Here is a 48,557-nt window from a genome sequence, read left to right as displayed (position 1 = left end):
ACCTGGGCCTTCCAGTCCTTGGTGAACCAGGTGCCGCCGAAGGTGTTGACCACACTCGTCAGCGGCGCCCCGAGCTCACCCCAGCCGGCCAGACCTCGCAGACAGATGCCCTTCATCCCGGGCTCGGCACCGTCGACCTTGGCCGCGATGTCGGCGATCTGCTGCCACGTCGGATGCTCGGGCACCGTGACACCCTTCGCCGTCATGACGTCCTTGTTGTACATCAGCATCGAGGACTCGCCGTAGAACGGCATCGCATACAGCTTGCCGTCGGAACCCGACAGCGACTGCACCATCGGCTTGAGCAGGTCGGCCTTGTCGAAGCCCGTGTCCTTGTCGGCGTAGGAGCCGAGCTCGTGCAGCCAGCCGTTCTTCGTCCAGATGGGCACCTCGTAGGCGCCGATCGTGGCCACGTCGTACTGACCGGCCTGGGTGGCGATGTCCTGGGTGACCTTGTCGCGCAGCTCGTTCTCGGGAAGCACCGTGAAGTTCACCTTGATCCCGGTGTCCTTCGTGAACGTGCTCTTCGTCAGCTTCGCGATGTCCTCCATCTGCGGATTGCCGACCATCAGCACATTGATGCTCTTGCCACCACCCGAGGACCCGCCGGCTCCGGCTCCGGAACAGGCGACCAGCAACGAACCGGCGGTCGCGGCCGTGATGAGGGCATGGGTCGTTCTCCGTGCGTGCATGACTGACTCCAGGAGGTGTTTCGAGGGCGTGGGGAACCAGGCCCCCGGGCTCGCGGGGGTGGCGTGAGGGCGGGATACGGGGGTGGGACGCGGCTCAGGCCCGGATGACCTCGGGGCCCAGCAGTGAGTAGCGGTGGGCCTCGGAGGCGGCCAGACCTGTGTCGGTGACGATCGCCTCGAACTCGGTGACCTCCGCGAAGCGGCAGAAGCTGACGGCACCGAACTTCGTGTGGACTCCGGAGAACACCCGGCGCCTGGCGACCCTCATGACCTGGGCCTTGACCTCGCTCACGCCGGGGTCGGGGGTGGTGAGTCCGTATTCGCGGGAGATGCCGTTGGCACCGACGTACGCCAGGTCGATGACGAAGCCGGACAGCATACGGGTCGCCCAGTGGTCGACCGTGGCCAGCGTGCCGCCACGCACCCGACCGCCGAGCAGCAGCACGGTGATGTTCTCGGCCGAGGCCAGGTCACCCGCGGTGGCCAGGGAGGAGGTGACCACGGTCAGTGGCCGGTCACGAGGGAGAGCGGCGGCGATGAGTTGTGGGGTGTAGCCCTCGTCGATGAAGACGGTCTCGGCGTCGCCGAGCAGTTCGGTCGCGGCGGCCGCGATCCGGGACTTCTCGGGGACGTGCATGGTGGTGCGGAAGGCGAGCGTGGTCTCGAAGCCCGCGCTCTCCACGGGATGGGCACCGCCATGGGTGCGGCGCACCAGCCCGTGCCCCTCCAGGACGTTCAGATCCCGCCTCACGGTCTCCTTGGAGACCCCGAGGTCGGCGGCGAGCTTTCCGACGTCCACGGATCCGGTACGGCGTGCCGCCTCCAGGATTCCGCGTCTTCGCTCATCGGTGTCCACGGCGACACCTCCGTTCCACGGCTCCACGCGGGTGTGCCCGCGCCGGTGTTTTCCGGTGGCCCTGCCCGTTCGGGCGTCCGGTGGCTAATTTCTACAAGCAGGCCGCCCCGCTGACCAGGTTCGCCGTAAAGCACTTCATGACCGATTTTGCCCGTTTTCCGGAGCCGCGAGTCCCTGGACCATGCGGGGGAACGACTCCGCGTGGGGAAGGTCGCCGCCCGCTTGCCCAGCGGGTGTGCCCGTTCGCCGCCCGTTTCCACGCCGTGGGATGCCCGTCGGTCCGGCCGGCGCGCCGGTGTGGGCGATGAGCCCGCCGCGGGGCCGCCTCTTCATGCCAGGCCGTTGACCAGCCCGGTGAACAGGGACGGCAGGCGTACGGCGGTGGGGACGATCAGGCGGGCGAGCCGGGGGCGGGCGCGGAGTCGTACCAGGGTGTCGGTGAGCAGGCGGTGACGGCGTGAGGCCCGGCGCCAGGCGTGTTCGTAGTCGTGGGGCCGGTCGCCTCGGACGCAGCGGACGAGCTGGGCGGCACCGGCCAGGGCGAGGGAGATGCCCTCTCCGGTGAGCGCGTCGACGTATCCGGCGGCGTCGCCCACCAGCAGGACCCGGCCGGCCACCCGGTCGCTGACCCGTTGCCGCAGCGGTCCCGCGCCGCGGACGGCCGAGGAGGCGTGTGCGGGCAGGCGGGCGGCCAGCGACGGGAAGCCGGCGAGCTGCACGTCGAACGGTGCCCGCTCGCCGGTCAGGATGGCCACGCCGAGCAGCTCGGGCCCCAGCGGGGTGACGTAGGCCTCGGCCCGCGCGGACCAGTGGACCTCGACGTGGTCGGTCCAGGGCGCGACGGTGAAGTGTCTGCGCAGCCCGTAGCGGGGCGGGCGCGAGTCGGGCAGGTCCAGGCCGAGACGTCGGCGCACGGGCGAGTGCAGGCCGTCGGCGGCGGCGAGGTAACGGGCGGTCAGCCCGGACACGGTGACGCCGTCGGCGTCCTGCCGGAGCGTCACCGCATCGGCTTTGACCGGGTGCACCGGTACGCCCAGCTGGGCGGCCCGCCGGGCCAGAGCCGCGTGCAGGTCCGTACGCCGCACGCCCAGGCCGGGTCCGTGGCGGAAGCCCGCCTCGGCGTGCCGGGCGTCGTCCTCGGCGTCGAGGTAGCGGATGCCGCGCAGAGGGTGCCCGGGCGGGGCGACGCCCAGTTCGGCGAGGGCCTGCACCGCGCCCGGCATCAGCCCTTCGCCGCAGGCCTTGTCGACCGGCGTCGGCCGGGGTTCGGCCACGGCCACGTCGAGTCCGGCGCGTGCGGCGTGGATCGCGGTGGCGAGTCCGGCCGGCCCGCCGCCGACGATCAGCAGGTCGAGCACGGCGGGGTCGCGGGCGCAGGAGGCGGGGCGGACCGGGCCAGTGCCGCGTTCTCGCAGCGGAGCCGGACGGTCAGGAGCGGCAGGTTGAGCAGGGTGAAACCGGCCGCGGTCAGCCATGCCCCGTGGACCAGCGGCAGGGCGAGTCCCTCCACGACCACGGCCAGGTAGTTGGGGTGGCGCAGCAGCCGGTAGGGGCCGGCGCCGACCAGCGGCAGGCCGGGCACCACGATGACGCGGGTGTTCCAGCGCGGTCCGAGGGTGCTGATGCACCACCAGCGCAGCGCCTGCGCCCCGAGCGCGAGGGCCAGCATCGGCCAGCCGAGCAGCGGCAGGAAGGGCCGCGGGGCGAGCTGGGTCTCGGCGAGGCAGCCGGCCAGCAGTCCGGTGTGCAGGGCGACCATCGCCGGGTAGTGGCCGTCCCCGTACGCCACGCCGCCGTGCGCGCGGCTCCAGGAGGCGTTGCGGCGCGCGACGACGAGCTCGGCGACCCGCTCGGCCGCCACCAGCAGGATCAGCGTGGTGTATCCGGTCATCCGTCACCTACCAGCGCAGAAGCACGAGTTCGGAACTGAAGCCCGGTCCGAGCGCCAGCAGCAGGCCGGGGGTGCCGGCCGGGGGCGGGCGCAGGACCAGGGTGTCGCGCAGGATGTGCAGCACGGAGGCGGAGGAGAGGTTGCCGACGCGGGCGAGCGAGCGCCAGGTCAGCTCCAGCGAGTCGGGCCCGAGGCCGAGTGTCTCGCGGAGCGCCTCCAGCACCTTGGGGCCGCCGGGATGGCAGACCCAGCCGGTGATGTCGTCCGGCTTGAGGTCGTGTGCGGCCAGGAAGGAGCGCACCTCCTCGCCCAGGTGGAGCCGGACCAGTTCCGGCAGTTCGGCGCCGAGCACGATCGTGAAACCGCTGTCGCCGATGTCCCAGCCCAGGACGTCCTCGGTGCCCGGGTACAGACGGCCGCGGGTGGCCACCACCCGGGGTCCGGCGTACTCCCGGACGCGGGGGTGGTTCCGGCCGACGGCGACCAGCGCGGCGGCTCCGTCGCCGAAGAGCGAGCCTGCCACGACGCTCTGCACGGAGGTGTCGCCGCGCCGCAGGGTGAGGGAGCACAGCTCGACCGAGAGCAGCACCGCGACCTGGTCCGGGTGGCCCTGCAGATAGTCGTGGACCCTGGCCAGCCCGGCGGCGCCGGCGGCACAGCCCAGCCCGAAGACCGGCACGCGCTTCACGTCCGGCCGCAGCCCCAGGCGCCCGGCGAGCCGGGCCTCCAGTGACGGGGCCGCGATACCGGTGACCGAGGTGGCGAAGACGAGGTCCACGTCGGGCGGGACGAGCCCGGCCTGGTCCAGGGCGGCTCGCAGTGCCTCCTCGCCGAGCCGCAGGCCCTCCTCGATGAACAGGTCGTTGGCCTGGCCGAAGCCGTCCAGCAGGGCGTACCGCTCCAGCGGGAGGGCCAGGTGGCGGGTGCGGACACAGGCCGTGGCGTGCAGCCGGTCCAGCACGCCGCGGTCCCGCTCCGGGGCACCGGCTCCGGGAAGGGACATCGCCGCGAGCGCATCGGTGATCTCGCGCTGGTGGTAGCGGTGGGCCGGCAGCACTCCCTGGACAGCCGCGATACACGTCATTCGGTAAGAATAGGGACGATCATTAAGAATCCTCCCAATACCTGCATCACTGGCATTTCGCGCGTGTGGCGACAGAGGGTGCGGGCCGGCCGCGCCCAAGGGCTGTCCCGTGATCCCCGGCGGGCGCGCGACGACAGCTACGACACCTCGCCGCATTGTCGGAACATCCGCATACATCCAGTATGCGGACGTCCCTCCGCCTTGCGATGCACCGCATCTGACGCCGCGCGCTGATCCACCGGGGATCACGGGACAGCCCTTAGCATTCGGGCGTGCACAGCGTGGAAACCTCGGCAGCCCCGGCCACGGCAGGGCCTCGCCGCCGCGGGCCCGGGCGCTCCGTCGGCCTGCTGCTGGCCTGCCACCCCGCGCCCACGGCGGCCGTGACGGCGGTGGTCACCGCGCTGGCCGCCGCGTCCGGGCGGGGCGGCGCCGGTGTCATGCTGATCGCGGCGGCGGTGCTCACCGGGCAGCTGTCGGTGGGCTGGAGCAACGACCTGATCGACGCCGGCCGGGACGTGGCCGCCGCCCGCCAGGACAAGCCCCTGGCGACCGGCGCGGTCTCCGCGCGGGCGGTGACGGCCGCGGCGGGCTGTGCCCTCGCCGCCTGTGTGCCGCTCTCCCTCGCGAACGGGTGGCAGGCGGGAAGCGCGCATCTGGCCGGTGTGGCCGCGGCCTGGGGGTACAACCTCGGCGTCAAGCGCACCGTCTGGTCGTGGCTGCCGTACGCGGTCGCCTTCGGGCTGCTCCCCGCGTTCGTCACCCTCTCCCTGCCGGGTACCCCGTGGCCGCACTGGTGGGCGTCGGCCGGCGCCGCGTTGCTGGGGGTGGGCGCCCACGCCGCGAACGTCCTGCCGGACATCGACGACGACCTGGCGGCGGACATCCGCGGCCTGCCCCAACGCGGTGGCCGCCGCGGCGCGCGGACGCTGGCGGCGGTGGCGCCGGCCGCGGGCTCGGCCGTGCTGGTCCTGGGCCCGGCGGGACCCGTCGGCGTCCCCGCGCGGGCCGGGCTCGCGGCGGCCTGCGCACTCTCGCTCACCGTCGCCCTGTGGCCGGCCGGGCGGAGCCGGGCCCCCTTTCTCGCCTGCCTGGTGCTGGCCGCCTCCGATGTCGCCCTGCTGCTCCTGCGCGGCGCGCGTCTCGCGTGACGCGTGACGCGGCATCGCCCCGGTGGTGTGCGGAGGGCGCCACGGGCCGCCTCCGCGCACCGGCGACACGGACAGGCCCACAAGTGAACTAAACGGGACGAAACTGCGTATAGAAGTACAGACCCGCCCAGTGGCGGGCCGGTGGGCCAGCCCTTCCGCACCCGTCGCGGCAGGGAATTCCAGCGGAAAGAAGAACAGCCATGAACCGCGCCGCCGCCATCGCCGCGGCCGCGACCGCCGTCGCGGCCTTCGCCGCCGGATGCGGAAGCTCCGGCACCAACAGCTCCACCAACAGCTCATCGTCTCCGCCCAGCAGCTCGGCGCCCGTCACCGGCGGATCAGGCACGCTGCGGGCACACGACTCCCCCCTCGGCCGGATCCTCGTCGACGGATCCGGCCGGACGCTGTACCTGTTCCAGGCCGACAGCGGCACCACCTCGAACTGTTACGGCTCCTGCGCCCAGGCCTGGCCGCCCGACACCACCACCGGCCGCCCCAGCACCCAAGGCCTGAACGCGACCATGGTCGGCACCACCCCCCGGAAGGACCACACCACCCAGGTCACCTACAACGGCCACCCCCTCTACCGCTTCTCCCAGGACGCGCGGCCCGGCGACATCACGGGCCAGGGCAGCACGGCCTTCGGAGGCGCCTGGTACGTGGTCAGCCCCGGCGGCACCCCGGTCACCGGCAGCGCCCCCAGCCCCTCCTCGAGCGACTCGGGAGGCGGCTACGGCTACTGACCCGCCGGTCGCGACCCTCCTGCCCAAGGACTGAACGGAGACCGTTCACCTGAGGGCCGACCAGACGTACGCGGATGCCTGGGCGGTCGCACACGCCGCCTCAAGAGCGGCCGCCCCGAGCCGGCCACCCCGGCACGGTAATTAGAACGGACTCGACAGGTCCGAGCTTTGCTCAATTCTGGCTCATTGCTGGCCGATTCGTGCATCCGGATTTACTGACGCCTTACCCTGACAATGCTCGACCGATGCCGCCGTTCGCGGTCACGGATATCCGACGGTCCGAGTGATCCGCGATCCGAACATCGACAGGTGCGGATCATTTCAGCAGTTCAACGACGTTGATGCGGCCGGCTCTTCTCCCGTTCCATCAATGTTCAATTCGCCGTTCCCGTCTGCGCTTTATGCAGTCCCTAGGGTCCCTGAAGGCTTCACGAAAGCAGGGGACCCATGGACACACTCCTTTCAGTCCGGGCGCGCGGGATCACCAAATGTTTCGGCGACGTCGTCGCACTCGACGAAATCGACCTCGATGTGATGCCGGGTCGGATACACGGTCTGGTCGGACCGAACGGCGCCGGCAAGACGACGTTGCTCGGGCTCCTGCTGGGCCTGGTCGTCGCCGACAGCGGCCGGCTGGAAATCCTGGGAACGCCGGTCGGCCGGACGCTCACCGCTCCAGACGGTGTCGCCGGCTTCGTGGACGGGCCCGGGCTCTACCCCTCGCTCACCGCCCGGCAGAACCTCGCCGCCCTGGCCGCTCTGCGCGGCGGCGACGCGCGGACAGCGGGAATCGACGAGGTGCTCGACCAGGTCGGGCTCACCGATGTCGCCGACGACCGGGCCCGCGGTTTCTCCCTGGGCATGCGCCAGCGGCTCGGGCTCGCCGCGGCCCTGCTCACCAAGCCCCGGCTGCTCGTCCTCGACGAGCCTTCCAACGGCCTCGACCCGGCCGGCAAAAGGCACGTGCACGGTGTCCTCGGGCGGCTCGCGGCCGACGGAACAGGCGTCGTGCTCTCGAGCCACCGTATGGACGACCTGGAGGCGCTGTGCTCCGAGGTCACGATCCTCGCGACCGGACGGGTGGTGTTCTCCGGGCCGCTCCGCAAGCTGGCCGCCGAGAACCGTGAGCTGGACTACCGGTTGCTCACCTCCGACGGACAGGCAGCCCTCCGGGTGGCCGCCGCCACGGAGGGCATCCATCTCGTCGACGACGCCGGCGTACGGCACGGCCTCGTCGAGGGGATCGTCGTACGCGCGCAGGTGCCCGCTCTCGACGAACTGGTGGCGCGACTCGTCCACGCGGGCATCGCGGTGCGCGAGCTCACCCCCGTGGTGTCGCCGCTGGAGGCCGCCTTCCTCGCGCTCACCGAGCGGCAGGAGGCGGGCAGATGACCGCGACCGTCGTCGACGACCGCGCCGCCGCCCGCCGGGTCCCGGTGTCGCGCTGCTACCGCTTCGAGCTGGTCAAGCTGGTCTCGCAGTGGCGGATCCGCTTCCTCGTCCTCGCCTGCTGGATCGCACCGGGGCTCTTCGTCGCCGCGGTGAGCGAGCAGAGCACGCTCCCCTCCGACACCCTCTTCGGACGCTGGATGCACGCCACGGGGTGGGCCGGACCGCTGGTGATGCTCGGTTTCGCGGGCACCTGGGCGCTCCCGCTGCTGATCTCGGTGGTCGCCGGTGACGTGTTCGCCTCCGAGGACCGGCTCGGCACCTGGCGCCATCTGCTCGTCGCGGTCCGGTCGCCGCGACGGATCTTCGCGGCCAAGGCACTGGCCGGCCTCAGCGTCATTCTGCTGCTCGTGGCCGGGCTGGCCTGTTCCAGCACGGCCGGCGGGGTCCTGGCGGTCGGCAACCGGCCGCTGGTCGGCCTCGACGGCCATCTGCTGGCGCCGGCGGACGCCGCCGGGAAGGTCCTCCTCGCCTGGGTCTGCGTGCTCGCCCCGACCCTGGCCCTGGCCGCGATCGGAGTCCTCGGATCGGTCGCGCTCGGACGGTCCCCGATGGGACTGCTGCTGCCGGCGCTCGTCGCGTTCGCGATGCAGGTCGCCCAGATGCTGCCGCTGCCCGTCGCCGTCCGCCTCGCCCTGCCCGGCTACGCCTTCATCGCCTGGAACGGCCTGTTCACCAGCCCGGCACAGACCCGCCCGCTCCTGATCGGCATCGTTGTCGGCCTGGCATGGGCGGTGCTCGCGACCACCCTGGCCTGTCTGCTCTTCCTGCGCCGCGACTTCACCGACGTGGCCTACGACGGCTCGGGGCACCGCGCGATCACCCTCGGACTCCTGCCGCTCGCCGGACTGGTCGCCCTCACGGTCACGGTCGTCGCCGTGGCGATTCCGTCCAGGGGTTCCGGAATCCGGCAGGACAAGGTGCAGCGGTCGCTCGCCACGGCATTCGCCCACCTCTACCGCCTGCAGACCGAGCAGCTCCACCGTCCCGCCGTGACCGAGGCGCGTCTGCGGGCCACGGCGGCGTGCACCAAGAGCGCCGACCACGGCGCCCAGGAGGGGCCGGGCAACGACTGGCGTTGCGTCGTGTCCTGGCGTCTTCCCGGCGTCTCGGTCGCGGGGACCGCCGTCTACCAGCTCGACATCGGCTCGGACGGGCGGTTCGTGGCCGACGGCGACGGTCCGAAGGAAGTCAACGGCTACTTCCTGGTGCGGACTTCGACCGGGGACACCCCGAACCCGCTCTGGCAGTTCGACGGCGACGTCGAACTGCTCGACACCACCTCGGAGGGATAATTCCATGCAGGTAACACGGCAGCGCCGGGTCGACGGGAAAGAGCGGCCGGCCCTCTTCGGGAGACGCGTCGGCCGCCGGACCACGCTGGTGACGGCGGGCATCGCCGTCGCCCTCGGCGTCACCGGCACCGCGGTCGCCTCGACGTACCGGTTCGGCACCGAGCAGGTCGGCCAGACCACGGCGGACGGCCAGGTCATCTCCAGCGACCAGTACATCAAGCCGTACGGCGACCGCACCGTCATCGACGACGGCAAGATCATGTCGTCCTCGGTCAGCCCGGACGGCACCCACCTCGCGGCCGCGGTCGCCGACGGTGACGCGTCGCTGGTCATCATGGACCTGGCGACCGGGCAGGTGAAGCAGAAGGTCGGCACCTCCACGGCGGACGACCTGCGCATCAGCAGCGGCTCCGTCGGCCAGGAGAGCCCGGCGTACTCGCCCGACGGCAAGCAGCTGTGGCTGGGCCAGAGCGACGGCTACACCAGGTTCACCGTGAACCCGGACGGCACCCTCTCCAACCCGACGACCGTCTCGATACCGGCCGACGGCTCCCGGCACGCACTCGTGGGTGCGGCGGTGTTCTCGGCCGACGGCGCCACCGTGTACGCCGCGGTCAACGGCCAGAACCGGGTGGTCGCCATCGACGCGGCGACCGGGACCATCGAGCAGAGCTGGACCGTGGGCAACGCCCCACGTGGCGTCGCCCTGGTCGGCGACAAGCTCTACGTCAGCAACGAGGGCGGCCGTCCGGCCGAGGCCGGCGACACCACGATGAACTCCTACGGCACCCAGGTGCCGGCCGACCCGAAGACCGGTGCCACCACCAGCGGCACGGTCAGCGTCATCGACCTGGCGAACCCGTCCACCGCCGTCAGGAGCATCGACGTCGGTCTGCACCCGACCGCGGTGTACGCCGCGAAAGGCGCGGTGTTCGTCACCAACACCGCCGACAACAACGTGTCGGTCATCGACACCCGCAAGGACAAGGTCGTACAGACCATCGCCACCCAGCCGTGGCCGGAGGCGTCGGTCGGCTACGAGCCCGACGCGGTGACGCTCACCGACGACGGTCATCTGCTGGTGACGCTCGGCCGCGCCGACGCGGTCGCCGTCTACCGGTACAAGTCTGCGCAGGAGCCCGCCAGTTACGTCGGCCTGCTCCCGACGGACTACTTCCCCGCCGAGATCGCCAGCGCGGGCGGGAAGGTGGTCGTCTCCAACACCCGTGGTATCGACGCCCGCCGCCCCGACAGCGCCGGCCACGGCACCCACGACACGACGTCGAGCCTGACACGGTTCACCCTGCCGGACGACAGCGTCATCAGGGCCCAGACGGCCAAGGTCTTCCAGCAGAACGGCTGGACGGGCGGTTCGGTCACGACGGCCGGAGGCAACAGCCATGCCGGGCCGGTGCCGGTCCCGGCGCGGCTCGGCGCTCCCTCGACGATCAAGCACGTCTTCCTGCTCGTCAAGGAGAACCGGACCTACGACCAGGTCTTCGGCGACCTGCCGCAGGGCGACGGCGACTCGTCGCTCACGCAGTTCGGCGAGAACGTGACGCCCAACCAGCACGCCCTGGCCCGGCAGTTCGGGCTGTACGACAACTTCTACGACGTCGGCACGAACTCGGCCGAGGGCCACAACTGGCTGATGCAGGCCGACGATCCGGAGTACACCGAGTCCTCGGCCGGTGAGTACACGCGCAGTTACGACACCGAGGACGACGCTCTCGGCCACCAGAAGTCCGGCTTCATCTGGACCGGTGCGCAGGCGGCCGGCAAGTCCGTCAAGGACTTCGGCGAGTTCCAGTCGATCGAGAGCAAGCCGTCCGGTGCGACCTGGCAGAACCTGTACTGCGACGCCAAGAACATGGACGCGACGGGGCAGGGGACCGCCTACCCCATTCGGACCGGATCGGCGATCCCCTCGCTCAACAAGGTGGCGGTGCCCGGTTTCCCGCTGTTCGACCTCAGCGTTCCGGACGTCTACAAGTACCAGATCTGGAAGCAGGACTTCGAGAAGAACGGTCCGGCGAACCTGAACATGTTCTGGTTCTCCAACGACCACACCGGTGGTCCGGCGAGCCCGGCCGCCGAGGTCGCGGACAACGACCTCGCGGTCGGCAGGATGGTCGACGAGATCTCGCACAGCAAGTACTGGAAGGACTCGGCGATCTTCGTCGTCGAGGACGACTCCCAGGCCGGCCTCGACCACGTCGACGGCCACCGTGCCCCGGTCCAGATCATCAGCCCCTGGGCTCGGCACGGCAAGGTCGACAACCACTACTACTCGCAGATCACCATGATCCGCACCATCGAGCAGATCCTCGGGATCCACCCGATGAACCAGAAGGACAGCGCGGCCACCCCGATGTTCGGGGCGTTCACCGGGAAGCCGGACAACGCGCCGTTCACGGCAGTGGCCAACCGGACCTCGCTGACCGACGGCCTGAGCACCCAGCCCCCGTGCGGCGCGGACACCCCGGCGCCCCAGGACCCCGACGCGGCGCCCGCGCCGACGACGAAGAAGGTGCCGGCGGACAAGCAGCAGATCGCGGCGCAGTGGAAGACCTGGGAGTCGCACCAGCGGCTGACCGGCCCGGGTGCCGTGCCCGACTACGCGAACCCCGTCCAGATGAACCGCCTCACCTGGTACGAGACGCACAACTGGACCAAGCCGTACCCCGGCGACAGCAAGATCTACGCGCCGGACGACGTCCCGGGGGCCTACCTCCCGTCGCCGGAGTCCGACGGCTGACACACACCGGTCGCGGCGGACACCCCTGGCCGGCGGCCTCGCCGGCCGGGGCTCCCCCGTCGAGATCAGGACCTGTCGCGGATCGGGCGGTGGTCCACCGGTCGGGCCGTCGGCAGGAACTGCTTCCAGGCGAGCTCGCCACCGGCGGCCTCCATCACCAGCCAGGGATTCCAGAAGTCACGGTAGAGCGCGATCCGGCCCTGCTCGAAGCGCACCACCGACAGGTAGGTCTGCTGGTACCGGTTCCCGGTGGCGAGCAGAGTGCACTCGCCGGTGAAGGCCGCGATGACCAGACCGTCCTCACCCGCGCTGTAGAACTCGGGCTCGGAGAACTCGACCTTGAGCTGCTCACGGAACATCGTCATCTGGGCGAGCAGCGCCTCCCGGCCCTGCATCCGGGAAGGAACGCCCCAGGCCGGGTACGGGAATTCGAGGATGCCGTCCTCGGCGAAGAGGTCGGTCCACTCCTCGATCCTCGCCTCCGCGAGCAGGTCCAGGCTGTGCCTGAACAAGCCCTTCAGCTCCTGCGACCTGGTCATACCGGTGTTCCTCTCCCTGGGTCGTGGTGCCGCGTCGCGCGGACGGCGGTCAGCGGGCGGGGGCGAGGATGCCGGCGAAGATCCGGTCGATCGCCCGGTCGGGCAGCAGCCTGGCCGCCACACGGCTCGCGACCGCGTCCCGGCCGACGCCGTAGCGGGTCCTGGGCCGCTCGGCGACCAGCGCCCGGAAGACCACCCGGGCGACGTCGTCGGGGATCGTACGGCTGGTCCGGGCCCGGGTCCCGTTGGTCACCATGAACCGCGGGAACGTGCCGCGGTAGAACTCCTGGACCGGCTCCGGGGCGCTCTCCAGCGCCCGGCCGCCCGCGTCGGACATCTTGTCCCAGAGCGGGGTCAGGACGGCGCCCGGCTGGACCACCACGACGGGGATCCGCTGCGGGGCGAGCTCGCGGCGCAGCGAGTCACTGAGCGCCTCCTTGGCGAACTGGCTTGCGGCGTAGGCGCCGAGGTAGGGCAGTGCGATGTTCCCGAGGCCCGAGCTCACGTTGACGATCCGTCCGGTGCCGGCCCGCAGCAGCGGCAGGAACCCCTGGATCATCAGCAGTTGACCCGTCACGTTGACGTCCAGCTGCCGGCGCATGAGCTCGCCCGGCACACACTCCAGCGGAGCCGTGACGGCGATGCCCGCGTTGTTGACCAGCCCCCACAGCCCGGCCTCACCGGCCGACCCGGTGACCTCGTGCACGGCGGCCTGGACCGACTTCTCGTCCGTCACGTCGACGACCACGGGGGTCAGCCTTCCGGCGGCGGCCAGGCGCAGCCGCTCCCCGTCCTCGCGGCCGCGCACTCCGGCGAAGACATGGAAGCCCACCCGCGACAGATGGAGCGCGCAGGCCTCCCCGAGCCCCGAGGAGGCTCCGGTGATGACAACGGCCCGGCCCGCGGGTGAGATCGGCCCCGACGATTTCGACACGTGCTTCCTCCAGGATCAGGACATGGAGGCGAGTGCTCCGGGTTTGTCCGCTGATGACCGGTGTCGGCCGCGCCCCACAGTAGAGGGCGTCGACGGAAAGGCCGGGGATGAACTCGCACGGCGGCCAGGGCCGGCTTCACCCGGTCCGACCACGCCGGTTTCCGCCGTGTGCGCCACGCGGGTGAGGGCAGCGCGGCCGTAGAGGTGAAAGAAACAGGACCGGCCGCCACCGTCGGGTTGCGCTCCTCCACGACCGGCCAAGGATGGTTTGTCCGAAACCTTCCCCCTCCTCCTCCGAAGGACGCAGCATGGCCACTGCGGCACATGACGTCATCAGCACCAAGAACGAGCGTGCGTTCGAAACCATGGACGCCAACCACGACGGTTACGTGGACTGGTCGGACTACCAGAAGCTCGCCGACCGCTACCTCCAGGCATACAAGCTCGGCAAGGACGACCGCCGCGCCAGGGCACTCCAGGCCTTCTGCCAGATGTACTGGCTGGAGCTGCTGCGCCACGCGGGCGTCCCGGGAGACCGCCTCACGAAGGACCAGTTCGTCACGGCCAGCCGCCTCGCGAGCATCGACACCAGTCGGCTCAACGTGGCCGAGGGCACCGCGGACGTGATCTTCGACGTCATCGACGTCGACGGCGACAACCAGATCAGCAAGGCGGAGTTCTCCCGCTTCCTGAAGGACGTGTGGCGGGTCGACGCGCCCGACGCGATGGACATGTTCACCAGGCTCGACACGGACGGGGACGGCTCGATCTCGCGCCACGAGCTGACCCGTGCGCTGCGTGAGTACTTCCTCTCCAACGACGCGGAAGCACCGGGCAGCCTGTTCTTCGGGCACATCTGAGCGGCTCACACGAGCCGGCACCACGACCGCACCCCGTGCCCATCCGGTGGGCACGGGGTGCGGTCGTCCTCGCCCGTTCTGCCAGCCGGGTGACGCGAGGGCGCCCGAAGAGTGAAGTCGCGGTTCATCCGCACCGTCCGGGCCGCCCTGTTCGCGAGCTTGGATATGTTTGCCGCGCCCCCACCCCGCCGCCGGCCCAGAGGTGTGAGGGCGTCCCAGGCATATCGCAGAAGGCAGCTCGACGAGCCGTGAAAGGGCACCTCATGCTCACGCAGCACCCTCGCGCGTCCGGCGAAGTGAGGACCCTCCGCCACCCGCTCGACGTGGGCGGCGGCCGCGGAAGCACCGCGGCGCACCATGCCGTGCGGATCACCGGCGCCGGCGTCGGCGCATGCCGATGACCTGCGGCGGACACTTCCAGAACCAGGTGGCGCTGATCACCGGTGCCTCCCGCGGCATCGGCCGTGCGCTCGCCCGCACCCTCGGGCGCGGCGGGGCCACCGTGGTGGTGAACTACAAGAGGAACGCCGATCTGGCGGAGAAGACCGTGGCCGGCATCGAGGAGGCGGGCGGGCGCGGTCTCGCGGTCCGGGCGGACGTCGAGACGGTCGAGGGGGTGCGGAGTCTCTTCGCCACGGTGAAGACCGAGTTCGGCCGGCTGGACCACTTCGTCTCCAACGCCGCCGCGGGTGCCTTCAAGAACATTCTCGACCTGAAGCCCCATCACCTGGACCGCTCGTACGCCATGAACCTGCGGCCGTTCGTGCTCGGCGCGCAGCAGGCGGTGCCGCTGATGGATGCCGGAGGGCGGATCGTGGCCCTGTCGAGCTACGGCAGCATCCGGGCCTTTCCGACGTACGCGGCTCTCGGCTCCATGAAGGCCGCACTCGAATCCTGGGTGCGCTACATGGCGCTGGAGTTCGCCCCGTACTCGATCAACGTGAACGGGGTCAGCGGCGGCCTGATCGATTCCGACTCGTTGGAGTACTTCTACGGCGTGCCCGGGATGGCGGACATGGCCTCGGTGCTCGACCGCATCCCGAAGCGACGCCCGGGCACGGTCCAGGAGGTGGCCGACACGATCGCCTTCCTGCTCTCGCCCGGCGCCGAGTACATCACCGGCCAGACGGTAGTGGTGGACGGCGGACTGAGTGTGCTCGCCCCTCCGTTCTTCGCCGACACCTCGGCGCCGCTCAGCCTGCCCGAACGGCCGACGGGGGCGGACTAGGCCGTGGGCCGGGCAGACCTCGTCCCGATGGCACGGCCGTTCCCCGCGCACCCGGGAACCGGCCGGAAGGCGACGACCCCGCTGCCCTCCGTCTTCACCCTGCACCGGGAGATCCCCGTAAGGTTCGAAGGGAACCTCGACAAGTGGACATGAACGATCAAGCGTCGCACCAGCTGACGGCGTATCAGCGTGACCTGTGGTCCGTCGGCTCCCGGGCCCCGGAATCACCGCAGTTCAACGCCGTTCTCCACGAGCGTCTGCGGGGCGCCGTCGACCGCGACAGGCTCGTTTCCCGCGCGGAGGGCGTGCTGCACCGCCATGAGACGTTCCGGCTGCGCTTCGACGACAGCGCCGGCACTCCTTCGCAGTGGGTGACGCACGAGCCTGTCCGGGTCGCCGTGGTCGATCTTTCGCGCGAACCCGCGCCGGACGCGGCCTGCGCCGAGTGGATGCGTCGTTCGATGGCGAGCGCCCTGCCGCTCTCGCGCGGTTCCCTGGTCGAGGCCACGCTCCTTGTGGAGGGTCCGGACGTCACGCATCTGCACATCAAGGCCCACCACATCATCGCCGACGGCTGGACCCTCGACCGGCTCAGCCGCGAGATCGTCGAGGACTACGTCCACGCGCCGCAGGGCGTTCCGCAGGGGGCGGACCCTCGGCACTCCTCCTACCTGCCGTTCGTCGTGGAGGACGCCTCCTACCGCGCGGGCCCGGACGGCGACCGCGACCGCGCCTTCTACCGGGATTACCTCCTCGACGCGGCACCCTCGCTCTTCACCCGTGCGACGAGCGGGGGCGCGGGCGACCGCGGCCACTGTTCCCTCGTGATCGACAGCGCTCTCGTCGGCCGGATCCGCACCGCCGGCTTCTCGCCGTTCACGTACCTCGCCGCCGTGCTCGGTACGTACCTGACACGCCTGCACCGCAGCGAGGAGGTGGTCCTCGGGATCCCGTTCCTCAACCGGCCGGCCGAGCGCCACAAGGGCGTCCTCGGTGAGTTCGCCAACATCCTGCCGCTGCGGGTCGCGGCACCCGGCCGGCGGACCCTGCGGGAACTGCTCGCCCGGACCCAGGAGGCGACCCGGGCCCTCAGGCGGCATGAGCGGCTCTCGCTGGGCGACATCCTGCCCGCACTGCCCACGGCGGCCCAGGGCCCGCGGCAGCTCTTCGACGTGACGCTCTCCTACATGCACTGGCCCCCGCCGGACCGGATCCCCGGAGTCGAACGGCGGCGGTCCCTGATGGCCCTCTCCCACGACCGGGACGCGCTGAACGTTCTGGTGTCCGCCTTCGACGACACGGCCGACATCCACGTCGACCTGAACTACGCCCGCGACGTCTTCGACGAGGACCTGCCCATCGCATCGGTGGCCGGCCACCTCACGACCCTGCTGCGGCTGGGCCTGGACATGGCGGACCGGCCCCTGTCCGAGGTCCCGATGCTCACGCCGGCCGAACACGAGGACCTGACCGCCGGACGGGCCGTCGGCCCGGAGGTGCCCGTCGCGGACGAGGCCACCCTGCACGGCCTGTTCGAGGCCCAGGCCGCCCGCCGGCCGGACCGGACCGCCGTCAGCGGGGCGGCCGGGGAGACGCTGACCTACGCCGAACTCGACGAGCGGTCCAACCGTGTCGCGCGGGCCCTGCGGGCGGAGGGCGTCGGCCCGGACGACCGGGTCGCGGTGATGATGGAGCGGGGGCCGCAGCTGCCGGTCGCGCTCCTCGGCACTCTGAAGTCCGGCGGCGCCTACGTACCGGTGGACCCCGGCTACCCCGCCGAGCGGGTCCGCCACCTGCTGCGCGACAGCCGTGCCAAGGTGGTGATCGTCGATGACGGCGCGCCCGCCGGCCCGCCCGGGGACGCGCGCGTGCGGCGCGTCGGTGAACTGCTCAGCGGCAGCGGCGCCCCGGTCGAGCCGCTCGCCACCTCCCGTGACCTCGCCTATGTCATCTACACCTCCGGCTCCACCGGGCAGCCCAAGGGCGTCATGGTCGAGCACCGCAGCGTGGTCAACCGCCTCGCGTGGATGCAGCGTCGCTACCCGCTCGGCGAACGGGACGTCCTCCTGCAGAAGACGCCCGTCTCCTTCGACGTCTCGGTGTGGGAGCTGTTCTGGTGGGCCGTCGAGGGCGCGGCCGTGGCCCTGCTGCCGCCCGGGAGCCACCGGGACCCGCGCGAGGTCCTGCGGGCGATCCGCGAACACCGGGTCACCGCCGTGCACTTCGTCCCCTCGATGCTCGGCCCGTTCCTCGACCTGCTGGAGGAATCGGCCGCCTCACGCGAGGCCGTCCGGACCCTGCGGCACGTCTTCTGCAGTGGCGAGGCCCTGCCCGCCGACCGGGCCGAGCAGTTCAACCGCCTGGCCGAGCGGTGCCGTCGCGAGGGCGGCGCCGAGCACCCGGTACGGCTGGTGAATCTGTACGGCCCCACCGAGGCGACGGTCGACGTCTCGTTCCACGACTGCCCGGGCGACCCCGCCCACGGCATCGCGCGGGTGCCCATCGGCCGGCCGATCGACAACACCAGGCTGTACGTGCTGGGCGCCGACGACCTGCCGCAACCCGTGGGGGCCGTCGGCGAACTGTGCATCGGCGGAGCCGGTGTCGCCCGAGGCTATCTCGACCGCCCGGAGCTGACCGCCGAGAAGTTCGGCGCCGACCCGTTCGTGCCGGGCGGCCGCCTCTACCGCAGCGGGGACCTGGCCCGGTGGCTCGCGGACGGCACCCTGGAGTACGTCGGGCGGATCGACGGCCAGGTCAAGATCCGCGGCAACCGCGTCGAACCCGACGAGGTGGCAGCCGCCCTGCGCGCGGTGCCCGGCGTACGGGATGCCGTCGTGGTCGGCGACACCACCTCCGACCGGGGAACGGTCCTGGCCGGCTACTACGTCGCCGAGACCCCGATCGACACGGTACTGCTGCGCGAACGGCTCGGGCGCACGCTGCCGGCGTTCATGGTCCCGGCGTCCTTCACCCGCATCGACGGCATTCCGCTGACCCCCGCAGGCAAGGCCGACCGGCACGCGCTGCCGGCACCGCGCCACGCCCCGGAAACCACCGGGGGCGGGCGGCCGCGCAACCGTACCGAGGCCGTCCTGGCCGAGGTCTGGGCCGGTGTCCTGGGCCATGCGGCCGTGGGGGTCCACGACGACTACTTCGCCCTCGGGGGCGACTCGATCCTGATGCTCAGGGTGCGCGCCGAGGCGGAGGCCCGGGGTCTGCGCTTCTCGCTCACCGACCTCCTGAGGAACCCGACGGTGGCCGGCCTGGCCGCGCACGCCGAGGACTGCGACGCACGCGGGACAGCGGCCGTCCCGGCCCCGTTCGCCCTTGTGGCCGATGTCGACCGGGCCCGCCTGCGGGACGCCGAAGACGCCTTCCCGCTGACCCGGCTCCAGCTCGGCCTGATCTACCACAGCCGCCGGCACGAAACCTCGGCGAGGTACCGGGACGTCTTCCGCTACACCCTTCACATGCCCTGGAACGAGGAGGAGTTCCGCCGCTCCTTCGACCGGCTGACGGAACGGCACCCGGCGCTGCGCTCGGCCTTCGACCTGGCCGGCGCCGAACCTCTGCAGGTCGTCCGTCCCCGGGTGCACGGCGGCCTGGAGATCGCCGACCTGCGTGGCCTCGACAGCGCGGCGGCCGAGGCCGCGGTGCGCGCACACATCGAGGAACGCCGCCGCCACCCCTACGTGTTCGACCGGGCGCCGCTGTACCTGTTCCGCGCGCATGTGCGGCCCTCCACCGTCGACCTCGTCCTCGGCTTCCACCACGCGCTCCTCGACGGCGGCAGCGTCGCCACCCTGCTCCGGGAACTGCTCCAGGACTACGCCCACGGCCTCGGCCTGGAGACCGGCCCCGTCGACGGCACCGCGCCTCCCTCACCGGCGGCCCACGTACGGCTGGAGCAGACCGCCCTGCGTTCGCGGGAGGCCCGGCAGTACTGGCGGGAGAAGCTGACCGGCTGCGAGCCCCTGCCGGTCGAGGCGTTCTCCCCCCACCTGCCCGGTGCCGGCCACCAGCCGGCCTCCCGGCGCGTCGACCTGCCCGGCGCCCTCGTCGCGCAGGTGCGGCACTTCGCGGCCGAACACGCCCTTCCGGTGAAATCCGTACTCCTCGCGGCGCACGGCCTGACACTGGCCGTGCTCGCCGGCACCCGTGACGTGACCACGGGCCTGATCACCCACGGCCGGCCCGAACTGGCCGGGGCGGAGCGCAGCGCCGGACTCTTTCTGAACACCGTTCCCGTGCGCCTGGACACCGCACGGGACAGCTGGCTGGACGTGGCGCGCGAGAGCTTCCGGCAGGAACGGGAAGGCCACCCCCACCGCCGCTACCCGCTGAGCGCCATCCAGGAGGACCACGGCGGGCCCGTCCTGGACACCGCCTTCAACTACGTGCACTTCCACCAGCTTTCCCACGTGCTCGGCCTGCCCGGTCTGCGGCTCACGGAGTTCCGCACCTGGGAGGAGAACGACTTCCGGCTGCTGGTGAACGCGGTCACCGAACCGGACGGCACCGGCATGTGGCTGCGCGTCGACTGCGACGGCGCGACGTTCTCCGCCGAGCAGGGCGATCTCTTCGCCGCCCGCTACCTGGGCATCCTGCGCCGCATGGTGGAACAGCCGTACAGCCCACCGGACTTCGCCTTCCTCGCCCCCCGGCCGGTCCTCGCCTCCCCCGCGGAGCACCCCACGGTCGTGGCGCGCTTCGCCGAACAGGCCGCGCGCACCCCGGACGCGACCGCCCTGGTCATGGGCGAGGAGCGGTGGAGCTACGCCCGGCTGGCCGAGGCCGTGGACAACGTGGCCTGGCGGCTGGGCGCGCTCGGCGCCCCGGCCGGCGCCCGGATCGGGATCGCGATGGACCGGTCCCCGCTGACCATCGCCGTGCTCCTGGGCGTCATGCGGGCCGGGTGCGCGGTCGTCCCGATGGACGTCGGCTACCCGGCCCCCCGGCTGGCCGCGATGCTGGAGCAGGCCCGGCCCTTTCGCGTCGTGGCTCAGGCCCCGTACGCCCACCTCGCCGGTGACCCGGCGCTGCTGCTGCCCGCCGAGTCGGTGACCGGGCCGGCGCCGGCCTGCCGGGCGCGGGGCGGGACGGACGCCGCGAGCACCGCGTACGTCCTGTTCACCTCGGGCTCCACCGGGACCCCCAAGGGCGTCGCCATGCCGCACCGCACCCTGGCCGGCCTGGTGGCCTGGCAGGCCGGGGCGGCCAGTACGGCCGCGGGCGGTGTGACCCTGCAGTACGCACCGCTCAGCTTCGACATCTCCTTCCAGGAGATCTTCTGCACGCTGTGCTCCGGCGGCACGCTGTGTCTGGCGGGCGACGCCGAGCGGCGCGACATGCCCGCACTGCTGGGTCTGCTGGACCGCGAGCGTGTCGAGCAGGTCTTCCTCCCCCCGGTGGCGCTCCAGCAACTGGCCGAAGCCGCCGGCACGCTGGGCGTCACCCCACGGGCCCTGCGGATTCTGATCATCTGCGGCGAGCAGCTGCGCGTCACCCCCGAGATCCGCGCGCTGTGCGCAGCACTCCCGGGAGTCGTGCTGGAGAACCAGTACGGCCCGACCGAGACACACGTGGTCACCGCGTTCACCATGACCGGGGACCCGGCGGCCTTCCCCGCGCTGCCGCCGATCGGCGCCGCCATCGACGGGGCCGAGGTGCACGTCCTGGACGAGCGGCTGCGACCGGTTCCGGCCGGGGCGCGCGGCGACATCTACCTGGGCGGGGCCTGCCTGGCGGACGGCTACGAGGGCCGGCCGGACCTGACCAAGGAGCGTTTCCTCCCGCATCCCTTCGCGGACGGAGACCGCAGGCTCTACTACACGGGCGACCTCGGCATGGTGCTTCCCGGCGGAGATGTCGTCTTCCTCGGACGCGACGACGCCCAGGTCAAGGTGCGGGGCTTCCGCGTGGAGCCGGCCGAGGTGGAACTGGCCGTCACCGGCCTGGCGGAGCGGTGCCCGGGCCTGCGGGACGCCGCGGTCGTGGCGCGCCGGCGTGAGGACGGCGAGGTCTTCCTCGCCGCGTTCCTCCTCGGCGAGGGCACGGCCGAGGACCTGGCCGGCATCCGTGAGCGGTTGCGCGCCACCCTGCCCGACCACCTGGTGCCCTCGCATCTGCAATGGGTCTCCCGGTGGCCGCTGACCCCCAGCGGCAAGCGCGACGACGCCGCACTGCGCCGCGCCCCGCTGACCGCCCCCGGCCGCGCCCCCGATTCCGGGCCGCGCGACGCGTACGAGCGGGCGCTGACCGAGATGCTGGCCGACGTGCTGGCCCTGGACGCGGTGGGGGTGCACGACAGTCTCTTCGATCTCGGCGGCACCTCCCTGACCGCGATGCGGCTGGTCCTGCGGATCGAACAGCGCTACCGGGTGCACATCCCCCTGGCGGAGTTCATCGCGACACCCACCTGCGCCGGACTCGCGGCGCGGCTGCGCGACGGCGGGGCGAGAGCCGCGTTCGACGCCGTGGTGCCGATCCGCCCGCGGGGCACCCGCCCGCCGCTGTTCATGGTCCACCCGATGGGCGGCAACGTGCTGTGCTACGTCGGTTTCGCCCGGCACCTCCCGGACGACCAGCCGCTGTACGCGCTCCAGGCCGCCGGAGCCGAACCGGGCTCCACACCGCTGCGCAGTGTGGAGGACCTCGCGGACAGCTATCTCACCGCGCTGCGGACGGTGCAGCCGCACGGCCCGTACACCATCGGCGGATGGTCCTTCGGCGGCCTCGTCGCCTTCGAGATCGCGCGTCGCCTGCGGGCTGCGGGCGAGCGGGTGGCCCGCCTGCTGGTGCTGGACACCATCGCCCTGGGCCAGGGGCCGTGCGCCCCGTACGACGACGAGGCCCTGCTGGGGTGGTTCTTCCAGGAACTGCTCTGGCTGAGGGACGGCGGCGAGTCGCCCGCACCGATCATCCCCGCCGGACTGGGCTCGCCGGAGGAGAAGTTCGCGTTCATGGCCCGCGTCGCGAGCGAGCGGGGCGTCCTGCCGGCCGGCGGCTCCCGGTCCCTCATCCGCCGTCTGTTCGGCGTCTACCGGGCGAACTGGCTGGCGACGCTGGCCTATCGGCCGCCACGCGAGGACCAGGACCTCACGCTGATCCGCGCCGCGGAGCCGCTGCCCGCCGTCCTGTCCGCCATGCACCGCACCGCCGGAAGCCGCCATCAGGACCCCTGCAACGGCTGGAGCGCCATGACCAGCGGCCGGATTCAGCTCGTCCGCGTCCCCGGCGACCACCTGACGATCATGGAGGAACCGTACGTGGCGCATGTGGGCGCAACCGTCGCGGATCTGATCAGGACCGACTTCGCCCGAACCGGCCGGGAGAACTGACACCATGCCATCGGGACGGCCCGCGAAGGCCCTTGTCATCGGCGCCGGTATCGGCGGTCTGACCTGTGCGGTCGCGCTGAGACGCGTCGGCATCGACGTCGAGGTGTACGAGCGTGCCACCGAGCTGCGCGCCGCGGGCTCCGCTCTGTCGGTCATGAGCAACGCCGTCACGGCCCTGGCCACCTTGGGCATCGACCTCGGCCTGGACAAGCGCGGCCGGGCCGTGGAGTCGTTCACGGTGATGGACCGGCGCGGGCGGCGGATCAGGGACCTGCCGTTCAAGGACGCCTGCGACCGGGCGGGCGCGCCCACCTTCTGCCTGAGCCGCGCGGACCTCCAGGACGCCCTGCTGGCGGAGGCCGCGGACTGCCCGGTCAGCCTGGGGTCGACCGCCGTCGGCTTCGAGACCACAGGCGCGGGCGTCACCGTCCGCTTCGCGGACGGCCGTTCGGCGAGCGCGGACATCGTGATCGGCGCCGACGGCTTCAACTCCGCCGTACGGCGCCACCTCGTCGGCCCCGAGGCGGCACGGGACAGCGGCTATCTCTTCCGGCTCGGTATCGTCCCCTTCCGGCATCCGCGGGCCACGACGGGCGGCGTGCTCCACTACTGGGGCAGCGGACAGCGTTTCGGCCTCGTGGACATCGGCCACGGCCGCTGGTACTGGTGGGCGGCCATGAGCACGCCCGTCGACACGCCCGCCCCGGACCGCGTCAAGGACACCCTCAGGCGGGCCTACGCGGGCTGGGCCGAGGAGGTGCGGGCGGTGATCGAGGCCACGCCGCAGACGGACATCCTCACCGTGCCCTCCCGTGACCGGGCGTTCCTGGAGCGATGGGGCGACGGCCCCGTCACCCTGCTCGGCGATGCCGCCCACCCCATGCTGACCACGCTCGCCCAGGGGGCGGCCATGGCCATCGAGGACGCCGTCGTCCTGGCGCACACGCTCGCCGGGCCCGCAAGGGGCGACGACCTGGTGCGGGCGTTGCGCGCCTACGAAGAGCGGCGCCGCGACCGCACCAGGGCGATGGTGGCGGAGTCCCGCGCGATGAGCGACCTGGAGCAGGCGGCCGACCTCCGCCGGCGACTGGTCCGGGACGGCTACTTCCGGCTGGTGCCCCGCCACGTCCTCGCCCGGCGGACGACGCGGGCCCTCACTTTCCCGGACGGCCCGGCCGCCGCGTCCGGCGAGGTCCGGCGCGAGCTCAGCCCGGTGGAGCGCCTGTACTGGATCGTCGACCAGACCTCCCCCCTCAACGTCATCGCCCGGGCCCGCGTCCACGGACACCTGCCCCTGTCGCTGCACCGCCGTGCCCTGGACGCCCTCCAGGTCCGGCACCCCCTGCTGCGCGTCGCGATCGCCGACGACGGCACCGGGGCGCACCCCGCCTTCACACCGCTCGACGGGCGGCAGATCCCGCTTCGGCACGTCGACGTGCCGCCGGACGATCCCGCGGCCGACACCCGATGGGAGCGCGAGGTCGACGACCGCGAGCTCGCGGAGGGCGTCGACTGGCGCACCGGGCCGTTGCTGCGCGCGGTGGTGATCACCTCGGGAGGGACGGGCGGGGAGGCCGAAGGGAACGTCCACGACCTGCTGCTGACGGCACCGCACACCATCACCGACGGCAGGACGTGCCTGTCCCTGCTCCGGGAGTGGATCGAACTCGCCGCCCAACTGGACGGTGGCGCACCGCACTTGGCCACGTCGCGACGGGCACTGCCCTCGACGGAGGACCTGCTCCCGCGTCGCCACCGCGGCGCGGCAGGTGTCGCGGGGCTCAGGGCCATGATGCTGCGGGACCGGCGGGCGGCCGGGAGGCACCCCGCGCAGCGGCTCGTCCCCAGCCGCCAGGTCCCGTTCGGGCAGCGGCGCACCCGGATGGTGCACAGGTTCCTCACCGCCGACCAGTTGGATCTGCTGGTGCGGGCGGCCAAGCGGCACGGCACCACGGTCCACGGAGCCCTGGCCGCCGCGATGGTGACGGCGGTCGCCCGGGACGCGGGAACCCAGGCCGCCGCACACTTCTCGATCGGCTCGCCGGTCGACTTCCGCGGTGACCTCGAGCCGGCCGTCTCCCCCGACGAGGTCGGCACCTTTGTGGCCACTGTCGCCTCCCGCGTCCGTTACGAGCCGGGGAAGCCGCTGTGGCCCATGGCCCGGGCGATCAGCCAGGACCTGGTGCGACGCCGGACGCGCCAGGAACACCTGGCCACGATCAGCCTGCCGCGCTGGGCCGGACTCAGGTCGCCGGCCGACGGCGAGTCATTCATGCGGTTCATGGACGAGAAGGGGCCGGTCAACCTGTGCCTGTCCAACGTCGGCCGCTACGAGTTCCCCGACCGGGCGGGCTCGTGGCAGGTCCGCGACGCCCAGTTCGTCGCGGGCATCTCGGTGATGGGCGCCATCGTGGCGACAGCCACCACCACTCATGGCGGACTCGCCTGGAACTTCAGCCACGTCGAGGACCTGATCCCGGCGCCGCGCGCACGGCGCATCGCCGACGACTCCGTTCGCACCGTGCTGTCCGCCCTCTCCGAGTGAGTCCCCGCGCTGCCCTCGGACCCGAACCCGCTGGACACCCCCTCTTCGAAAGGTCCACGCCGTCATGACCGCTGCTCCGATCCAGACACTGACGCGGCGCCGTGTCCTGCCCGTCGGCGAGAACGGCTCTCTCTGGAAGGCCCGTCCCTCGTGCGGGGTCTTCGAGTTCCGCGGCAGGCGTCTGCGGCTCACGGTGGAGGACCCCGCCGAGGTCCTGTTCCCGACCGACTGCGGGCTGAGCCTGATCGCCGCGCTGTCCGGTGACCGCGCTCCTGACCTGAAGGGCGTCAACGCCCTGGACATCGGGGCCGGTTCGGGTCTCTACAGCGTCGCCCTGCTCGCGGCCGGCGCCGAGCGGGTGACCGCTCTGGACATCAACCCCGCCTTCGCCGCCCAGACCGCGGCGAACGTGGTGGCCAACGGTCTCGATGCCTCGCGGCTGACCTGTGTCACCTCGCCGCTGGAGGAGTACACACCGGACGAGATGTTCGACCTGGTGATCACCAATCCGCCGCACCTGCCCCACGACCCGAGTTACGCGAGGGAAGACGGCCTGGAAACCGCTCTCGTCGCCCGAAGGGGCGGCCGCGCGGTGTACGACTCCGTCGTCGAGCAGATGGACACGCTCCTCGCGCCGGGCGGCACCCTGCTCATGGCGCACTCCTCGCTCGCCGACATTCCCCGGACCGTCGCGGAACTCACCGCGCGTGGTTATGAGGGCGACACCCTCGAGATCTTCGAGATGGACATTCCGCTTCTGGCGTACGCCGAGCACAAGGACACCATGCTGGGCCTCCTGAAAGAACAGCGGGCAACCGGCCGGGCGGAATTCGACGGGGCGCGCTTCACGGTGCACGCCCTGATGTTCCGGCGCCCCGCTGAACGCCGCTGACGGAGACGACCGGTGTGTCCGGGGCGCCGGCCTCCAGGCCGACGGTATTCAGCCGGAACTCGTCACCGGCCCGCTCACCGGCGTCCGCCCGGCGCCCCGGAGGGCCACTGGAGCAGCATCCGGCCCCAGGACATCCCCGCGCCGAAGGTGATCATCAGGATGGTGTCCCCGGGCCGGATCCTGCCGTCCCGCACCGCCACATCGAGCCCGATCGGAATGGACGCGGCGGCCGTGTTGCCCAAATGGTCCCCGGTGATGACGAGTTGCTCAGGCTCGAAGCCCGCCGCACGGGCGACCTCCTCGACGAGTCGCGGATTGGCCTGATGGCTGATCACATGGTCGATCTCACCCAGGGTGATGCCGCGTTCCTTCACGGCGTCGGCGACCAGATCCGGGAACTTCTCCCTGACCAGGGCGGCGATGTCCCGGCCGGCCATCCTGAGATAGTGGTCGTCGGGCGCGGGCATCACCGGCGGCACGGGGATCCTGGGGCCGCCGCTGACGTAGTGCGCGAGCCGGCCGTCCGTGCCGAGTTCCGCGCTGAAGATCCCCTCGCCCTCCGGTACCCGGCCGAGCACCACGGCCCCGGCCCCGTCGCCGAACAGCGGATACGTCCGGCGGTCGGCCGGATTCATGTAGCGCGAATACGTGTCGCTCGCGGCGACCAGCACATATTTCCGGTGCGGATTCGCGGCCAGCAGGCCGCGGCCGATCTCGCAGGCGACGAGGAAACCCGCGCACGACGCGTTCACATCGAATGCCGCCGCACCGTGGGCCCCGATCGCGCCCTGCAACCGGACGCCGACGCCCGGCACCGGCCGGTCCGCGGTGGATGTCGCGAGCACCACCGCGCCGAGCTCCGAGGGCGACACCCCGGCTGCTTCGAGTGCCGCCGTGGCCGCGTCGATCGCGAAGTCCAGGCTCGTCTCGTCCTGGGTGGCGAAGCGCCGTTCCAACACACCGATCCGCTCGGTGATCCAGCTGTGCTCCACACCGATCAGACCGGCGACCTCGCTGCTGGGCACACGCCTTTCCGGCAGGGACGAGCCGGTTCCGAGAATGCCCACTTCGGCGCGCCCAGCAGGTCCAGGTGAGCTGTACCCAGCCATGCAAACTCCATGTGAGGGAAAGCGGGGGGGGAGGCTTCCTGCTCCTACGGATATTCGCTCGCGAGCCTTTTTCGGATGCCCCTGATGTCGTTATGCCGGGGACTTTACGGTCTCGTGGGTGACTTCACGCTTCAGGTCGACTGGCGTGGCGTGGAAAAGCAGCGGATCACCACGCCAGTCAGGACGCGGCGGCAGATGCGGGCCTCGGGCGGAAACTCGCCACGAGAATGTGCAGGCTGACGGCGAGGGCCCACGCGGGGAACACGAGCTCGGACCAGGCGACGCTGCGCGAGACGAAGAGCAGCGTCAGAGCGACGAGATAGCCGAGGAGGGCGAGCCAGCGCGGCAGGACTCCGAGCCGCTGCCCGATGGTGGAGGTCGTGAGCGTGAACACCGCGGCCATGCGCATCGCGTAGGTCGTCAGGAGGCTGTAGGTGACGTGACGGCCGAATGACCACACTTGCAGCCTGGATCCGGCCCCGGACGCGTCGGCCGTGACCAGTAGGCCGCCGGCCGCCGCCGAGGCCCCGAAAAGGGTCGCCACGAACAGCAGCCCGCTGCCCAGGAAGACCATGGCGAAGAACTGGTCCTCGGCCGCTCCGATGCGTGCGCGCACAGCGCCCATGAACCAGAGGAAGAAGATGCCCGCGAAGGGGATGAGGTCGAGCGCCGTCTGTACGGTACGCCGACGCGAGGCGTCGGTGACCCAGCTGTTGCCCATGTAGTCGGGCTCGTCCGGTAGCGCCACGCGGACCATGACGATGGCCGTGGCGAGCAGCAGGGCGAAGGCGATTCCCACCAGTCCCGCGGCTCGTGGAGTGCGCAGCGCCTGAAGCCTCGTCTCCATGGGCGGTCTTTCGCCTTCTCTCCCAGCGCGGGCGGCGGGGTCCGCCCCACGCGTCACGGACCGGACGGGACGCTGCGACCTCGCGCGGACGCCCAGGTGGCACTGAGACCAGCAAGCACCGGAACACGTCGACGTGCCACTGGGGCCGTCCACGCGGGTGACGCGCGCGGAGCACGGTGAGTCGGGCCTGTTCCGACGTGGCAAGGGCCATCCGAGTGACGGATAGTGGACCATGAGGGATCATTTCCGACATTTCGGAGCCGCTATGGACCGCTACCCTCCCATCGCCGAGCACGGCCTGGTGGGCGACCTGCAGACCGCCGCGCTCGTCTCGTCGCAGGGAGTCGTCGACTGGTTCGCGGCTCCCCGGTTCGACTCGCCCAGCGTCTTCGCCGCCCTGCTCGACCACGACGGCGGCGGGTACCTGCGGCTGGCCCCCGAGCACCCGGACCAGACCTGCAAGCAGCTCTACTACCCCGACACCGCCATTCTGGTGACCCGGTTCATGTCACCGGACGGCGTGGGCGAGGTGATCGACTTCATGCCCCCGGACCGGACCCGCACCGCCACCGACCGTCACACCCTCATACGCGTCGTGCGTGCCGTGCGGGGGACCGTCGGCTTCACGCTCGAGTGCCGGCCACGCTTCGACTACGGCCGATCCGGGCACCGGCTGGAAATCGGCGAGAAGACCGGCCTGTTCCGGTCCCCGGGGATGGACGCGCACCTGCAGACCTCGTTCCCGCTGGAGCGCGACGGTCAGGACGCGCGCGGCCGGGTGACCCTGAGCGCCGGCGAGTACGGCGGCGCCGTGTTCACGGTCTGCGCGTCCGGCGGCGAGGCACCCGCACCCCTCACCGTCGCCGGGCTCACCGCACAGGTCGAGGACACCGGCCACTTCTGGCAGGACTGGCTGCACCAGTCCCGGTACCGGGGCCGCTGGCCCGAGCTGGTGCACCGTTCGGTCATCACCCTCAAGCTCCTCACCTACGCCCCCACCGGCGCCCTCGTCGCGGCGGCGACCATGGGCCTGCCCGAGCAGGTCGGTGGGGAGCGCAACTGGGACTACCGGTTCACCTGGGTACGCGACGGCGCGCTGTCCGTGCGGGCCATGCTGGACCTGGGCTTCGTCGAGGAGGCCACCGCCTTCGTCCACTGGCTCGTGGACAGACTGCACGAGCGTGAGGGCAAGGAGGAGGAGCCGCTCCAGACGATGTACCGGATCGACGGCAACCCCGATCTGCCGGAGGAGACGCTCGAACACTTCGAGGGCTACCGCGGCTCCTACCCCGTCCGCATCGGCAACGGCGCCGCCGACCAGCTCCAGCTGGACATCTACGGCGAGGCCCTCTACGCGCTGTCCCAGGGCCGCGAGATCGGGCCGCAGGCCACCTACCGGGGATGGAAGGCGTTGGCCAGGACGCTGGACTGGCTGGCCGACACCTGGGACCGGCCGGACGAGGGCATCTGGGAGACCCGCGGCGGCCGCCAGGACTTCACCTACAGCCGGGTGATGTCCTGGGTCGCCTTCGACCAGGGGCTGAGTCTGGCCGAGCAGTTCCGCAGGCCCGCCGACGTGGAGAAGTGGCGCAGCGCCAGGGACGCCATCCTCGAGCAGGTCATGGAACGCGGCTGGAGCGAGCGGGAGGGCGCCTTCGTCCAGCACTACGACGGCGACGTCCTGGACGCTTCCCTGCTTGTCATGCCGAGGGTCCAGTTCGTCGCCCCGAGGGACCCGGCCTGGCTCGCCACCCTTGACGCGATGGACCGCAAGCTCGTCTCCGACAGCCTCGTCTACCGCTACGACCCTGCGGCGTCACCCGACGGGCTGCGCGGCTCGGAGGGCACCTTCAGTCTGTGCACCTTCCTCTACGTCGACGCGCTGGCCCGGGCGGGGCGGCTGTCCCAGGCCCGCTACACCTTCGAGAAGATGCAGACCTACGCCAACCACGTCGGGCTCTTCGCCGAGGAGGTCGGCCCGACCGGGGAGCAACTGGGCAACTTCCCCCAGGCGTTCACCCATCTGTCGCTCATCATGGCGGCCACCACCCTCGACAAGGCGCTCGACGCGGAGCAGGGGCGCTGACCCATGGTCACCCATACCCGTCGGGCAGGACCGCCACGGCTCACCGCGGACGAGTTCGGCGTGCTGTACCGGCGCCTGCTCTCCCAGGCCGCCTGGGCCTCGGGAGACCGGGGCGCTCTGGACGCGCTCACTCCCGACCGGATGGTGGCCGCCACCCGGGAGGTGCGGACCGGCCGGACGGTGACACTCGCCGCGCCGGTGGAGACGCTGCCCGGCCCGGACAATCCGGAACCCGCGAAGCACCGGATGAGCGGACAGCCGGACGAAGACACCTCCAGCGGGCTCCACTTCGCGAGGGACAGCTTCGCGATGAACGTGCACGGCGGCGTGTCCGCGAGCAGCGTCACGGCGGAGGGGGCCACGGCGCTCTCCGTGGAGGCGGCGCGCGACGGGATCGTCGGACGGGGCGTGCTGCTGGACATCCCCCGGCTGCGTGGCGTGCCCTGGCTCGAACCGGGTGATCACGTGAGCGCCGACGACCTCACCGCAGCCGAGACCGCCCAGCACGTCCGCGTGACCGAGGGCGACCTCCTCTTCGTCCGGGTCGGCCACCGCCGACGCCGCGCCGAACTGGGCGCGTGGCCCGCGGCGGACGCGCGCGCGGGGCTCCATCCGTCCGCGCTGGAGTTCCTGGCGGACCGGCGGGTCGCCGTGCTCGGCGGCGACGGGAACAACGACACAGCCCCGAGTTCCACCGAGGGCGTCGACTTCCCCGTGCACGTGCTCGCGATCCACGCCTTGGGCCTGCACCTGCTGGACTACCTGCAGTTCGAGGACCTGGCACCGGTCTGCGCGGCGGAGGGACGCTGGTCCTTCCTCAGCGTGATCGCCCCGCTGCGGCTGCCGGAAGCCACCGGATCACCGGTCAACCCGACAGCCGTGCTGTGACCCCGGTGCCCACGGTCGTGGTGGTCATGGGTGTCTCGGGATCCGGCAAGTCCACCGTGGGACTGCTCCTCGCGCGGCGCCTCGGGGTGCCCTTCCTGGAGGCGGACGACGTCCACCCGGCCGCGAACCGCGCCAAGATGGCCGCGGGCCGCCCGCTCGACGACGAGGATCGCCGTCCTTGGCTGCTGGCCGTCGCGGAATGGATCCGCGAGGCGACCGACGCCGGCCGGGGCGGGGTGGTGGCGTGTTCGGCCCTCAGGTACGCGTACCGGGATCTGTTCCGTGAGGCAGGCGCAGGCACGTGGTTCCTGTATCTGGCGCTCGACCGGACGACCGCCGGCCGGCGGGTCGCCGGACGCGTGGGTCATTTCATGCCCGCCCGGCTGGTGGACTCCCAGTACGCCACCCTCGAACCGCTGCGGCCGGACGAGCCCGGCCTGACCGTCGCCGCGGTGGCCGACCCGCAGACCATCGTCGAGCGGGCGGTGCGCGCCGTCCGGGCGGCGAGGTGAGTGCACACCTGTTCGACTCCGTCGGGTCGCCGGCATCCCACCCACCCGATAGTTTGGTATTCGACGCGGGACCCTCTCATGGCCGACGACCAGCACCACTACGACGTCATCATCGGTACCGGAGCGGGCGGCGGTACGCTCGCCCACCGGCTGGCCCCCACCGGCAAGCGGATCCTGCTCCTGGAGCGCGGCGACTACCTGGGAGCGGGACCCGCTTCGGCGTGAACCTCACCCAGGACGAGCACGGCCGGGCCACCCATGACAGCGTCTGCATCCGCTGCGACCGCGTCGACGGCTTCCCCTGCCTGATGGGCGCGAAGTCCGACGCGCAGGTGATCTGCGTGGACCCGGCGCTGAAGTACGACAACGTCACCATGGTGACCAACGCCGACGTGCGCCGCCTGGAGACCGACCCGACCGGACACACCGTCACCAGGGTCGTCGCCGAGCTGAGGAACGGAACGACGGAGGGGTTCAGCGCCGACATCGTGGTGGTCGCGGCCGGCGCGGTCAACTCCGCCGTCCTGCTGCTGCGTTCGGCGGGCGAAAAGCACCCCGGCGGCCTGGCCAACAGCTCGGACGTGGTGGGACGCCACTACATGCGGCACAACAACCTCGCGCTCATGGCGGTGTCGAAGGAACCGAACCCCACCAGATTCCAGAAGACCCTGGCGCTGAACGACTGGTATCTGGGCGCGGACGACTGGGAGTATCCGCTCGGCGGCATCCAGATGCTCGGCAAGTCGGACGCCGACCAGATCCACGGCGAGGCCCCGCGCTGGGCCGGTGCCGTCACACCGGCCGTGCGCGGCGAACCCCCCGCCGAGGATCACCAGCCGGCGGGGCGTGACGTGATCCCGCATCGGAGATCAGCCTCCGGTGGCGAAGCCGGGAAAGAGCGTCATTCCGCCGTCGACGTAGAGGGTGGTGCCGACGACGTAGTCGAGCAGGTCGGACGCCATGGCGACGACGGCGTTGGCGATGTCGTCCGGGTCGCCCACCCGGCGGTACGGGATCAGGCGCAGCAGATCGGCCTCGGCCTCGGGGGTGGACCAGGCGTCGCGGTTGATCGGCGTGCGGATGGCGCCGGGCGCCACCGCGTTGACCCTGATCCGCTTGGAGGCCAGCTCCTGGGCGAGGGTCTGCATCAGCATGCCCACACCCCCCTTGGAGGAGGCGTAGTTCACGTGCCCCGCCCACGGGACGATCTGGTGGACCGAGCTCATGCAGATGATCTTCCCGGCCGACCGGGAGACCTCCTCCACCACGCCGCGCCGGATGAACTCCTTGGCGGCCTCCCGCGCGCACAGGAACTGGCCGGTCAGGTTGACGTCGATGACCTTCTGCCACTGGGCGAGCGTCATCTCCGTCACGGCCGAGTCCCGCTGGAGACCCGCGTTGGCCACCATGATGTCGATGGTGCCGAACTCCTCGACCATCCGCGCGACCATGGCGGTCACCTGGTCCTCGTCGGACACGTCGGCCTCGTGGGCGTAGGCGCGGACCCCGAAGCCCTCGATCTCCTTCACGACGTTCTCGGCCTCGTGCGCGCCGGCGACGTAGTTCACCACGACGTCCGCTCCGGCCCGGCCCAGGGCGACGGCGGTCGCCAGCCCGATGCCCGAGTTGGCGCCGGTCACCAACGCCTTCTGGCCCTTGAGCAGCTGCGCGGACATGGTCCCGCGGTTCTCGACCTTCGCTGCCACCACGATCTCTCCTTCGGCGTTCGGACGGCACGCCCTCAGGAAGTGGGCGACGCGTAGAGGGAGGGCCGGGACTCGGCCGGTCGCCAGGACGGACACGGGAGCCGTGGCACACCCGGCCTCCAGACGAAAGCACCCTGCGCCGCGGGCGAGTCCGACTGGCGCGCCGCGCCGCCGATTTCGGCGGGGCATGTCACGCGGTCGGGCTACCGCGCCCCCGAGGTGGGGGGGCCGCCGCTGTGCGTCCGGCGGTGTCCGGGTACGCGGACACCGCCGGACGTGTGTCGGTCAGAACGCCGACAGGCCGTTCGGGGTGCCGTTGCCGGTGGGGGCGTCGTAGCCCGGCACCGCGGTGCAGAGGTAGTCGCCGTCGCAGGTGCCGGTGGAGCCGTCGGTCACGTCGTTGAGGCCCGTGGCCTGGGCGGAGTAGAGGCGGGAGGCGTCGGGGAAGGACTCGGGGTCGCCCGCGAGCGCGATCACTCCGGCCATGTACGGTGCCGAGGCGCTGGTGCCGCCGACGACCGTCCAGCCGCCGCTGCCTCGCGGCACGGAGGTGACGTAGACGGCGAGTCCGGTGTCGGGGTCGGCGACGGCGGAGACGTCCGCGATCGTGCGGCCGGGGCAGTCGGTGTCCTGCTGCCAGGCCGGCTTGTCGACCCAGGCCGAGCAGCCGCTGCCCGACCCGGCCCAGGCGGTCTCCTGCCAGCCGCGGTCGTTGTCGGCACGGGTGAGCGAGGTGCCGCCCACCGCGATGACGCCGGAGTACGCGGCCGGGAAGCTCGGGACCGTGTAGCCGGAGTCACCGGAGGAGGCCACCACCGCCACGCCGGGGTGGCTGAAGTCCTTGGCGAAGGCGGTCGTGCCGTGCGCCTCGGTGCCGCCGTAGCTGTTGGACACCTCGGTGGCGCCCAGCGCGACAGAGGTGTCCACCGCGGCGGCCAGGTCCGCCATGAGGGGTTCGTCGGCCTCGACCAGCAGGATGTTGCACTGGGGGCAGGCGGCGGAGGCCATCTCGAGGTCGAGCGCCGTCTCGACGGACCAGCCGCTGGGGGCACCGGATTCCGGCAGGGGGGCGGCGTCGCCGCGCTGGTTGACCTTGCGGAAGCAGCCGTTGTCCGTGGTGCACGGGGGCAGTCCGTAGGTCGCGCGGTAGACGGCCAGGTCGGCCTCGGCAGTCGGGTCGTCGTAGGCGTCGACCAGGGCGATGGTCTGGTCCTCGCCGCCGGTCGACGGCAGGTTGTAGGCGGCGCGCAGGTCCGCCGGGCCGTAGCCGTCGGGGAGATCCGTCTCGGCGGTGGTGCCACCGGCGCGCGCCTCGGCGGACGCGGCCGGTCCGCGTACTCCCAGGCCGCCGTCGACGTCGGTGCGGACGAGGGCGAGGCAGCGGGCCTGCCCGGCGGGGACGGCGTCGCAGGCGTGCTCGACGTTCGACTGTGCCGTGACGGTGCCGGCCGCCTGGGCGGTGCCGGCGGCGGGGATCGCAAGGGCCACGAGCAGTGCGGTCAGCGCGGGCCGCGCGGTGTGTATCAGGCGGACGGTCATCCGGGGATCTCTCTCCTGGTTCTCCTGGTCGGGGGCGGGTCTGGTCATGACGTGGTCGCCGCGACGGTGTAGGCGTGCGTGATGGTCTCGGTGAGCGCGTTGCCGTCGGCGTCGGCGGCGGTGACGCGGATCGCCGGGCTGGTGCCGCGCGCGGAGTCCGGGTTGGTCCAGCGGACCTGGTAGTGGCCCTTCGACCCGTGCAGGACGGTGTGCTGCCAGGTCTGGCCGTCGTCGAAGGAGACCTGCACGGCGGCGGAGGTGATCGCCGCCCGTGAACCGGCTCCGTCGAAGGTCACGTGCCCGATGTCCAGGCCCATGCTCTGAGTGGTCCGGTGACTGGTGTTCTGGTCGTCCGCGGCCAGGTCGAAGCGCGCGGTGAGCAGCGGCAGGACCATGCAGGGCGTGGACGCCGACTCTCCCTCGCAGGTGAACCGGTCCGGCAGCAGGGAGTCGGTGTCAGTCGCGGAGGGCAGGCCGAAGGTCAGTTCGGTGTGGGCGGTGGTGGACTGGCTGAGGGTGGTGTCGCCGCTGGAGTCCTGGTCGGCGACCATGCGGTACCGGGCGTCGGGCGCCGTCTGGCCGTCGACGTAGACGGCCGGGTTGTTGGGCTCGTCGTCCAGCAGCGTGCCGTCCCGGTACAGCTGGGCCCGGTAGGCGCGCGGCTGCTCGTCGTAGACGCTGGAGCCGCCGTTGTGGTCGGGTTCGCTGTCGGTCTCGGTGAGGAAGACCAGCAGGTTGCCGTCCGCCAGGCAGGCGGAACAGTCCGAGCCGCCGAACGGACCGGTCGTGTACTGGCCCAGCCCCAGGCCGATCGGGCCGCGGGCCCAGTCCTGCGTGTAGGTGCGGCCCGCGGTCAGGGTGAGGTCGCCCGAGGTGAAGGCGAGGCTCGTGCCGGGGAAGGACTGCTGTATCCAGACGCCGCCGTTGTTGCCGCTCAGGTAGTCGGTGACGCGGGCGGGCATCGTCTGCGTCACGACCGCCGACATGGCGACCGGGAGTGCGGGGTCGAGTTCGCCGCTGGTGATGATGCCGTCCGGGGAGGCCGCCGGGTCGCGGGCGTAGCGTTCCCGTACGGTGGCGAGCTGCTTCCCGGTGACCGTGATCCGCTGGTCGGCCGCCACCTGGTCGGAGACGTGCCCGCTGAGGTCGTAGCGGTAGGGGTGGGCGGTGTCCGTGCCGTGGCCCGACCACTGGGCGTAGTAGGCGACCTTGCCGACCTCGGCGGCCGGCTGGGGGTTGACGTAGACGGGGGTGGCGTCGATGGAGACCGCCGAGGCGGTGGGTGACGAGCCGATCGAGCGGCCGGTGGCGTCGGCACGCGCCCAGGTGGCGGCGACGTAGTCGGCGGTGGCCGTACGGGGCGTGGTGGCGGCGACCTGCGCTGTGGCCGTGCGGGCGTCCAGGTCCGTGGTGGTGGGTCCGGTCACGCTGAGGTCGGTCAGCGTGACCAGGGACTGCGCGGTGACGTCGCCCGAGGCGTCGAAGTCCAGCACCGGCGCGACCACGCTGTAGTGACCGGTCGGCACGGCCACCTTCTCGATACCGTCGTCCATCGGGAGGACCACGCTCATCTTGGCGGCGTCGTCGGTGTTGGTCACCAGGACCAGCCCGTTGGCCCCGGCGCCGGACCGGTCCTCGGCCGTGATCTGGAGGATGTTGAGCTTGTAATCGGCCGTGCCGCTGATGGCCGGCGTATCCACGCCGTTCGTGGCCGCCGTGCTCGCGGCGGTCGCGCCGGTGCGGCCGACGGAGGTCACTCCCGCGAAGAGCGGGGTGCTGCCCGCCTTGCGGCCGGCCCGTACGTCGGCGGCGATCCGCCGCTTCAGCAGCCGTGCCAGCTTCCTGCCGGACGTGGCCGTGGTGTACCCGCGGGCCGAGGCGCCGTGTGCGGACGAGCCGCTGGTGGACGTCAGCGTCAGCCCGGTGGGGGTGCTCGGCGTCGCGCCCCGGGCGAAGGACACGGTGACCGGGACGCGGTCGCTCGTCGACGCGTCCTCGGCGAGCGCGGTCACGTCGAACAGCGAGAGGTCCAGCTGTCTGCCGACGTACGGCTGGGCGGCGGCCGGGATCACATAGCGGTCACCCGAAGCGTCCTGGAACGACAGGAACGCACCGCTGCCGGCGGGGTTGACGGCGAGGACGCGCGGCTGCCCGGACTCGGTGGTGGTGACCATGACCTGATCGCCCGTCACCAGCGTGACGGTCCGGGTGGCGGAAGCCGTTATGGCTGTCTCGGCCGGCAGGGTTTCCTGGGCGGCGAGCGCCGGAGCGCCCAGCGTGGCGGTGGCGGTCGCGGTCACCACGACGCCCAGGGCGGCGGCCGCTCTTGCGGTGGCGGACAACCTGGTGGACAACAGGGTCAACCTCACTCGGGTCTCCTTGGGTGGGTGCCTTCCGGCAGGGGACGGCCCGGCTCCGGTCGTCGTGGGGCAGGCCGTTGATCACACAGCCGTGCAGGCGCGATGAGCGTTCAGACTGGCTGGGCAATGTGATCGAAACCCGGCTTGGAATATGACCGAACCGCAACAGCCTCGACTATGTGATCATCGTGTAACAGCGCTTCGGTCGATCGGTGAACCCTGTCGATACTGAGCGCATGCCTCGTGTCCTCGTCATCGAAGACGACCCCGCCGTCCGCGAAGGTGCCCGACTGGCCTTGCGCCGCCAGGGGCACGACGTCGCGGCGGCCGCGACCGGGGAGGAGGGTCTGGAGCAACTGCGGTCGTTCCGGCCGGACGTCGTGGTGCTCGATCTGATGCTGCCCGGGATGACCGGGCTTGAGGTGTGCCGACGGATCCGCGCGGACAGACAGGTTCCGATCATCATGGTGACGGCCATGGGCGACGACGTGGACATCGTGGTCGGACTCGAAACCGGGGCGGACGACTACGTGGTCAAACCCGTCCAGGCACGGGTACTGGAGGCCAGGATCCGCGCCGTACTGCGCCGCCTCGACGCCGGGCCGTCCCCTGCCGGCGGTGGCCCGACGGCCGAGACGTACGGCGAGCTCCGCATCGACCGGGCCGGGCTCAGCGTCACCTGCGGGGGCGACGCGGTCCCGCTGGCCCCGTCCGAACTACGGCTGCTGCTGTCCCTGTCCGCCTCCCCCGGCCGGGTGTTCAGTCGCCAGCAACTCCTGGAGGCCGTCTGGGAACACGGCTACCACGGCGACGTCCGGCTGGTCGATGCCTGCGTCAGACGGCTGCGGACCAAGCTGGGCGAGCCGCCGCGGCAACCCCGCTACATCCAGACCGTCCGGGGCTTCGGCTACCGGTTCCACAGCCCCCTGTGACGGCGCAGTTGCCCCGCCGTAGGTCCTCGCCGCGCCGGCGGCCGTTCCGTCTCCCACTGCCGCGCGGCCTGCGCGTCAGGCTCGTGGTGGCCTTCGGGCTGGTGGCCGCCGTCTCCGCCCTGTCCACCGGGGCCCTGACGTTCCGGGAGGCGCGCACCGGGATCCTCCAGCAGAGCCAGGACACCGTCATCCGCCTGCTGCGCGACCGGGTCGACTCTCTCGTGCCCGACCTGACCTTCCCGCCCAGCGGACGGGACCTGGCGTCGTTCGCGACCGAGGTCGCCCAGGACGATCCCTCGCGGAAGTGGCGGGTACTGGTCGCCTATCACGGTCTGAGCGCCACCTCCCAGCCGCGGGACCCGTTCGACGAACTGACGCCCGCCCTGCGCACGGCCGCGACCACCCATACGCCGACCGTCTTCCAGCGGGTGACGTCCGGCGGCCGCTCCTCCCTGGTCGTCGGTATGCCGGTCCTGTTCGCGGCACCGGACGGCGAGCGCAGGGCCACCGGGCTCACCGCCTTTCTGACGGTGCCTCAGACCACTGAACGGACCTACGTCCAGGCCCTGGTGACGGCCGTGGAGCGGGCCACCGTACCCGCGCTGGTCCTCGCCGTGCTGTTCGCGCTGCTGGCCGCCCGGGGCGTGCTGCGCCCCGTACGGGAACTGCGCCACGCCACCCGGCGCATCGCCGAGGGCCGGCTCGACACCCGTCTCGCCGTCCACGGCTCGGACGAACTCGCCGACCTGTCCCGCACCTTCAACGAGACCGCCGCCGCCCTGGAGGGTTCCGTCGCCGAACTGCGCAGCATGGAGGCCAAGGCCCGTCGCTTCGCCGCAGACGTCTCCCACGAACTGCGCACCCCGCTGGCGGCCATGTCGCTCGTCACCGACGTCCTCGACGAGGACGCCGCCGGACTCGAGCCCGACACCGCCGCCGCCGTGCGGCTGATCAGCGAGGAGACCGCCAACCTGGCACGGCTGGTGGAGGACCTCATGGAGATCTCCCGCTTCGACGCCGGTGCCGCCGCCCTGCACCTGGACGAGGTCGATCTCGCGGAGGCGGTCCGGCGCACCCTCTCGTCCAGGGCCTGGCAGGACTCCGTGGTCACCCTGCTGCCCCCGCCCGGGGCACTCCGGGGCCGGGTCGACCCCCGCCGTCTCGATGTGATCGTCGCCAATCTGGTGGCGAACGCCCTGCGCCACGGGGCGCCCCCGATCCGGCTCTCCCTGCACGGATACCAGCGGACCGCCCCAGGAGGTACGGGCAGGACGGAGCGGCGGGTGGCGATCGAGGTGCTGGACAGCGGGCCCGGCATTCCCGAGACCGTCCTGCCGCACATCTTCGACCGCTTCTACAAGTCCGACACCGCCCGCACCCGCACCGAGGGCAGCGGCCTGGGACTCGCCATCACCGCCGAGAACGTCCGTCTCCACGGCGGCACCGTCCGCGCGGCCAACCACCCCGGCGGCGGCGCCCTTTTCACCGCCGAACTCCCGCTGCCGGAGCCCGAGAAGGAGAGCCGGTCATGAAGTGGGTCATGCCGCTCGCCGGGGCTCTGCTGCTGTCGGGCTGCGGCATTTCCGCGACCGGCGTGATCCAGTCCGGCGAGCCCGCCACCGGTGTCCGGCCCGTCGCGCTGGTCTACTTCGTCGTCGACGACCGCCTGGTCCCCGTCTACCGCGAGATCGCCGACCCGGTGAACGTGCGCACGGCCGTGGAACTCCTGCTGACCGGTCCGGACCCGTCGGAACGGAAGCGCGGCCTGACGACCGCACTCGTCCGCGTCCCCACCCCGGAGATCAGCGCCGACGGCGCCCGGGTATCGCTTCAACTGTCCGCGGGCCCCCACCCGCTGCCGCCGATCGCCGTCCGGCAACTGATCTGCACGGTCGCCGAGGCACGCCTGGCCGCCGACCCGGACGCCGCGGCGACCGGGGTGACCGTGGTCGTGACCGGACCCGACGGGCAGCGCACACAGGGCACCAGCCTCGGCTGCTCCGTGCTCGCCAGCCCTCCCGTCAGAACCACGCGGTCTCCAGGCTGACCACCGCCTCGGGGTCAGGAAGCGATGGTCGTCATCTGGCCGGTGCCGCCGTCAGTGGAGTGCGATAGGTTGCCCGCCATGCCCGAACTCGGACCCGTCGCCTGGCCACCCGCCCCGATCAGGACCGAACGGCTCGTGCTCCGCGAGTCCCGGGCCCGGGACCGCGCGGCGTTCATCGAGCTGTTCGCCTCGCCCGAGGTGCGCACCTACCTCGGTGGCCCTCGACCGCGTGACGAGCTCGAACGCGCGGTGCCCGAGGTGCCCGGGCGGCGCCCCGGCCTTTTCGTGATCGATCTCGACGGAGCGACGATCGGCACGGTCACGCTCGACCGGCGCGACGCGGAGCGTCCCGGGCACCTCCGTCCGGACGCCGGGGAGGCCGAACTCGGCTACATGTTCCTCCCGCAAGCGTGGGGACACGGGTACGCCGCCGAGGCGTGCGCAGCGGCACTCGACTGGTTCACCGACGCGCTTCCCGGCGAGCCGGTGGTGCTCTGCACCCAGACCGCCAACGACCGCTCGATGCGTCTCGCGGCGAAGCTGGGGTTCACCGAGGTGGAGCGGTTCGAGGAGTACGGCGCCGAGCAGTGGTTCGGCGTGCGGTCCCCCGTCCCGCCCCGGCTCGGCTGACCGGCTGGTACCGCGGTACCACCCGACCGAGCCGATTGTCTCCCGTGGTCCCACGGATACGGCCGTTGACGAATTTAGCCTGAACGGGCGCTCCCACCAGGGGAATCATCAGCATTGAGCGGGTCTTTTTCGCAGAGAAATCGACGCTCCTCAATCCGGCCTTTTCGGCCTTGCGCCCCGGAGCGCAAAGAAGACCCTTCTGCCAGACGTGAACATCGAGGATCACTATGGTGCTGTTCAAGAGTTCGTCCACGAAGTTGAGCGCGGCGGCAATCTCCGCGCTGTTCCTTCTGTGTGAATCACCCGCCGCCGTGGCGGCGCCGAGCGTCCAGGGCCAGGCGGGCAACGCGGCCGTTCACGAAGTCGACGTCACCGACATGCCGGCCACCAAGGAGGGGCAGCCGACGGTGGCCGTCAATCCGAGAAACCCGAAGAACCTGGTGTTCGTCTCGACGATCTTCCCGCCGTCACCGGGCCTGGAACCGGTCGACGGCGGGTGTTTCCTGGCCTACTCGAACGACCGGGGCGACACCTGGACCCGGGTCGCGTGGCCGCTGGGCGACGCGGCGCCCAAGTGCGGCGAACCTAGCGTGCAGTTCGACGCGAAGGGGACCGTGTACGTGGACAACAACCAGGTCAGCTCGGGCCTGGACGCGAACCTGGTGAACCACAACCAGGTCGCGAAGTCGACGGACGGTGGCCGGACCTGGACCGACCCGGTGTCCACACCGCTTCTCCTCGGCGGTGCCCCGAAGATGCGGGTGGACGTCGCGACCGGCAAGGTCTACGCAGTCGCGGGAGCGGCTTGGGAGTACCCGAGCGCGGTCTCCGTCAGCGCCGACGGCGGCAGGACCTTCAGCAGCGACTCGCGGGTGATCCCGGGCCCGATGCCCTGCATCGAAGTGGCTCCGGGCATCCCGCTGGTCTGCGGCTATCCGGGTCGTGAGATCGCCGTGTACGGCGGGATCCTGGTGTCCGCCTCGCAGGAGGCGGGAAAGCCGGTGGCCTTCCACGTCAGCCGTGACGACGGCAGGACGTGGACGAACACGACGGTGAACGACGGCCGGGGAACGCCCGTTGCGGCGGGCACCGGGGCTCTCGTGCCGACTCCGGGTCTGGGTGCGGCTGCCGACCCCGTCCCGTGGGTTGCTGCCGATCCCTCCCACCGCGGCCGGTTCGCCGTCATGGTGCCCCGGGACTCCGACACCCTGGAGGTCTACGTCACCCCGGACGCCGGCCGGACCTGGACCGGGCCGACCGTGATCTCCACTCCGAACGCCCAGCGGCCGGCGATCGACTTCGGCACCGACGGTGATCTGGGTGTCATGTGGCGGACCACCACGGGCGACGCGTTCTCGGTCGTCTCGTTCGACCACGGACGCTCGTTCAGCTCCCCGGTGCAGGTCAACCATGTGACCGAACCGGTCGGAGAGATGGGCCCTCCCGGTGACCGCTGGTCGGGGATCACCATCGCCGGCGGTTACGCGTATGTCACATGGGCCGACGGGCGGGGCGGATCCTCCCTGGATTCCAATCTCAGCCGGGTCCCGCTGAAGCTGTTCGAGCGCACGGCCTCGAAGGCGACGAACTGACGAAAGGGTGACGCGTGGCGATGTTCCGTCGAGGCGCCTCGGCGGAACATCGCCACGCGGCCGACAGATCGTCAGGGGCGGGGAGTGACCAGTCCCGCGTCGTAGGCGACGATGACCGCCTGGATCCGGTCGCGGGCGCCGACCTTGGCCATGACCCGGCCGACGTGCTTCTTCACTGTGGACTCGGTCAGCACGAGACGGTCGGCGATCTCCGCGTTCGTCCACCCCATGCCGATCGCCACGAGCACCTCGTGCTCGCGCTCGCTGAGCGCGGCCAGCCGCTCGTCCGTGTGACGCCGGGCGCCGGGTGCCAGAACGTGATGGGCGTGGGCGTCGAGCAGACGGCGGGTCAACCGGGGTGACACGACGGCGTCGCCGGTCGCGACCGCCTGGATCCCGGCGAGGAGTTCCGCCGGTTTGACGTCCTTCAGCAGGAAGCCGCCTGCCCCGGCGCGCAGGCCGGCGTAGGCGTACTCGTCGAGATCGAAGGTGGTCAGGATGAGCACCCGGGTGCGAGCGCCGGCCGCCACGATCCGGCGGGTCGCCTCGATACCGTCGACACCGGGCATCCGGACATCCATCAGAACCACGTCGGGACGCAGGTCGGCCGCCATGCGGACGGCCTGCGCGCCGTTGTCGGCCTCCCCGACGACGCTCATGCCGGGGGTGCCGTCGAGCAGCATCCGGAAACCCATGCGGGGCAGCGGCTGGTCATCGGCGATCAACACGGTGGTCATGACGCGGGCTCTCCTGATGTGGCCGAGGCGGACGGATCGAACAGGACTTCCACGATCCAGCCCTGACCGTCGTCGCGCGGTCCGATGGTGACCGTGCCGTCGTAGAGCGCGGCCCGTTGGCGGATGCCGACCAGGCCGTGCCCGGTGTCCCCGCGAGGAGCCGTGGACCGTCTCCGCGACGATGAACCGGTGTCGGTGACCCGGACGCACAGCCGGGTGTCCTCGACCGCGACCGTGACATCGGCCGTGGCACCGGCGCCGACGTGCTTGAGGGTGTTGGTCAGGGCTTCCTGCACTACACGGAAGACCGTGAGCTGGACGCCGCGGCCCAGCGCGTCGACTGGTCCTGCGGTGCGGTAAGTCACCGGCAGGCCCGCCGCGCGTACCCGGCCGAGCAGGGTTTCCAGGTCGCGGATGCCCGGCTGCGGGGACCGGAGCGTGCTGTCGTCCTCCGACTCCGGGGACTCGCGCAGCACGCCCAGCACGCGACGCAGCTCGTCCATCGCCTGTCGGCCGGTGTCGCCGATGAGATGGAGTGCCTGCTCGGTCCGGCCGGGGTCGCGGGTGGTGAGCACGGCGGCGCCGTCGGCGAGGTTCACCATGACCGACAGGTTGTGGCCGACGATGTCGTGCATCTCCCGGGCGATGCGGGCGCGTTCCGCCGCCGCCGTCAGCCGGACGCGTTGGTCGCGCTCGATCTCCAGCCGTGCCGCCCGGTCTCGCAGCGCGGACAGGTACAGCCGGCTGATCCGGAAGGTCAGGCCCAGGGCGACGGCCCCGACGCCGGTGCCGGTGGACAGGATCAGAAAGGCCACCGGACTGTCCGCCGGTATCACGAAGACCACGATCAGCACCCACCCCGCCACGGTCACCGGCAGCGCCCGGCAGACGGCCCGCGGCGAACCATGCAGGGCGAGGTCGTACAGGACGACGAGGAGAACGGCCGCGGCCGCGGGCCCCAGGCCCAGCGACCACAGCACCGGACACACGAGGAGGCTCACGCCGAAGACCGCAACGGGAGCGCGGCGCCGCCACCACAGCGGCACGACCAGCACGGCCGCGGTGGCCAGCACCACTCCCACGGGCAGGCCGGCTCCCACCGGGCGCGACACCGGGTGCCCCGGGCTGTGCACCAGCAGGTCCGGTGGCGCCGCCGCCGCGGCCAGGACGACGACGGCGGTGTCCAGCAGCCACGGACGCCGCCGGTCCGTCTCCCTCAGACGGCTCAGCATCCGCAGCAACAGCAGCGTCACGGGGTGTCGCCACACGGCGTCAGGCCCGGGCGAGGGTGAAGCCGACACCGCCCGAGCCATGGTCCTTTCGTTCATCGGCCCCATCCTGGCGGACACAACCTCAGACGTCGCTGCTGCGCAGCCTGTGGACCGCACCGGCCAGCAACAGCACGGCCCACACCACCAGCGCCGTCACACCTGCTCCGGGACTGACCAGAGAGCCGCCGGAGGCGTGCAGGGTCATCACCGACTGGCCGGCGTTACTGGGCAGATAGCGGCTGACGGTGTCACCCAGGGAGCTGGGCAACAGCCCGGTCAGACCGGGCAGTACGAGCACCACACCGGCCAGGATCGCGATGCCCCCGGCGTTGTTGCGCACCAGCAGACCGACCGTCACGCCGTACACACCGACCAGACCCAGGTACAGGCCCGCACCCACCAGGCACCGGAACACCCCGGCGTCGCCGAGGGACAGGGCGATCTTCTCACCGTGCAGCGCGGCGCTCCCGAGCAGGAAGGAGACCAGGGCGCCGAGGGTGGACATGACGAACGCGATCGGGCCGAAGACCGCGCACTTCGCCCACAGCACGGGCAGGCGGCCCGGCACGGCCGCGAACGTCGAGCGGACCATCCCCGTGCTGTACTCACCTGCTGACAGCAGGACTCCGAGGGCACCGATGGCCAGTGCCGCGAGGTTGGTGCCGGCCAGGGCCAGGGTCAGCGCCGCACCGGACTCCGCGTCCTTGCCACCCAACGGGCCGCTCGGGCTGTACAGGGCGGCGGCGATCACCCCGATGGCCACCAGGAACAGCACGGCCACGCCCAGCGTGATCCAACTGGAGCGCAGTGACCAGAACTTGGACCATTCGGACCGGACCACCCGCCGGCCGGTCACACGGTACGCCGGACGGGGCGTGGTGGCTGTGACGGTGCTCGCGGTCATCAGGCGGCCCTCCCTGCGTCGCTGCTGTGGTACTCCACCGCGTCCTGGGTCAGATTCATGAAGGCTTCCTCCAGGGACACCGACTCGGTGACCAGTTCATACAGCGGCACCTGATGCTCGGCGGCCATCCGGCCGATCTGCCGCGTGTCCAGGCCGGAGACGACCAGCCGCTCGGCACCCGTCGAGGTGACGGTGACTCCAGGTGCCGTCAGCACCGAGCGCAGCCGTGTGGGCTCGCTGGTGGCCACCCGGACCCCCCTGTCCTCGGTCTGTTCGACCAGCGCGTCGACGGTCGTCTCGGCCAGCAGCCGCCCCCGGCCGACGACCACAAGGCGGTCGGCGGTCTGCGCCATCTCGCTCATCAGATGCGAGGACAGCATCACCGTGCGGCCCTCGGCGGCCAGTCCGCGCAGCAACTCCCGTACCCATCGCACGCCTTCCGGGTCCAGCCCGTTGACCGGCTCGTCCAGCATCACCACAGCGGGATCACCGAGGAGCGCGGCGGCGATCCCCAGCCGCTGCCCCATCCCCAGCGAGAACGCTCCGACCCGCTTGTGCGCCACGGCGTTCAGACCGGCCAGGTCGATGACCTCCTCCACCCGCCGCCTCGGCACGCCGTGCGTGTAGGCCAGCGCCATCAGATGGTGGAACGCGCTGCGGCCCGGATGCACCGCCTTCGCCTCCAACAGCACCCCCAACTCCTGCAAGGGCGCGTTGTGTTGCGCATAGCGTTTGCCGTTGACCAGGGCCGTGCCGCTGGTCGGCGCGTCCAGGCCCACGATCATCCGCATGGTGGTGGACTTGCCCGCCCCGTTGGGCCCAAGGAACCCGGTGACCTGCCCCGGCGGGGCGGTGAAACTCAGGTCGTCCACCGCCGTCTTGTCCCCGTACCGCTTGGTCAGCTCACGTACTTCGATCATGGTGCTGCTTCCCGTTCCTGCCTGGCCCGGCGTCCGGCCGGGTCACTACCAGCTAGGCTAGGAGCGGACGCGCCACAACCCGTGGACCCGCAGGACACAAACACCGCCGACCACTGGTACCGCGGTACCACCGACCGGCCGCCGCTCCTCGACGGACCAACCGTTGCCTGCCGGGACAGCCCCTAGTCGGAGAAGTCCTGCGTCATCCAGACGGTCCCGTTCGAGTCCCGGTACACCGAAATGCCGACGTGAGCGAACGAGGAACTCAGGATGTTGCGCCGGTGGCCATCGCTCGGCGGCTGCTCGGCGAGCATCTGCCGGGTGAGGTCCACCGCCGCCCGGGCGATGGCATCGGCATCGTTGCTGATGCCGTCGGACTCGCCGATGTTCTCGCCGGCCGCCGTCCACTTCACACCCGCAGCCGTCTCCCGGGCCCCCAACGCGGCCTCGCCCGGGCATTGGTGGGACAGGCCACATCCGTCGGCCATCACGGCGGTGTGCGCGGCGGCGCTGCGGTTCAGACCGTCACTGGTGGAGTAGTCCCGCAGGCCGGCCGCCTCCCGGGCCTGGTTGATCGTGGCGAGCACCTGTTGCGCCGGATCGGCGCTGGTGGTGGCGCTCGGGGTGGGGGTGGGCTGCGGGGTCGTTTCCGAGGTGCTCGGCGACGGCGTGCCGGTGCCGGCCACCGCCGCCAGCTTCCACTGCTGGTTGTCGCCTCCGGTGTCGTGGTACTGGATGATCGCCGCACCGTCCGCCGTGGACGCAGACCTGACGTCCAGCACCTTGCCGCTGTTGCGCGACACGATCTTGACGGCGCCGCCGGTCACGTCATCGATCTGCCATTGCTGGTTCGCGGCTCCGGTGTCGGTCGCCTGCTGGACCGCCGCGAAGTCCGCCGTCGAGGCGCCCTTGACCTCCAGCACCTTGCCGCTGTTGCGGTTGACCAGTTCGTAGTAGCCGTCGCCGGTGGACTTCAGCTGCCATTCCTGGTTCTTACCGCTGTTGTCCTGATACTGGATGATCGCCGCACCGTCCGCCGTGGAATTCCCGTTCACGTCCAGCAGCTTGCCGCTGTGCACGGATATCAGGTGGTAGTAGGCGGTGGCATCGATCGTCGCCGCCTCGGAACTCGACTGGGAAAACAGGAGAAAAGGCCCCAGGACGGCGGGTATGCCGATCAGCAGGCCGGTCGCGGTCCACCGCCGCCGGTGGCGCCCACGGACTCGCCCGACCCTTTCGTCAGCCTGCGGTTCCGGGCTTTCGTCTGCTATTTCGCTCACGCGGCGGATCTCCTTGATCACAAACTCTCGGCGCGGTGACCGACGGTCGCCCCCTCACGGCCGTCCTTGCCACACCGCTGTTCACCATTCCGCTCGGCCTGAGGGCTCAGGGCGAGGTCACTGCATCTGCCTTTGGTGGTAGCCGAGTCGAAAAAGGTTGCCGCTCCGTGTGGATGGCTTGTCCGCCGACGCGATGCCGCCGTGGCGTCTGTCCGGGTTCCGGGAGGCGGGCTGCCGTGTCCACCTCATGGCATGCCGCCGGCCTCGCGAGGTGCGTACCGGCCCTGCCCGGCCGCCGCAGCAGCCGCACGCGCGGCCTTCGGACAGGCCGGAGTGGGCAAGTCACGGCTCGCCGACGAGCTTTTCACCCGGGCGGTGGCCGGAGGAGCCAAGGGGATCCGGGTGACCGCGAGTACCGCAGCCGCAGCCGCGCCGATGGGCGCGATCACACACCTGATACCGGCAGGCGTCGACCTGTCCGACCCGGTCTCCGGGTTCGCCGAAACCGCCAGGCTGCTGGCCGGCCCCCGGGGAGACGACAGGTGGGCGGTCCTGATGGACGACCTGCACCTGCTGGACAAGGCGTCCAACGCGCTGCTGCGCCATCTGCTCGACGCAGGCGCGATCCGGTTGATCGCCACGGTGCGCACCGGCGGCCGGTCGCGGACGCGGTGGAGGCCCGCGGGTGGGCCGCAGCCTACCGGGGCAGAGTGGGGTGGCTGGCCGGCGACTCGGCGACCGCACGCCGCTGGTACGCCGAAGCCATCGCCCAAGGCCAGATCCATCACCAGATCCGGCCGCTGTTCCAGGCCTGGGGAGGCCCGGCCGCCGCAGCCGCGCTGCTAGGGCCCTTCTGATGGATCTCCGTGGGAGAAGGAGCGGCGTTCGGTGCGTGCTCTCGGCGTGCCGGGCGGAAGCCCTCGTAGCGGAGCTACTA

Annotated in this window: 37 protein-coding genes and 1 pseudogene; 21 read left to right on the top strand and 17 right to left on the bottom strand. The window is 71.6% G+C overall.

Annotated elements, in window-relative coordinates; translation table 11 throughout:
• The 5 genes from ABT057_RS46120 to ABT057_RS46100 form a co-directional block, all read right to left on the bottom strand.
• Positions 1–692: ABC transporter substrate-binding protein (locus ABT057_RS46120; protein WP_352350828.1), on the bottom strand; the 692-nt coding region annotated here is incomplete at its 3' end.
• A 94-nt stretch (positions 693–786) separates the two neighbouring features.
• The gene (locus tag ABT057_RS46115) at positions 787–1,548 is read right to left on the bottom strand and encodes a DeoR/GlpR family DNA-binding transcription regulator (protein WP_352350826.1); all 762 of its coding nucleotides are present in this window, start codon (positions 1,546–1,548) and stop codon (positions 787–789) included.
• 329 nt (positions 1,549–1,877) lie between these two features.
• Positions 1,878–2,906 (bottom strand): NAD(P)/FAD-dependent oxidoreductase, encoded by a 1,029-nt coding sequence (locus ABT057_RS46110; protein ID WP_352350824.1) that lies wholly within the window; start codon positions 2,904–2,906, stop codon positions 1,878–1,880.
• Positions 2,891–3,439: an isoprenylcysteine carboxyl methyltransferase family protein gene (locus ABT057_RS46105; RefSeq protein WP_352350822.1), complete on the bottom strand. Its 549-nt coding sequence runs from the start codon at positions 3,437–3,439 to the stop codon at positions 2,891–2,893. Before ABT057_RS46105 ends, ABT057_RS46110 begins: the two co-directional genes overlap by 16 nt.
• Positions 3,440–3,446: 7 nt before the next feature.
• Entirely contained in the window at positions 3,447–4,523 is a 1,077-nt protein-coding gene (locus tag ABT057_RS46100; protein WP_352350820.1) for a type III polyketide synthase, read from the bottom strand.
• Between the two features lie 272 nt (positions 4,524–4,795).
• Between ABT057_RS46100 and ABT057_RS46095 the strand changes: the two genes are divergently transcribed.
• The 5 genes from ABT057_RS46095 (at position 4,796) to ABT057_RS46075 (ending at position 11,919) form a co-directional block, all read left to right on the top strand.
• Positions 4,796–5,674 carry a UbiA family prenyltransferase gene (locus tag ABT057_RS46095; protein WP_352350818.1) on the top strand — a complete coding sequence of 293 codons (879 nt, stop codon included), beginning with the start codon at positions 4,796–4,798 and terminating at the stop codon, positions 5,672–5,674.
• 200 nt (positions 5,675–5,874) lie between these two features.
• A complete protein-coding gene (locus ABT057_RS46090) occupies positions 5,875–6,417 on the top strand; it encodes a COG4315 family predicted lipoprotein (protein ID WP_352350816.1) in 543 nt (180 codons plus the stop codon).
• Positions 6,418–6,864: 447 nt separating this feature from the next.
• Positions 6,865–7,809 carry an ABC transporter ATP-binding protein gene (locus ABT057_RS46085; protein WP_352350814.1) on the top strand — a complete coding sequence of 315 codons (945 nt, stop codon included), beginning with the start codon at positions 6,865–6,867 and terminating at the stop codon, positions 7,807–7,809.
• Complete coding sequence (locus ABT057_RS46080; RefSeq protein WP_352350812.1) at positions 7,806–9,161, top strand: ABC transporter permease; 1,356 nt, start codon at positions 7,806–7,808, stop codon at positions 9,159–9,161. Before ABT057_RS46085 ends, ABT057_RS46080 begins: the two co-directional genes overlap by 4 nt.
• A gap of 4 nt (positions 9,162–9,165) precedes the next feature.
• Positions 9,166–11,919, top strand: a complete 2,754-nt coding sequence (locus ABT057_RS46075) for a bifunctional YncE/alkaline phosphatase family protein (protein ID WP_352350810.1) — start codon at positions 9,166–9,168, stop codon at positions 11,917–11,919.
• Positions 11,920–11,984: 65 nt separating this feature from the next.
• Here the strand turns inward: ABT057_RS46075 and ABT057_RS46070 are convergent, their stop codons facing one another.
• Both ABT057_RS46070 and ABT057_RS46065 read right to left on the bottom strand, forming a co-directional pair.
• Positions 11,985–12,458, bottom strand: coding sequence for a nuclear transport factor 2 family protein (locus tag ABT057_RS46070; RefSeq protein WP_352350808.1), 474 nt, complete (start codon positions 12,456–12,458; stop codon positions 11,985–11,987).
• 49 nt (positions 12,459–12,507) lie between these two features.
• A complete protein-coding gene (locus ABT057_RS46065; RefSeq protein ID WP_352350806.1) occupies positions 12,508–13,392 on the bottom strand; it encodes an SDR family oxidoreductase in 885 nt (294 codons plus the stop codon).
• Positions 13,393–13,700: 308 nt separating this feature from the next.
• Between ABT057_RS46065 and ABT057_RS46060 the strand changes: the two genes are divergently transcribed.
• The 5 genes from ABT057_RS46060 to ABT057_RS46040 all read left to right on the top strand — a co-directional run bounded on the left by ABT057_RS46060 (position 13,701) and on the right by ABT057_RS46040 (position 26,260).
• The gene (locus ABT057_RS46060; protein WP_352350804.1) at positions 13,701–14,252 is read left to right on the top strand and encodes an EF-hand domain-containing protein; all 552 of its coding nucleotides are present in this window, start codon (positions 13,701–13,703) and stop codon (positions 14,250–14,252) included.
• 391 nt (positions 14,253–14,643) lie between these two features.
• Positions 14,644–15,480 carry a 1-cyclohexenylcarbonyl-CoA reductase gene (chcA, locus tag ABT057_RS46055; protein WP_352350802.1) on the top strand — a complete coding sequence of 279 codons (837 nt, stop codon included), beginning with the start codon at positions 14,644–14,646 and terminating at the stop codon, positions 15,478–15,480.
• A gap of 149 nt (positions 15,481–15,629) precedes the next feature.
• Positions 15,630–22,823 carry a non-ribosomal peptide synthetase gene (locus ABT057_RS46050; protein ID WP_352350800.1) on the top strand — a complete coding sequence of 2,398 codons (7,194 nt, stop codon included), beginning with the start codon at positions 15,630–15,632 and terminating at the stop codon, positions 22,821–22,823.
• 4 nt (positions 22,824–22,827) lie between these two features.
• The gene (locus ABT057_RS46045; protein ID WP_352350798.1) at positions 22,828–25,368 is read left to right on the top strand and encodes an FAD-dependent monooxygenase; all 2,541 of its coding nucleotides are present in this window, start codon (positions 22,828–22,830) and stop codon (positions 25,366–25,368) included.
• 64 nt (positions 25,369–25,432) lie between these two features.
• Positions 25,433–26,260 carry a methyltransferase domain-containing protein gene (locus ABT057_RS46040; protein ID WP_352350796.1) on the top strand — a complete coding sequence of 276 codons (828 nt, stop codon included), beginning with the start codon at positions 25,433–25,435 and terminating at the stop codon, positions 26,258–26,260.
• 74 nt (positions 26,261–26,334) lie between these two features.
• Here ABT057_RS46040 and ABT057_RS46035 read toward each other — a convergent pair whose 3' ends face one another.
• Together ABT057_RS46035 and ABT057_RS46030 are read right to left on the bottom strand one after the other, a co-directional pair.
• Entirely contained in the window at positions 26,335–27,369 is a 1,035-nt protein-coding gene (locus ABT057_RS46035) for a 3-oxoacyl-ACP synthase III family protein (RefSeq protein WP_352350794.1), read from the bottom strand.
• Between the two features lie 178 nt (positions 27,370–27,547).
• Positions 27,548–28,216, bottom strand: a complete 669-nt coding sequence (locus tag ABT057_RS46030; protein ID WP_352350792.1) for a hypothetical protein — start codon at positions 28,214–28,216, stop codon at positions 27,548–27,550.
• A gap of 265 nt (positions 28,217–28,481) precedes the next feature.
• Here ABT057_RS46030 and ABT057_RS46025 point away from each other — a divergent pair, with 265 nt between their 5' ends.
• The 5 genes and pseudogenes from ABT057_RS46025 to ABT057_RS46010 all read left to right on the top strand — a co-directional run.
• Entirely contained in the window at positions 28,482–30,302 is a 1,821-nt protein-coding gene (locus tag ABT057_RS46025; protein WP_352350790.1) for a glycoside hydrolase family 15 protein, read from the top strand.
• Between the two features lie 3 nt (positions 30,303–30,305).
• Positions 30,306–31,190: a cyclase family protein gene (locus ABT057_RS46020; protein WP_352350788.1), complete on the top strand. Its 885-nt coding sequence runs from the start codon at positions 30,306–30,308 to the stop codon at positions 31,188–31,190.
• A complete protein-coding gene (locus ABT057_RS46015) occupies positions 31,187–31,702 on the top strand; it encodes a gluconokinase (protein WP_352350786.1) in 516 nt (171 codons plus the stop codon). The genes ABT057_RS46020 and ABT057_RS46015 overlap by 4 nt, the downstream gene beginning before the upstream one ends.
• Before the next feature lie 78 nt (positions 31,703–31,780).
• A complete protein-coding gene (locus ABT057_RS49355) occupies positions 31,781–31,927 on the top strand; it encodes an NAD(P)-binding protein (protein WP_502974079.1) in 147 nt (48 codons plus the stop codon).
• Positions 31,921–32,502, top strand: a pseudogene (locus ABT057_RS46010) (GMC family oxidoreductase N-terminal domain-containing protein); the annotation flags it as partial. The gene ABT057_RS49355 and the pseudogene ABT057_RS46010, both read left to right, overlap by 7 nt.
• A gap of 69 nt (positions 32,503–32,571) precedes the next feature.
• On the opposite strand, the gene ABT057_RS46005 reads toward ABT057_RS46010, so the two are convergent.
• The 3 genes from ABT057_RS46005 to ABT057_RS45995 form a co-directional block, all read right to left on the bottom strand.
• Positions 32,572–33,378 carry an SDR family oxidoreductase gene (locus ABT057_RS46005; protein WP_352350832.1) on the bottom strand — a complete coding sequence of 269 codons (807 nt, stop codon included), beginning with the start codon at positions 33,376–33,378 and terminating at the stop codon, positions 32,572–32,574.
• 315 nt (positions 33,379–33,693) lie between these two features.
• Positions 33,694–34,995: a S53 family peptidase gene (locus ABT057_RS46000; protein ID WP_352350784.1), complete on the bottom strand. Its 1,302-nt coding sequence runs from the start codon at positions 34,993–34,995 to the stop codon at positions 33,694–33,696.
• Entirely contained in the window at positions 34,992–37,316 is a 2,325-nt protein-coding gene (locus tag ABT057_RS45995; RefSeq protein ID WP_352350782.1) for a hypothetical protein, read from the bottom strand. The genes ABT057_RS46000 and ABT057_RS45995 overlap by 4 nt, the downstream gene beginning before the upstream one ends.
• 227 nt (positions 37,317–37,543) lie before the next feature.
• Between ABT057_RS45995 and ABT057_RS45990 the strand changes: the two genes are divergently transcribed.
• The 5 genes from ABT057_RS45990 to ABT057_RS45970 all read left to right on the top strand — a co-directional run bounded on the left by ABT057_RS45990 (position 37,544) and on the right by ABT057_RS45970 (position 42,508).
• Positions 37,544–38,239 carry a response regulator gene (locus tag ABT057_RS45990; RefSeq protein WP_352350780.1) on the top strand — a complete coding sequence of 232 codons (696 nt, stop codon included), beginning with the start codon at positions 37,544–37,546 and terminating at the stop codon, positions 38,237–38,239.
• Positions 38,240–38,295: 56 nt separating this feature from the next.
• A complete protein-coding gene (locus ABT057_RS45985; protein WP_352350830.1) occupies positions 38,296–39,771 on the top strand; it encodes a sensor histidine kinase in 1,476 nt (491 codons plus the stop codon).
• Complete coding sequence (locus ABT057_RS45980; RefSeq protein ID WP_352350778.1) at positions 39,768–40,286, top strand: hypothetical protein; 519 nt, start codon at positions 39,768–39,770, stop codon at positions 40,284–40,286. Before ABT057_RS45985 ends, ABT057_RS45980 begins: the two co-directional genes overlap by 4 nt.
• Positions 40,287–40,364: 78 nt before the next feature.
• Entirely contained in the window at positions 40,365–40,916 is a 552-nt protein-coding gene (locus tag ABT057_RS45975) for a GNAT family N-acetyltransferase (RefSeq protein ID WP_352350776.1), read from the top strand.
• A 311-nt stretch (positions 40,917–41,227) separates the two neighbouring features.
• Positions 41,228–42,508 carry a sialidase family protein gene (locus ABT057_RS45970; RefSeq protein ID WP_352350774.1) on the top strand — a complete coding sequence of 427 codons (1,281 nt, stop codon included), beginning with the start codon at positions 41,228–41,230 and terminating at the stop codon, positions 42,506–42,508.
• Positions 42,509–42,579: 71 nt separating this feature from the next.
• On the opposite strand, the gene ABT057_RS45965 is transcribed toward ABT057_RS45970, so the two are convergent.
• From ABT057_RS45965 to ABT057_RS45945, 5 genes are all read right to left on the bottom strand, one after another.
• Positions 42,580–43,245 carry a response regulator gene (locus tag ABT057_RS45965; protein ID WP_352350772.1) on the bottom strand — a complete coding sequence of 222 codons (666 nt, stop codon included), beginning with the start codon at positions 43,243–43,245 and terminating at the stop codon, positions 42,580–42,582.
• On the bottom strand, positions 43,242–44,498 hold the full coding sequence (locus ABT057_RS45960; protein ID WP_352350770.1) for a sensor histidine kinase: 1,257 nt from the start codon (positions 44,496–44,498) through the stop codon (positions 43,242–43,244). Before ABT057_RS45960 ends, ABT057_RS45965 begins: the two co-directional genes overlap by 4 nt.
• A 100-nt stretch (positions 44,499–44,598) precedes the next feature.
• Positions 44,599–45,420, bottom strand: coding sequence for an ABC transporter permease (locus ABT057_RS45955; protein WP_352350768.1), 822 nt, complete (start codon positions 45,418–45,420; stop codon positions 44,599–44,601).
• A complete protein-coding gene (locus tag ABT057_RS45950) occupies positions 45,420–46,340 on the bottom strand; it encodes an ABC transporter ATP-binding protein (RefSeq protein ID WP_352350766.1) in 921 nt (306 codons plus the stop codon). The genes ABT057_RS45955 and ABT057_RS45950 overlap by 1 nt, the downstream gene beginning before the upstream one ends.
• A gap of 182 nt (positions 46,341–46,522) precedes the next feature.
• Positions 46,523–47,641: an RICIN domain-containing protein gene (locus ABT057_RS45945; RefSeq protein ID WP_352350764.1), complete on the bottom strand. Its 1,119-nt coding sequence runs from the start codon at positions 47,639–47,641 to the stop codon at positions 46,523–46,525.
• Positions 47,642–48,022: 381 nt separating this feature from the next.
• On the opposite strand from ABT057_RS45945, the gene ABT057_RS45940 reads away from it, so the two are divergent.
• Positions 48,023–48,466, top strand: a complete 444-nt coding sequence (locus ABT057_RS45940; RefSeq protein ID WP_352350762.1) for a hypothetical protein — start codon at positions 48,023–48,025, stop codon at positions 48,464–48,466.
• The last annotated feature ends 91 nt before the right edge of the window (positions 48,467–48,557 follow it).

The sequence above is a fragment of the Streptomyces sp. NPDC002588 genome (assembly GCF_040295925.1).
In the GTDB taxonomy this organism is placed as follows: domain Bacteria; phylum Actinomycetota; class Actinomycetes; order Streptomycetales; family Streptomycetaceae; genus Streptomyces.
The sequence above is the reverse complement of the archived record's forward strand: the minus strand, read 5'-3'. Positions and strand labels throughout refer to the sequence as shown.

Bases quoted from the DNA above. Each gene is read 5' to 3' on its own strand.
- ABT057_RS46105 (WP_352350822.1), bottom strand. From the start codon at position 3,439: ATGACCGGATACACCACGCTGATCCTGCTGGTGGCGGCCGAGCGGGTC.
- ABT057_RS46100 (WP_352350820.1), bottom strand. From the start codon at position 4,523: ATGACGTGTATCGCGGCTGTCCAGGGAGTGCTGCCGGCCCACCGCTAC.
- ABT057_RS46090 (WP_352350816.1), top strand. From the start codon at position 5,875: ATGAACCGCGCCGCCGCCATCGCCGCGGCCGCGACCGCCGTCGCGGCC.
- ABT057_RS46085 (WP_352350814.1), top strand. From the start codon at position 6,865: ATGGACACACTCCTTTCAGTCCGGGCGCGCGGGATCACCAAATGTTTC.
- ABT057_RS46080 (WP_352350812.1), top strand. From the start codon at position 7,806: ATGACCGCGACCGTCGTCGACGACCGCGCCGCCGCCCGCCGGGTCCCG.
- ABT057_RS46075 (WP_352350810.1), top strand. From the start codon at position 9,166: ATGCAGGTAACACGGCAGCGCCGGGTCGACGGGAAAGAGCGGCCGGCC.
- ABT057_RS46070 (WP_352350808.1), bottom strand. From the start codon at position 12,458: ATGACCAGGTCGCAGGAGCTGAAGGGCTTGTTCAGGCACAGCCTGGAC.
- ABT057_RS46060 (WP_352350804.1), top strand. From the start codon at position 13,701: ATGGCCACTGCGGCACATGACGTCATCAGCACCAAGAACGAGCGTGCG.
- chcA (WP_352350802.1), top strand. From the start codon at position 14,644: ATGCCGATGACCTGCGGCGGACACTTCCAGAACCAGGTGGCGCTGATC.
- ABT057_RS46050 (WP_352350800.1), top strand. From the start codon at position 15,630: ATGAACGATCAAGCGTCGCACCAGCTGACGGCGTATCAGCGTGACCTG.
- ABT057_RS46045 (WP_352350798.1), top strand. From the start codon at position 22,828: ATGCCATCGGGACGGCCCGCGAAGGCCCTTGTCATCGGCGCCGGTATC.
- ABT057_RS46040 (WP_352350796.1), top strand. From the start codon at position 25,433: ATGACCGCTGCTCCGATCCAGACACTGACGCGGCGCCGTGTCCTGCCC.
- ABT057_RS46035 (WP_352350794.1), bottom strand. From the start codon at position 27,369: ATGGCTGGGTACAGCTCACCTGGACCTGCTGGGCGCGCCGAAGTGGGC.
- ABT057_RS46030 (WP_352350792.1), bottom strand. From the start codon at position 28,216: ATGGAGACGAGGCTTCAGGCGCTGCGCACTCCACGAGCCGCGGGACTG.
- ABT057_RS46025 (WP_352350790.1), top strand. From the start codon at position 28,482: ATGGACCGCTACCCTCCCATCGCCGAGCACGGCCTGGTGGGCGACCTG.
- ABT057_RS46020 (WP_352350788.1), top strand. From the start codon at position 30,306: ATGGTCACCCATACCCGTCGGGCAGGACCGCCACGGCTCACCGCGGAC.
- ABT057_RS49355 (WP_502974079.1), top strand. From the start codon at position 31,781: ATGGCCGACGACCAGCACCACTACGACGTCATCATCGGTACCGGAGCG.
- ABT057_RS46005 (WP_352350832.1), bottom strand. From the start codon at position 33,378: ATGTCCGCGCAGCTGCTCAAGGGCCAGAAGGCGTTGGTGACCGGCGCC.
- ABT057_RS46000 (WP_352350784.1), bottom strand. From the start codon at position 34,995: ATGACCAGACCCGCCCCCGACCAGGAGAACCAGGAGAGAGATCCCCGG.
- ABT057_RS45990 (WP_352350780.1), top strand. From the start codon at position 37,544: ATGCCTCGTGTCCTCGTCATCGAAGACGACCCCGCCGTCCGCGAAGGT.
- ABT057_RS45980 (WP_352350778.1), top strand. From the start codon at position 39,768: ATGAAGTGGGTCATGCCGCTCGCCGGGGCTCTGCTGCTGTCGGGCTGC.
- ABT057_RS45975 (WP_352350776.1), top strand. From the start codon at position 40,365: ATGCCCGAACTCGGACCCGTCGCCTGGCCACCCGCCCCGATCAGGACC.
- ABT057_RS45965 (WP_352350772.1), bottom strand. From the start codon at position 43,245: ATGACCACCGTGTTGATCGCCGATGACCAGCCGCTGCCCCGCATGGGT.
- ABT057_RS45955 (WP_352350768.1), bottom strand. From the start codon at position 45,420: ATGACCGCGAGCACCGTCACAGCCACCACGCCCCGTCCGGCGTACCGT.
- ABT057_RS45950 (WP_352350766.1), bottom strand. From the start codon at position 46,340: ATGATCGAAGTACGTGAGCTGACCAAGCGGTACGGGGACAAGACGGCG.